Genomic DNA, 57,671 nt, shown 5'->3' with positions numbered 1-57,671 from the left:
TGATTGGCAAAGTCGAAATAGAGGATTTCAACTTTCACCCCAAACCAGAATTCTTTACAGAATCCGAGGAAATAAAATCATCATCTTATCATTTTTTGATGTTAGGAAAAACCCAAAGAAAAAGTTTAAATGATCTAGTTGGTTAGATCCAAAACCTTGATGCTCGTGGGGAAGACGAGTATGCCGTTTTTGTGATATGAAATGCCCATGAGTAAATGCTTCTCACACAGGGGAATGATTATCCGGGGCATTCCATCTGGCCATTAAAAATCAAATTATAAACAGATGAAATTTTGGGTTTGAGATTGAAACGATGGATTGAGAACTTTTCCAAAGTTTGAAACTTTGGAAAAGTTGTAGCACAGAAAATCGCCAATTTTAATCAAAACACCCTATTTCAGCGCGAAGCGTCTTATTTCTATAGTATTTCCATCGTATTTCCACAGTTTTCAAGATAATTTCCATTCATCAATTCAAAAACCATTTTTTTTAGCAACTCCGCATCAAATCCCTTACTTTCATACAAATTTTCTAACAAATGCTTGATTCCAAAGTAGCGGTGATCAAAATCGGGTCCAATGTCCTGACGCAATCCAACGGTCTTCCTGACTTGGACCGGATGGCACATTTGGTGTCTCAAATCCAAGAATTGATTTCCAAGGGAAAAAAGATCGTACTCGTGAGTTCCGGTGCGGTAGCCTTTGGTAGGCAGTCTATCCCTTTACCAGAAAAGTTAAACCCTGTATTCAAAAAACAGATCTGGGCCTCCACCGGGCAGATCAAGCTGATCAATCAGTATCAAGAACTTTTTGGCAAACTGAATCAGCCCATTGCGCAGATTTTGGTGACCAAGGAAGATTTTCGTGACCGCAAGCACTTTCTCAACATGAAGAATTGCGTCGAGGCGCTGCTTCAGCAGGGCATTTTGCCCATCATCAATGAAAACGACACAGTGACCATCACCGAGCTGATGTTTACGGACAACGATGAGCTCGCCAGCCTCACCGCCGCCATGATCAATGCGGACACGATGATTCTGTTGACCAATGTGGACGGGATTTTCACCGGAAATCCTTCCGAACCAAGTTCTCAACTCATCGAAAAAGTGGCTTCCTCCATGCCTGAAGTGAGCAGCTATATTTCTGCGACCAAATCTTCCTTTGGGCGGGGCGGGATGCTGACCAAGTATGCCATGGCAAAAAAATCAGCCGATCTGGGCATACAGGTCATCATCGCCAACGGGAAAAAAGACGGGGTGCTCAGCGCTTTTGCCGATAAGTCTTTGCGGTGCACCTGGTTTGAACCCCAAAAGGTAAAACACGCCACCAAAAAATGGCTGGCACACGGGGCGCAATACTACAAAGCCGAGATCACCATCAATGAAGGAGCAAAAGCCTCCCTGACTTCCTCCGTCATCCGAAGCCTTTTACCAATCGGAATCACAAAAATCGAAGGAGAATTTTCGAAGGGGGACATTCTCCTGATCCGGGATGAAAAAGGAGAAAAAATCGGCTTAGGCCGTGCCGAATACACTTCCAAATTGGCTATCGAACGTCTAGGTCAAAAAAACCAAAAAGCCTTGATCCATTACGACTACCTCTACCTCTTTGACCATGACTGAGTACCAAACTATCTTCGAAGCTGTCCAAAAAAGCAGCCGAAAGCTAATCGGCATCCAAGACCAGCAGGTTCGGCAGGTGCTGGAAGATTTAGCTGATTTGGCGGAGGCGCAGATTCCTTTTTTACTAAAGGAAAATCAAAAGGATCTCGATCGGATGGAAAAAACCAATCCCATGTATGACCGCCTGCTTTTGAGTGATTCCCGAATCAAAGGCATCGCCGGAGAAATCCGACAAGTGGCCCATCTGGAAAGTCCCTTGGGGATTCTGCTTGAACAGCGAATGCTGGAAAACGGGTTGGAGCTTAGCAAAATTTCTGTTCCCCTCGGCGTGATCGGGATCATCTACGAGGCTCGGCCCAATGTGACGTTCGATGTGTTTTCGCTTGCGCTCAAGTCCGGCAATGGGCTGGTGCTAAAAGGCGGCTCAGACGCTGACTTTTCCAATCGGGCCATCATGACCTTAATCCATCAGGTTTTGGAAAAACATGGGGTTCCGAGTGGTGCATTTCAACTTTTACCCCCCGATCGCTCAGCCACTAAGGCCCTCTTGGAAGCGGTAGGCTTCGTGGATGTAATTATCCCAAGAGGGTCTCAGGGCTTGATTGACTTTGTACGGCAAAATGCCAAAGTACCTGTGATCGAAACAGGCGCAGGCATTGTCCATACCTACTTCGATGAGACGGCGGATTTGGAACAAGCCAAAGCCATCCTCCACAATGCCAAGACCCGGCGTCCCAGTGTCTGCAATTCCCTGGATTGCCTGATTATCCATCAGAGTCGATTGATTGATTTGCCAAAACTGATTCAGCCTATGCTGGAAAGCGGAGTAGCGGTCTTTGCGGATGAAAAGGCTTTTATAGCCCTTCCCACTAATCCGCAAATCCATTCTGCTCTACCCGAGCACTTTGGAACCGAATTTCTCAGCCTTAAGCTTTCCATCAAGACGGTCCAAAATCTGGACGAAGCCTTGGATCATATTTCCACCTATTCCTCCAAGCATTCGGAAGCTATTCTTTCCGAAAACCCGGTAACCATCGAGCGATTTCTCAACGAGGTCGATGCCGCGGCTGTCTATGCCAATGCATCCACGGCTTTTACCGATGGAAACCAGTTTGGACTTGGAGCAGAAATCGGAATTTCCACCCAAAAACTTCATGCCCGTGGCCCGATGGCATTGCGGGAACTGACCAGCTACAAGTGGGTGGTAAGGGGTAGCGGACAAGTTCGAGCCTAAACTTTGGCTTTTGTGCCCAAGGTCACCAAAATTCAGAATCCAGATTTTCTAGTTTTGCAGGAAACATTTAGCCCATGAAAACTGCTTCTTTGCTTCTTTTGGCCTTTACACTCTTATTTTCTTCCTGCTCATCTGAAAAATCAACTCAGGATACCTCTGAAGGGAATAAGGTGGCTTTGGTTCAAAATCTTTCTCCTAAAGAATTCCAGGAAAAAAGTCCAAATGGAGTCATTTTGGATGTCAGAACTCCGCAGGAAGTGGCCCAAGGAAAGCTCGCCAATGCTATAGTCCTGGATTATTATCAGGCAAATTTTCTGGATAAAGCCCTCGAAATCCCAAAGGACAAAGAAATCTACATCTACTGTGCAGTCGGTGCCCGAAGTCTCGAAGCCGCGCAGCTTTTGACCCAACAAGGCTACACTAAAGTGTATCATCTCCAGGGCGGAATTCAGGCTTGGTATCAAAATGGACTGCCGATCGAATAGCCTATTCAGTAGGATAGAGCGAGGGATTATTTAAAGCAAAATTTTCCGCTTGCTAAAAAAATCAAAACCTGTCAGAATTTGAATCCTGACAGGTTTTTTGCTTTTAACTTTTTACTCTTATCAATACACCTCCAAAATCGCAAACCGAACACCTCCATAGTTAAAGAACTGTCCAGCCTTTTTGCCTTTCATGACTTGATAAATCGGTGCTTTTTGAGAAATCCCGATGACTGTTCGGCCTTCGATTTCCACCCGCTCTAGGGAAGTAGATATAAAAAAGGTGCGTTGATTGGTCACCACCACAGCCCCAAGATCCACGACATCGAGTGGTTTCTCCGCTTCAATCTGTCTCAAAACCGCCATTTCATAATTCAAAAAACCCAGTTCATGCTCCATTCGAAGCAGGAGCTCACGCCGTTCAGGAGAGGGTCTGTGTTCCTGACTTTCGATTTCTTCCTGGGAATAAAGCTGAGTTTTGAGCTCGGCAATTCCTCTTTCGAAATCTTCGATCGTCCGCTCCTGCTTTTGAATACAGGCTTGGAGAATCTGGGCTTTGGAGAGGCGAAGGGCAATCATGGCTTTCAAGTTTTGAAATCAATAATACGTTGAAAATCAATACTTAACCGTGACAAAAATCAGAATTTGACCCGACATAAATCACGCCGCTTAGCGAAACCTGATAAAAACCCCCTAAATCTCTACCCGGGTTCCGGTTTCGGCAGATTCCAAAATCGCCTGTACGATCCGGATATCCCTAAGCCCTTCTTCTCCCGGAACAGGCATAGGCTTTCCAGCCAAAATCGCCAGGGTATCCTGATCCATCTGATTGGCTTGTTGCCAGGGAACTTCATAGGGAAAATTGATCTCGCCCATGGGACTGCTTCCCTTTATCCCGGCATAGCCCTGAAACGGAGAGATCGACAATTCCCCTTTTTCGCCTTGGACTTTCAGGTAGTTGACATTTTCGGCAAAAGAGGTCTTGATCCAGCCACTCACCCCATTGGGGAACTCCAATTCAGCTTCGACGATTTCTCCTAAACCATCTTTATAAATTTCGGGCCTTTCGGTCCAAACTTTAGCGGATTTCACCGCAACAGGCTCAAGCTGTGTACCCAACCTTGCGCCCTGAATGGAATAAACCCCCATATCATAAATGACACCCCCGCCCATTTCCCGCTTTTGCTTCCAGTGGTCAGTTCGGTTTTCCCGATATCCTGCGGCACAGGAGACCGCATTTATTTTTCCCAGTTTTCCTTCTTTGATCAGTTGGGTGTAGGCAAGAGTATTGGGTTCGTGCTGGCAACGGTACCCGATGGATAGGCTTACCCCATTGGATTTACATGCATCGATCATGGCCTGACATTCCTCCACCGTCACCGCCATGGGCTTTTCACACCAAACGTGCTTTTTTGCCGCAGCAGCCCGCTCCACATACTCCCGGTGCATCGAGGGCGGGAGAACCACATACACCACATCGATGTCAGGATTGTCTTTGATGGAGTCGAAGTTTTCGTAGTTGTAAATATTTTTCTCTGGGATCTTGTATTTAGCCTTCCAAGTTTCAGCTTTGGCCGGAGTTCCAGTCACAATTCCCGCCAAATAGCAATGCTTGGTAATCTGAAGCGCAGGTGCCAAAAGGTCGGTACTGTAATAACCCAGGCCGACCAAAGCCACGCCGAGTTTTTCTTTTTTGACAGATTCGGAACAAGCCAGGAGACTCATCGGAGAAACCAAGCCGAGGCCACTGGCTAGGCCAATTGTTTTGAGGGTATCACGTCTGGAGGTCATAGGATAGAGAGTTAAGTTAAAAGTTTACCCCTTAATTTGGCAAATTCTCAGGTTTTCGCACAGGTTTGCGTTGATTTTGAATTATTTTTATCCCAACCCAACACCAAAACCATGAAAAAGCAACTTCTGATTTTACTCTTTACATTCCTTCCCTTTTGGACATTTTCCCAGACGAAACCCTATTTGTCATTAGCTGATGCCGAACGGATTACCGAAGCGGCTGAAGCAAAAGCCAAGGCCGAAGGCTGGAATGTAGTCATTGCCATTCTCGATGATGGGGGGCATTTGATCTCCCTGAAACGCATGGATGGCGTACAGGTCGGATCCGTCGATGTCGCTCAAGCCAAAGCCAAATCAGCCGTCTTTTTCAAGCGTTCCACCAAGGTCTTTGAAGATGCCATGAAAGGCGAAGGAGGAAGCCGTATCGCCACCTTACCCCATGCAGTGGGAGTGGAAGGAGGCCTGCCGATTTTCAAAGACGGAGTGATTGTGGGATCAATTGGCGTATCAGGAGTGACTTCCGCTCAGGACGGAATCATCGCTCAAGCGGGAATAGACGCCTATTAAGCAGCCTTTGTCTGCGCTCAAGTTAATCCCTGATTTTCTGCGCTTTTCACATTTCCTATTTTCATTTCCAACCATTCATCCGAGCTTAAAGCCATGAAGCTAAGCGGAATTATTTTTCTGTTTTTCTGGACTATCCTGTCCGCCTTTTCTTACCAGGCCCAAGAGCAGATTGCCGTATTCCCATTTCACCTGGATTCCAAACTCTTGGTTTTTGAAGGAAAAATGAATGGTATTCCAACCCAGTTTGCCTTTGATACCGGGGCAGGTATGGGCATGGCCAACTCCTTAAGTATTCCCCAAGGAAGGCTGAAAGTCAAGGGTAAAAAAATCCGTCTTCGGGATTCCAACAATCAAACCCAAAAGGTAAAAACCGGACTGACCGATGTATTGGAAATCGGAGGTTTCCAATTTGAAAAGGTCAGAAGTTTGCTCAATGACATGCAGTTTCTCTACTGCATGGATTACTATCTCCTCGGCCATGATGTAATCCAACAGCTGAATTGGGAAATAGATTTTGAAAGACAGCTTATTCGTGTTTCCAAATCCCCTTTCACCACCCTTCCGGAATGGAAGTCCTTCCCCATTCGGATGAAAGGGAATCGCCCTTTTGTCTCCTTGAGCTTTGAAGGCAAGGAATATCCGGATGCCTTGGTGGATTTTGGGTACGTTTCAGTCATGGATTTTCCCGATCATTTACCGGAGATCCAACCATTCTTAAATCAAAAAGACAGCCTCGGACTAAGCAATCCGAACCTGAGCACCTCCATGGGGGCATTAGGCCAGAACACCTTCCCCTCGAGGACTATTTGGGTTGAAAATTTACGGCTCGACAGTACTGATTTTTCAAGAATCCCGATTGACTTTGAAGTCGGAAACTACCCGAAAATCGGTTTGGGTTTTTTCTCTGCATTGAGCAAAAAAACCATCCTCAATCACACTGAAATGAGGTATTATCTGGAATTGAAGCCTATTCCGGAATTTGAGCAAACCACTCATGTAGGAGTCCTCTATCGAAATGGCAAATTGATCCTGAGCGGAAAACCCAAAGGCTTGACTCCTGCGGATGCTTTGATCGAAATCGGTGAAGAAATCAAAATGGTCAATGGCTTTTCAGCTTCAGATTTTGAGGACGAATGCAGTTTTTTCAGCTGGTCCACTACCCAAAAATCAAAAGAACTGGAAATCGTCAAGTTGGACGGTTCAAGACTCTTTTTTCCAAAACTCCCGATCAACTAACACCAAAATGAAGGCCTTCTACCGAGATCATTACTGCCCACCCGCTCAAATCCAACTCAAAGATATCCCCAAACCCACTCCCAAAGGGGATGAAGTCCTGGTCCGAGTGATGGCCACGACCGTCAACCGCACGGATGTGGGTGTGGCCACCGGAAAACCTTATGCCATCCGGGCATTTGCGGGGCTCAGCCGGCCTAAAATCCCGGTGACGGGAACTGATTTCGCAGGAGTAATCGAAGCGGTAGGGAGCGAAGTTCAAAATTTCAAAATCGGGGATCGGGTTTGGGGATTTGATGACAACGGCGCAGGGACTCACGCCGAATGGGTCGCCTATTCGACCCAAAAAGCCTTGCTCAAAATGCCGGAAAACAGAGATTTCACGTTCATGGTAGCCTGTGCCGAAGCAGCCCATTACGCAGTCAACTTTATCAACAAAGTGCAACTCGAAGCCGGCATGGGAGTTTTGGTCAATGGCGGGACGGGGGCAATCGGCTCAGCTGCGATCCAGATTCTCAAAGCGATGGGCATCGCAGTCACAGCCGTTTGCTTTGAGAAAGATCAAGAATCTGTGAAAAACTTGGGTCCGGATCGGGTCATCGCTTTGGAAAAAACAGATTTCACCAAAGAGGACAAGGTTTATGATTTTGTGTTTGATGCAGTAGGAAAAAGCAGATTTACGCTTTGCATGCGAATACTCAAGCCCCATGGAGTCTACATTTCCTCCGAATTGGGGCCAAATTGGGAGAACATTTGGCTGGCCTTGGCTGGCAAGTTCAGCTCTGGAAAAAAAGTGATTTTCCCCCTTCCCACCGATATCCTGGGCAGTATGCAATACATCCAAAATTTAGTGGAAAAAGGAAAATTCCAACCCTTACTGGATCCCTCGATTTTTTCACCGGAACAAATTTCCGAAGCCTTTTCTTATGTAGCCTCAGGGAAAAAAACCGGAAACCTGATCATCAATTGGGACTAGAACAACCCAAGGTGAATTTTACAAGAAAAATGAACTCAATCACCTGATTTTGTGACTTTTATCACGATTTTTTAGATACTGTTTTTGCAACTTAACCCCTGTAAAAACAACCCATTTTCACACTAAATTTTCAAAAGCCATGAGCGCAATAACCAAAAAGAACAGGGGTTTTTGGCCTCACATGGTCAAAGACTTTTTCGGAACCGAAAACCCATTCAATTGGGATGAAAAATTCTGGTTTCCGGAAAAATCCGTGGAGCTCCCCTCCACCAATGTCATCGAAAATGAAAAAGAATTCAAGCTGGAGCTTTCTGCCCCGGGCTTTGACAAATCCGACTTCAAAATCGATGTGCAAGACGGTGTGCTGAGTATCAGCGCTGAGAAGAAGAATGAAATCGAGGAGGAAAAAGAAAACTACCGCAAGAAGGAATTTTCCTACAGCAGCATCCGAAGGTCTTTTGCTTTGCCCGAAGAAGTCAATGAGGAAGAAATCAACGCCAACTATGACAAAGGAATCCTCAAACTCAGTCTTCCAAAAAAATCAGGTCTCCTTTCAAAACCCAAGATGAAAATCGAGATCAAGTAAACTCTTAGGGATTTTTTGATAGAATTTGGTTTGGACCCGGCCAAGGAGAGTTGGCCGGGTTTTTCGTTGGTCAAAATAGACCTGAAATTCTTCCTTCGGCATCAATATCGACCGATTCTGCCGAAGGAACTTCCGGCAAGCCGGGCATCCGTAGGATTTCTCCTGCAATAGGAATCACAAATCCTGCCCCGGCTGCAATCTCAAACTCCCGAATGGTAATTTTAAAATCCCGGGGTCTTCCGATCAGTTTCTCGTTGTCACTGATGCTTTTCTGGGTTTTGGCGATGCAAATGGGCAGCTGAGAAAGCCCGAGCTTCTCGATCTTCTTGAGTTGGCTTTTAGCGACAGGGGAAAATTCCACTACGGAAGCACCATAGATAGTTTGGGCCACTTTTCGGATCTTTTCCTCCACCGAATCCTCCAATTGATAGGTAGGGGTGAACCGATTCTGATAGCTTTCGGCCGCTTCGACGACCAATTCACCCAAATCTTGGCAACCTTCACCACCCCTAGCCCAACCTTCGCTTAAGGCAACAGGGACTCCCTGTTTTTGGCAATAGTCCAAAATCAGCTTTTTCTCTGCCTCCGAATCCGAACTGAATACATTGACCGCCACGACCACCGGAACTCCAAAGCTTCGCAGGCTGTCCAAATGATGCTGCAAGTTAGGCAGCCCCTTTTCCAATGCCTCCACATCTTCGGAAGTGAGTTCTTTGAGCGGCTTGCCACCATGGTATTTGAGAGCGCGGATGGTAGCCACCAGCACCACCGCTTTAGGAGAAAGTCCGGCTGCTCTTGATTTGATGTTGAAAAATTTCTCTGCACCCAGGTCCGAACCAAAACCAGCCTCCGTCACCACGTAATCACCCAAACTCAAGCCCATTTTGGTCGCCAAAATCGAATTGGTGCCCTGCGCGATATTGGCAAAAGGCCCACCATGGATGATCGCCGGATGATGCCCGAGTGTCTGTACCAGGTTGGGTTTGATCGCTTCTTTCATCAGGGTAGCCATCGCACCTTGCGCATTCAAATCTCTGGCAAAAACGGGCGAACCATCAAATCGGTCTCCGATATAGATCCGTGCAAATCGATCTTTCAAATCTTCCAGATCCTTACTCATACACAGGATCGCCATTACCTCAGAAGCGGCTGTGATATTGAAGCCCGTTTCCCTGGGAATTCCTCCATTTTTTCCGCCCAGACCAATAATTATATTCCTCAGGGAGCGGTCGTTCATATCCATGGCCCGCTTCCAGAGAACCGTCCGGGGATCGATGCCAAGGTTTCGGGTTTTGCTTTGGATCGTATTATCGATCAGGGCAGAAAGAAGATTATTGGCTTTTTCGATCGCATGAAAATCTCCTGTGAAATGAAGATTGATGTCTTCCATGGGAATCACCTGAGACCAGCCACCTCCTGCCGCGCCTCCTTTGATTCCGAAGACAGGCCCGAGACTGGGTTCACGGATGACTGCGATGGAGGATTTTCCGATTCGGTTGAGCCCATCGTTGAGACCAATGGTGACCGTCGTCTTTCCCTCCCCTGCCGGGGTAGGCGTGATCGCAGTGACTAAAATAAGGTTACCCTGCTGCAACTTCTCCTCATCTATCAAATCAAGGGGGAGTTTGGCTTTATATTTTCCATAAAACTCAAGCTCTCCCCGTGAAATATGCAGCTGATCGGCAATATCCTGAATCGGCCAGGGGGCTACTGAATTAGCAATTTGAAGGTCATTCATGGGAGACTGATTTTTTACAAAAGAAGTAGAAAAGGCAGGAGATTGTTCTGACCAATCTTACCAAAAAGACTGATTGAAGTCAGGGATAAAAGGAAAATTCTCAATCGGAAACTTTAACTTTTAAATCAATACTATCCGACTGAAATAGAACAGTCGGACAGTAGTGGTTAAATACAAAAACTGGATTATTTTTTTCACTGATTTCCAGATAGTTATCCTCCCATTATTTCTACTTCACTCCTTGACAACACCAATTCCCCTATTCACATTGAAATGAACTAAACCTAAATTTCATGAAACAAAATTCAAATTATTCTTTAAAACTGCAGCAATTTGCGGAGCATCCTTTCTAGGATTTGCACAATCTGATAGTTCTATTGGTGGTGACGACTCCGAGAGAATTATTTGCAAATTTATTTGGGTCTCAAATTGCAAGGCGTCAGGATCAAGTGGAGTTTGTGCACAAAGTGAAACAGGCGGTAATATCCAATGCAGTAACTATAATTCAAACTGCTAAATGGGATATGGAAAGTTTTAAACCAATATCTCTATTCCCACTCCTTGTCTCACTTTGCCTGATTTTTCAGGTATCTTGGGCTTCGGGCCAAAGTTCTATTGAGGATGGTGAGGCTGGTCAGGTGATTTGTAAATGCACTTGGCTCGAAAAATGCAAATCATCAGGATCGGGTGCCATTTGTGCACAAAGTGCAGAAAATGGAAATATACAATGCAGCAATTATAATGGTAACTGTTAAATTCTAAACCGCCATGTAGCTACTAATGGCAGAATCATATCCATGAAAAATATCAATTTCTTTATTTCACTTTTCCTTCTGGCCTGCTCCTGCAAAAACAAAGTTGACGAAATAAATTCTCAACAGATCTCGATAGCATTTGACTCACTGAAAGTTGAAAAACTTACCTCTATTCACGAAAATTCCTCACAAGAAGGGGATATCTACTTTCAAGACACAAATTTTTTCTTTGTAGACAAACGATTCGGGTATCTATACTTATATGACAAAGAAGGAAATTACTTAAAAACTCTTTTTGGGCAAGGCGAAAGCCCAGAGGAACTAAATACGGCTTACATAGACGGATATGCAATGGATCACAAAGGGAATCACATTTTCCTTGGCTCTTCGTTCGATCTTCACATTCACAGACCAGATCTTACAAGAGAAAAAACAACAATTTTGGATTGGAAAGGAAAGAAGAATGTGAATGAAGTCCGAGAAAATGCTCTCGACAACATCGACCAATTTGCTCTTTACACATTAGACTACCTAAATTTGAATATGATAGCCGATAGCAAGGGAAATCTTTTTATACCGATCTATTCAGAAAACGAGAAATTCAATGCTTTTACTGGAGAAAAATATTATAAGGAAGGGAAGATCCTTGCTAAATACAATTTTAAATCGAATAAAGTCGAGAAACTATTAGGCCAAAGATCTGATGAATATTTAAAATACAATTATATTCCTCACCATGCATGGTTTTCATATGATCTTGACTCGTTTGATCATTTTTTTATAAATCATGAAATTGATCCAAAAATATATTATTACGATAATGATTTTGATTTAATAACAACTTTTGGAACACCCGGAAAATCTATGGATTTGGAATATAAGGAGATAAATCAATTTGATTTAAAGCTCTTTCGAGAATACTATACAAATGATAGACCCAAAAGAGGTTATTATCATTCATTGAAATGCTTGAACGGACTGGTATTTAGAAGTTATACCAAAAACGAAAGCAGTTTAACTCACGGTCTTCAAATTTACAAAGATTTTATCCTCATTGCCGATGTCGAAGTACCCAAAGGTCTTAAGGTGCGTGGTTATATTCCCCCTTACTATTATGGAAGTGTCTATGACGAAGGATCGGACAAGGTTGAAGTATACAGATTCAAATTATGAGACTTATTATTTTTGTTTTTACTATTTCTTTTTTGTCATGCTCAACCCTTGACAACAATATCCATTTCGAGCAAAGTCTAGTGTCATTAAAGGCATAGAAGAAGACTCTACTGGAAAAGAAGCTATTCAGTTTTCTACAAAACTTCTTGAATTGGGCAATATTGACAAGGATACTTTGATAGAAGGCAGGTTTGTTTTAAAGAACTTTGGAAAACAGGATGTTAAAATTAACTATGTAAATCCTGATTGCACATGTACAAATTACGACATTTCAAAAGACTACATACCTGTAAATGATTCTATCATTTTGACCTTAAGATTTGACACTTCCGGATATACAGGGGATCAAAATTTAACGGCAGTGATCAGCACAGATAGTGAAATCAAGTTTTATAAAGTACAAATGAAGTTTACGATCATTAATTAATGTGTACGCATATAATAGCTTGGTTTAAACTGAAAAACCGTGAAGCCCTATAGGCCTAGAATCTCCTCAGCAGCTCTGAAATGCCGAATGGGGCTAGGTGAAATTTGCAATTCAATCCTTATATGCTTAATAAGTTGCAATTGGTTAATTTAATTAGCATTTTTCATCATCAGCAAATTAGAAATTTGTATGTATATAAAGGTATAGATGCAATCTCACCTTTTCCACATCATATTTCCTCTACTCCCGGAGGAGCCGATAGGCATGCAGACTTTTGACCCAAACTTGTCAAATCCCCTCCTGCTCGATCAGGTACACCAATGCGGCCATGGCAGCAGCCCCCAATTCCAATTCCCGCTGATCAACCGCTTCAAAGACATCCGCTTCGGTATGATGGTAATAAAAATACCGCTGCGAATCCGGCAGAAGTCCGATCAAAATCGGTCCCTGATCTCTGAGAGGGCCGATATCTGCCCCTCCTCCCGGCTTTTGCAGATTCCAAAGCTGGTAAGGTCTGAGCAAATCTGCCCAAGAAGCCAATTTGCCACGCTGTGCATCCGTGCCCGTGGATGAAAATCCGATTGGTAAAAATCCTCCCGAATCAGATTCGATAGCGGCAATGTGTTTTTCACCTTTTGCCTTCGCCACACGGGCATATTCCTGACCTCCGCGAAGCCCGTTTTCTTCATTCATCCACATCACCGCACGGAGGGTACGCTTAGGCTTCCAACCCAGTTCTTTGTATAATCTTAACACTTCGATGGCCTGCATACAGCCTGCTCCGTCGTCATGTGCCCCTTCACCCACATCCCAGGAATCCAGGTGTCCACCCACAGCGATGATTTCCTCGGGCTTTTCAGTTCCACGGATTTCCCCGATCACATTATAGGAAAGCTTCTCGGTTTTCATCTCTCCATGAGACTCAAGATAGACTTTCAAGTCTGACTGTTCCGCAAGCAGTTGACTCAACAATTCGGCATCAGCCGTACTGATCGCCAATGCAGGAATTTTGGGAAAATCAGGATTGTAGCGCTGATTTCCGGTGTGGGGAATATCATTGATGGTATTGCTCAACGAGCGAACCAAGGTGCCAATGGCCCCAAGCTTGGAAGCTTCGGCAGCGCCTGAACTCCGCTGTGCATTGGCACCTCCATAGGCCTGAAAGGAATCGATCATCCTGGGATCCATGGGGCCGTTGAAAAAGACAATTTTCCCCTTCACTTTTTCCCCCAAAGCCTGAAGTTCCGGAATGCTTTTAACCTCGATCACTTGCCCAACCAGTCCTTTAGCTCCGGTTCCCTGTGTATTCCCCAAGGCCAATGCATTCAGCTCCACTACGCCATGCTTGACCGAATTGGTAATTTTGACGATATCCTTTCCTCCCCTTTCCCAATGCGGAACCATCACCGGCTGCAAAAAGACGGTATCAAAGTCATAGCTTTCCATCAATTGTTTGGTCCACTCCACGGAAGCCGCAGCACCCGGAGAACCCGCCAATCTATTTCCGACGACTTTGCAGAGGTAGCGGAGATTTTCATAAGTATGCCCGGAGGAAAGCTCTGCATCATAGATCTTCCGGAGATTGGATTCGTGATTTTGAGCAAAAGAAAATGCAGGAACAAAGGCTAAGACTAGGAGAAATTTCTTCATATCTGGAACTACTTTTTTGAAAAAATAGAAAAAGGAAAATTGTCCTGAAAAAGATTTTGACCAATGGTTATTTTTCTTTCAAGCTCCATTCTGGACTTTCTTTCGAAAAAGTGGTTTTACTCCAAATAATCAATCAGTTCCATCGATCGCTCATCCCCAAAATTTACCGAAACAGCAAGAGCGTTTGGTAGTTCGGCATCTTTTGTCCAACATTGAGACAATAGAAAACCTATCCATTGATCCGAAACCTATGCGAAACAATTTACCCTTGAGATCTATTTGGGCCTTGCTGTTGGGATTGGCAGTTTTTGCCTGCAAATCCGACCCTTCAGACGATCCCAACATCAAACCCGAAGACAACCGCTTCACCAAAGTCGTCCTCGCTGAAGGCATGGACGAACCGATGGAAATGACCTTTTTGCCCGGCAATCGCGTGCTTTTTGTAGAACGAAAAGGAGGAGTGAAAATCCTGGATGAAAACACCGGAGAAGTCACTTTGGTCGCTACCATCCCAGTCAACACCAAATACACCAACAAAGCGGGAGTCGTAAGAGAGGCAGAAGAAGGCCTCATGGGAGTAATCGCCCACCCGGACTATGCCAAAAACAACTGGATCTACATGTACTATGCAGATCCGACAGATTCCAAGCACGTCCTTGCCCGATGGGAACTAAAAGGAAACGAACTGGTGGAATCCTCCAAAAAAATCATGCTCGAAGTACCTACTCAGAGGGAAGAATGCTGCCACACCGGTGGTGGGATGGTCTTTGACGCAGAAGGAAACCTGTACTTGACCGTGGGAAACAATACCGTCAACCCGCGTGAAGGCACTTCCAATCTTGACGAAAGACCAGGAATGGAAAACTCCGATGATCAGCGAGCTCCGGGAAATACCAATGACCTGAGAGGAAAAATCCTGAGAATCCATCCGGAGGATGACGGTTCTTATACGATCCCTAAAGGAAATCTTTTCCCTGAGGGAACAGAAAAGACCCGTCCGGAAATCTATACCATGGGCCATCGAAACCCTTGGAGACCAACCCTGGACAGTAAGACAGGCTACCTCTATTGGGGTGAAGTGGGACCGGATGCATCTGTGGATTCCATTTGGGGTCCGAGAGGATACGATGAATTCAACCAAGCCAAAGGCCCAGGATTTTTCGGTTGGCCGTACTTCATCGGGGATAATTTCCCTTACAACCGGCACAACCATGCGGACAGCACCTATGGGGCACCTTATGATGTCAACAATCCGGTCAACGAATCGGTGAACAATACCGGTTTGCGCGAGCTTCCGACTCCGGTTGTACCTGCAATGATTTACTATCCGTACGGTGCTTCTGAGAAATTTCCGGAATTGGGAAGCTCAGGTAGAAGCGCCACGGGAGGACCGGTGTTTAGGAAAGCTGATTTCAAAAAAGACGCGCCTTATGTGTTCCCAGCCTACTACGAAGGCAAATGGCTGATTGTGGACTTTATGCGAGGGTGGATTTTTGCAGTCACCATGGATGAAAACGGGGATTACCAAAGCATGGAGCGATTCCTGCCAGCGGAAACTTTCAGCTCGGCGATTGACATGGACTTCGGACCGGACGGCTCTTTGTACATCCTGGAATATGGTTCAGCTTGGTTCCGGGGCAATGCCAATTCCCGATTGATCAAAATCCAGTACAACCGAGGCAATCGTAAGCCAAATGTCAGTGCAGTGGCAGACAAAACAGCCGGAGCTACGCCTTTGACGGTCAATTTCTCTTCCGAAGGCACAAATGACTTTGACGATTACGATCAAGGCAAGCTGAAATACGAGTGGAAAATAACCAACGGTTCCGGTTTCAATCAAACCTTGACCGAGGCCAATCCAAGCTTCACGTTCGCTGAGGCAGGAACCTACCAAGTCACCCTGACCGTCACCGATACCAAAGGCGAAACTAATTCGGCTTCTCTGGAAGTAACCTCAGGCAATGAGCCTCCGGTGGTCAGCATCGACTTCGGAGGACTCAACCGCAGCTTCTGGTTTGGAGACAAGGAACTGGCCTACAGCATCTCAGTAAGTGATCAAGAAGACGGTGGTTCCGCTGATGGCAAAATCAAGCCGGAAGAAGTGGCGGTCACCTTTGACTATGTGCCTGCAGGTTTTGATCCGATCGAGGTCGCTTCCAAGCAGAGTGGGGTGGAAAGTGCTGCTATTTTGAATCTAGGCAAAAATCTGATCGAACAGAGCGACTGTAAATCCTGCCACCAATACACCGAAAAATCCATCGGCCCTAGCTATCAGGCAGTAGCCGAAAAGTATCCTAACTCTGAGGAAAATTCCAAATACCTCGTGGGCAAAATTATCAAAGGAGGAGCTGGAGTTTGGGGTGACCATGCGATGAGTGCGCACCCTTCTCTCAGCGAAGCAGACGCCAAGAGAATGGTGGATTACATCCTGGCCATGGACGATGTGCAGGCCAATATTGCTTCGCTTCCATTGCGCGGAAAATTGGATGCGGTGATTCCTGAAGGAGAAAATGGGCAGGGCAGTTTCTTGCTGAGAGCCTCCTATTCTGACAAAGGCGGAAACTCCATCGGTTCATTGAATGGAGTGGATTTCGTGGCATTGAGAAGTCCGTTTGTCGATCCTCAGACATCGGTAGATCGAAAAGGCGTTCAGCTGCTGACCACTCCCAGGGTGAGCTTCATGATGGCCGGTGACAATTCACAGTTTGCACTGAAAGGCATCGACCTTACAGGAATTCAGCAGATTGATGTGTTGGCAGCGATCAATCAACGAAATGGAGCTCTTGGAGGAATTGTTGAAATTCGTTTGGGTTCTCCGACTGGAGAAATTCTCGGAACCTCTGAAAAGATTGGCAGAAAAGAAGGCGGAGGATTCAGACCACCTCAGGGAGTGAGTATGCAGGATTGGATGCGAATGAACTCCAATCGAGCCCAGGTTAAAATTAAACCTACTTCGGGCGTTCAGGATCTCTATTTTATCTTCAAAAATCCAGAGGCAAAACCTGAGCAGGTATTGATGGGCATCAACGAGATCGAGTTTAAGAATAAAGCTGAAGAGTAAACGTTTTTAATCACCTTAGAAAGCCCCGAATCGCAAGTTCGGGGCTTTTATTTTGCAATCAATTCATCACGACCAAAGCTTGACACAAGACCCGGAAGGGATTTTGAAGATCAAAAACATTTTCAAAAGCTGCATAATCCACCCAAACAAAGCCCTGATCTCCCCAGCCTTCTCCCCAAGAGTTCACTAGTTTGAAAGCTTTAAATTGATCCGAATAGCCAACTACCAGCATCGCATGAGACCCATATATCTGGTCCTTTTTGACCTGATGTGGACGATAAGCACTCAGTCCCAAGGCATCCTTTTTCCCAAACTCCGGATCCAAGCCCATCGCCACCACAATCGGTTTTCCTTGTGTCAAAAGGGTCTTAACCTCAGCGACCATATTTTCTCCTGACAAAATCAAATAATCCTTCATTTTGAAATTGCTGGCATTTTCACGCTGTGCAGCTGTTGGTTGCAGATTGCATCCTGTGGATTGGTACGGAAAAACCTCCCACTCGCTGGCTCCTTGATCCACCAAAAGCTGAAGCGATCGGATAATCGAAGTCCCTTTGCATTGGCCTTTTGTGATCTGATTATAAATGAAGGATGGGCTCAAAGTGACTCCCTGAGAACGGGAGGAATTTTGCCCGATATTATGGAGCAGACTTCTGCCATAGTAGGTCGTAGCCCAAGCGGTACAAGACCCCAATCTTCCTTGATTGCCTACTTCCGGTAGAAAATTGGAAAGATCAAACGAGGCCGGAAGGTCATTGGGAATGGTAAGGTTTTGGAGCGTTTTCAGGCTTTCCGGAACCCCACCGGAAAACCCGTAACAATACGAATTCTCGCAGCCCATCCAATATTCTTCCCCATCTTCAGCGATAAAAACTTCTCCGTTTTGGGTAAGGGGATCGGTTCCAAGGAGGGAGGTGTATTCATTTTTTTCAAGGCATCCAGTAATCAGAAAAAGAACAACGGGAAAAATCAAAAACTTGCGCATAGGATATCTATTTAGTTATTGGCAAGACGAAAAGTCATTTATTTTCGCTACTCGACTTCCAAACAAAAAATTGACAATCAGTTTTTTCACCAAGTAAAGGACTGTTTTTAGATTCGAAAGCCTTATATTTTTCGAGCTTAACCTCATTCCATGATTTCTTCTTTGCTCCATGACCAAGTCACTTTATTCCCATTTCATCCAGTCCTCGGAATGGGGTTTTCACTTCTGGAAAGTGGCTTTTGGCTGAGCCAGCTTTTCGGCAGACTTCATCCGATGCTCGTTCACTTTCCGATTGCCTTGCTTTTGGTGGCTGCCGTGATGGAGCTTTTTACTTTGAGAAATTTTCGGCATTCCTTTCGGTCGGGCATCCGGTTTTTGGTCGTTTTGGGAGCCATCTCCGCAGTTTTTTCAGCCGGAATGGGTTGGTTGTTAGCCGAAAATGAGGGAATCACGGGAAGCACTTTAGATCTTCATCGAATCCTAGGCCTGGCCAGTGCAGGACTAAGCGTTTTCCTGTTGGTCTTGCTTCGCAAAAGCGAACTCAACCCCTCCACTTCTTCGATTAAAACCTATCGATTGATCCTGTTTCTCACCAGCATTGGAATCGGTGTGGCCGGGCACTTCGGAGCTTCACTGACGCATGGAGAAGATTACTTAACAGAGGTTTTACCCCAAAATTCAGATCAAGAAGCGCCACCATCTCTGACCGTGGACTTAGCTTCCTTTGCCTCCGAGCTTTCTCCCGAAAAAGAAATCCAACTCGTGACCAATGTGCGCTCAGTCCTCGCCCACAACTGCTACAAGTGCCACTCAGGGGCCAAAATCGAGGGCGAGCTGCGATTGGATGAAAAGGAATTTGTCTTTGCCGGAGGGGAAAACGGACCCATCATCGTACCGGGAAACCCCGGTCAAAGCGAATTAATCCGCCGCATTTCCCTTTCCAAAAACCACAAAGACGTGATGCCCGAAAAGGGCAAACTCCTCAGCAAAGAGGAAATTCAACTGCTTACCCTTTGGATCGAAAAAGGGGCTCCTTGGCCCGATGGAGTCGCTCAGCAGTCCGTGTATCGCGTAGCGGCTTTGGCACCCCGGAAACCAGATCTACCTCCAGCCGACCCGGGTTTAGAAAATCCAATTGATCGATGGGTGGATCAGTATTTCCAACAACATCAACTCAAATGGAGCAAACCAGTCGATGACCGAACGTTTCTTCGCAGGGTATACCTCGATATTATCGGACTTTTGCCGTCTCCAGAGGAATTGGCAGCTTTTCAGGAAGACACCAATCCCCAAAAGAGGGAAATCTGGATTCAAAAACTGCTTGACCGCAAAGATGATTTTGCCCAGCATTGGCTGACGTTCTGGAATGATGCGCTGCGAAATGACTATACCGGAACGGGCTATATTACTCGGGGTCGATTTGCCATCACAGATTGGTTATACACTTCGATTCGGGACAATAAGCCCTATGATCAATTCGCCAAAGAACTGCTCAACCCCAATGAAAAATCCAAAGGCTTCATCGAAGGCATCCGCTGGAGAGGGACCGTCAATGCTTCCCAGCGCACCGAGATGCAAGCGGCTCAAAATGTCGGGCAAGTTCTCCTTGGATTAAATCTGAAATGTGCCTCCTGCCACGACAGCTTTATCAGTGACTGGAAACTGGAGCAAGCCTATGCCTTTGCCAATATTTTTGCCGACTCCACCTTGGAAGTAAGCCGCTGCGAGCAACCCACCGGCAAACTAGCCCAAACCAAAATCCTCTGGGAGGAACTCGGCGCGATTGACTCGCTGGCCACCAAAGCCGAGAAGCTCCGCCAACTCGCAGACCAACTCGTCCAACCTGCCAACGGAAGGATGTACCGTACGGTAGTCAACCGCATCTGGAAACAGCTCATGGGACGAGGCATGGTAGAACCCGTGGATGAAATGGACAATGCGCCTTGGAGTCAGGATTTGCTGGATTGGTTGGCTGTGGATTTCGTGGAAAATGGCTATGACCTCAAGCGTCTGATCTATCAGATTACTACTTCAAAAATCTACCAAAGTCCGTCCGTGACAGTCCCTTCCGCCGAAAAACTCCTGGCTGAGGATTTCAAATTCCAAGGAGTCATCCGTCGGCGCATCACGGCAGAGCAATTTGCAGATGCGGTGGCGGAAATTTCAGCACCGCTCTTTGACTCGGTTGAAGTCAAATTCCGCCCCTATCAGCTGATCCCCGAAGCGAAGACCAATCTGAGTTTTGCCAGAGCTTCTTTAGTGGCCAACAATGAATTTCTAAAAGCACTCGGTCGTCCCAACCGGGAAATTGTTTCCACCAGCCGGGATTCTCAGGCGAGTTTATTGCAAGCCCTGGAACTCAGCAATGGAGAGAAACTCAACAAGGCTTTGGTTAAAGGAGGAGAAAAATGGGCCTCTACATTTTCAGATCCCATGGTCTTAACTGAGAACCTGTACGCCAAAGCCCTGCTCCGAAAACCCAGTCCCAAGGAACTGGAAGTGGCTAAAAAAGCACTTGGCCCCAAGCCTAATCCGGCAGCCGTCCAAGATTTACTTTGGGCAGTCTTCCTCTTACCCGAATTCCAATTGATCTATTGAAAAAAGACGCCCCGGTGTGTGTCCCCACACACCGGAACCATAAACATTAGCCATGAAATACCTACAAACCCGACGCGACTTTCTCAAGAAAACCAGTGCTGCAGCCATTGCCACTATGGGTATGGGCGCGCCATTGGCAGGATTGCTTTCCTCCTGCGAAAGTAAAATCCCGACTACCGCCGACTCGGTGATTTTACTTTTCATGGCTGGTGGCATGGCCCATACCGAGACCTTTGACCCCAAAAAATACACTCCCTTCCGTAAAGGAATGGAAGCAAAGGAAGTGTTGAGTACCTTCCCATCTATTCCCACCAAATTGGATGGAATTTTCTTTTCCGAGGGACTGGAAAACATCGCCTCGGTGATGGACAAAGGCACCTTGATCCGATCCTATCAAGCGGCTGACTTGGGACACATTCTGCATACCCGCCACCAATACCATTTTCACACCTGCTACGAACCGCCACAATCCGTGGTCGTTCCGCATTTGGGAAGCTGGATAGCCAAGGAAAAAGGACCACTCAATCCGGTCATCCCTCCCTTTATCAATATCGGACAGCGCTTTACAGTCGGTGAAGGGGAAGAACTAAAAGCCTTCCATTCTGCCGGATTTTTAGGATCGGAGTTTGGACCTTTTCTGATTCCCGACCCTTCTGCCGGATTGGAAGCGGTGAGACCTCCTGTGGGAATGGATTACAATCGATTCGAGGGTAGAAATCAACTTTACAATGACCTGATTTCGGCAAGTCCCATGGGAGAATTCGGCTCGGATTACCAAAAGGAATCACTGAAGCGATCCATGGAACAGGCCTACATGCTGCTCAATTCCCCCGAGGCCAAAGCCTTTGACCTCAGTCAGGAACCGAAAGAAAGCTATGACAAGTACAACACCGGACGTTTTGGTCTGGGCTGTCTCTTGGCAAAAAGGCTGGTCGACCAAGGTGCACGGTACATCACGGTGACCACCGAATACGAACCTTTTTTCGGTTGGGATACCCATGACAATGGACATACCCGACTCAAGGATATGAAGAAAATGATCGATGCTCCCATCGCCCAGCTCATCAAAGACTTGGACCAAAGTGGAAAGCTAGACCGGACGATGGTCATCGTCGCGAGTGAATTCAGTCGGGATATGCTGACCGAAGGACGTCCCGACCTCAAAGTCTTAGACCAGGTGGAAGTACCGGATATCATCGAAGACATGAAAAACTACGGCATGCACAGGCATTTCACGGATGGTTGTTCGGTCCTGATGTTTGGAGGGGGAATCAAGCGTGGCCACATCTTTGGTAAAACTGCCGACGAACGCCCCTGTAAAACCATCGAAAATCCAATTAAAATCGACAGCATCCACCAGACCATTTATCATGCCTTGGGTATACCTTCGGATAAAAACTACGAGATCGAAAAGCGGCCTTTCTACACCACTCCCGATGGACATGGGAAGGTAGAATTTGGGCTTTTGGCTAAATCCTGATTTTCCAACCAAAAAACCTCAATTTTTACCATTGGTAAGATTCAGCGAACCTAGGATTGGAGGAACGTTAAACAATTTGAAAGAAGGATAGTCTAATAGCTTGTATTTCTTCGAACCGTTTTAAACAACCAAAATCCGCTCAACATGAAATTGATTACCACGCTTATCCTCAGTCTTGCAGCTGTTTTTTCGCTGACCGAAAACCCTGCTCCTGCCACCGTCAACAAAGCTGAAAGCCAAATTCGCTGGGAAGCTTCCAAAGTCACTGGCACCCATTGGGGCTATGTACCCATCAAAAACGCGAATCTCGATGTAGCAGGAGGTAAAATCACCGGTGGTTCCTTCGACATGGACATGGTCAACCTGACCGTGGAAGACCTGAAGGAAGAGCCTTCCAAAGGCAATCTGACCAAGCACTTGAAGTCTGATGACTTCTTCTCCGTGGAAAAATTCAACACCTCCACCTTCAAAATCACCGAAGCAAAGTCCAGCAACGGAACTGACTACACCATTTCGGGAACGTTGACCATCAAAGGAATCAGCCAACCGATTTCTTTTCCTGCGAAAGTGACCATGGCAGGTGGAAAAATGACCGCAACCGGGCAAATCACGTTTGACCGCACCAAGTATGACATCAAATTCCGCTCAGGCAACTTCTTCGAAAACCTAGGCGATCGAATGATCTATGACGAGGTGAAACTTGACGTGAAATTGGTCGCATCTGTTTGATCGGATTGAAAAATTGGAATAGTTAAAAAATTAGGCCTGGACGCAAATCCAGGCCTTTTTTAGTTTTCTACCAAACTCGCTAAAAACACCGCAAAGGGACGAATATTCTGATCTGCACTGGCGGACTCCAAGGCACTCATGTATTCTTCCCTGCGCGTCACCGGCACAATCGTCCAGGGATAGCCTCCCGACGCCATCAGCAGATTCATCAAGAATCGGGCAATCCGACCATTTCCATCCACATAGGGATGAATATATACAAAGGCAAAATGACCCAATACGGCTCTGACTCCCGCGCTTTTTTCGGATGAAAGTAAGTCAAAATACGCTGGCATCAGGTCCCTCACCTGCTCCTGAGAAGGGGGCACATGCTTGGATCGGCGGATAAATACCGACTGATTTCGATAGCCCGCAAGGTCAGAAGCTCGGATAATCCCTGCCTCCACACTCGGCGCAAACAGCTCCCGATACCAAGTTCGATGGGCCTTTTCGGCTACCTGACCCGATTCTGCTCCGGAGAGCACCTCTTCCAAGGCCTTTTTGACCGACTGAAATGCCTGCCAATAGCCTCTTGCTGCCATCGAATCCCGATGCTGTCGGTCTGCCTCGTGCAGCTCCGGCTGCCAACTCCCTGCTTTAATACGCTCAATCAAATCCGCAGAAACACGATAGCCCTCGATCGACAGGGAATTGTATGCATCATTGACGAAGAGCTCACTGACCCGCTGCAGATAGGCCGATGAATCCCGGGGAAGACCCGGTTCGGATGGAAAAACCTCCAAAACCGTCTCCCGCATGCTCATCCACATCAGCTGAAGTCGATTGACATGGGGCAAAACTTGTCTCGAAGGAATCAGTAGCGTACTCGGACTGGCAAATGGATCCTGCTCACTGACCGCATAACCCACACTTCGCATCCCTGCCAAAATATCATCCGCAATCGCATCCCGCCCGATATTCCGAAAAGCTCCCGCCAAGCGGCCCGCCACCACGCTATGTCCCCCATCCAGCAGCCTTCGGAGCAAATCCGTGCCATCCCGAAAAGTACCCAAGACGGCTCTGGCATCCACCGGGTTATTTCGGAAAAAAGGCTCTGGGCAGTAAATCAGCGCAGATTCCAAGGTAAACAAGCGAAGACCATGAGGATCAATCACCAGCTCTTCCTTCTCCGCAATTCGCGCTCGCGTCTCAAAGATGGAGGTATCATGAGGCAGCTGAGTGGTCTGATTACGGGCTAAGGGCGATCGCACCAGCAGCTGCCGAGGCACAGTCAAATTACCTGCATGAAGGATGACCGACTGCTCAGGCGACAAACTCCATTCTTCCCCAAAGCGCTCATTCAGATAAGCTGCGCAGAAATACCAAAAGGAGGTGTACCAAGACGTGCTTTCCCCGGCCGGTTCCTCCGGTCGCGTAGGGATATACCATCCCCGCATCACCTCTTTCAAAAAACCCGACCTGACCAAGCGCTCCCGATGGGTACGGCTGAGATCGGATGATTTGACGGCGATCTTATCCACTTCCTGAAGATCCTTGAGAATCGTCAGGGAGCTAGCAAGTCTTTCGGAGATCGTAGCCATTACCTTTTTAATTTATTCAAAGGTAATTTAGCTTTTACGGTTTTACAACTTTTAGCTTATAATGTTTTATCATTTTTAGCTTTTAATGCATTTTTATATTTAGCTTTTATTGTTGTATGAAGAAGACTTGGGAAAATTAATCTTAAAATTTATCCTTCAGCTAAGAAAGAGAACCTCCTTGAACCACCAGCAAATCCGAAAAAACGATTCTTCGAAAGTCTACGACTTTTTCATCTTGGGTCTCTGGTTCTCCAGCTTAATCACAAATCATACTTCACTGTCAGCAAGCCATACCTTGGCTGCACCAGATAGGAAAAAGTGCTGATCAGGTTTTCGCTGAAACTATCCCGACGGATGGCTTGCGTATCAAACAAGTTCCATACAGATGCTTTAAATTCCCAAGGGCTGGATTTTTTTCGATACATCAAAAAGGCATTGAGGAAGTCAAAGTCACTGCGCGTGGAAGCCGCCTGATTGAGGTAGGTATTGTAGGTGTAATCAGCCTTGAGTTTTAAGCCTTTGACGATATCCAAGTCGATTTCGAGTCGTGGACTGTGGGTGACAAAAGTATTTTGAAGTTGTCCTGAGGTATAATCATTCGCAGTAAATGAATATCCTGCCTTGATTTCCAAGATCTTGAAAAAAGTAGTCGTAAGCTTGGTATCATAGGTCTGGGAGAATTGCTGATTCTGCGTGGGTCGATCATCCAAGATCAAATTGGTGGAAAAGGCATTCCACCTCCCGCCGATTTCGAATTTCATCCGATTCAAGGCTTTATCCAGACGGACATCCCCATTGAGCGTCTCATTCACCGGTTGGATATTGATCAGGGAAAGCAGCCGGTTGATCCCAGCAAAATCAGTCGTAGTCGTGATTTCATTTCGCTTTCGCTGGTAATTGAGATTGCCAAACAATGTCAATCCCGAAAACATATCGAAATGGGTATAACTCATCGTATGATTATCAAAAAGTCCATTATCCAACGCTCGATTTCCCTGAAAAACCGCATTGTAATCCTGCAAAACAAGTCCCTGAGCGAGTTTTTGAATGTCCATAAAATTAGCTTCTGTCTGGAAACGGTAGGTCAGGGACCGGTTGGATTTGATCGTCCATTTCGCATACATTCCCGGTAGGGCCAGGACCTTGCTGAAATCGAGCTCATTTGCCACTTGCTGATCTCTCCATGCATATCGATGCAAAAACACCGAGGGACTGAGTACCCATTTTTTCCATTTGGTCTTCCAGGTCGTACCGAGATAGACATCCTGAAAACCAAATTCATTGTCATTATCAAAGTCCTCATATCCTTGATCTGAACCTTCCTGACGAAGGGATCCGATCAAACTTTGGGAAAGCCGCTGATATCCCAAGGACCAGTTGAGGTGATTGGTAGGATTAAGGATATAGTAGTAGTTGAAAGCTCCTTCGACTGTATTTGTCCTTAGCTCTTGTGACTGAAATAAGCGATAGGTTTCGGCATTGGGGATGGGATACAAACCCAAAAGTGGTTTGAGATTCGTCTGCAAGTCAAAGAGCGGATCCGTGAATTTACTTTCCCAATTGAGTTCTGTGGAAAAGACATGGCGAACACTTGGCGCGTGATACCACTCGAGTTTTTGCTGGAAAGAATAGGGTCTTCGGGTGTTTAGAGAAGTGATGTTTTGCAGATTTTGTCCAAAATCCGACACCAGGACATTGCTGTTTTCAATTTCCGAAAGCTTCCCAAAAAGACTGTATTTAAGATAAGTTTCTTCTTTAGGCGTATACGTAAGGGCATATTTCCCCAAGGCAGATTTGTTGGCTACCTGGCTTACCGAATTTAGCTTTTCCTGCACATTGTCACCGGCATTGAGGTAGGTTCGGAGGGAATTGCTGCCCAGACGATTGTCCGAAGCAGATGCAATGAGAAATCCGGTATGCCTCCACCGTTTACTTGGGGTATAATTCAAATTCAGTGCGCCCAGATGAGTTTGCAACTCAGCCGCATTGGTCCGATTGGCCATGGGAATCCCCAAATCATCACTATTCATCTGCACTCGTGAGCCCGTCCGACCACCCAATCCGGCCATCCCTCCACTGAAGCGGAAATAATCCTGAAGCGTAAAAGTCTGTTCGCCCACATTGTTGCTTCCACCGATCAGATTAAGGTTGAGTTTGGGAGCATAGTAGAAAGCATTCGCATGCCCAAGGTATCGCTTTTCCGGCCCCACTCCCCCTTCCAGATCTCCAAATACCATGTTCTTTTTGCCGTCTTTCAGCTGAATGTTTAAGGCCAGGGTCTCATCATTGTCCAATCCTCGAATCGGTGATATCTCATTGAAATTTTTCAACACCTGAACCCGGTCTACTGCATTGGCAGGAAGGTTTTTGGTGGCCAACTTGGTATCTCCATCAAAAAACGTCTTCCCATCCACGAGCACCTTATCCACTTTTTTACCCTGAACTTTCACCTCTCCGTTTTCATCCACTTGGAATCCGGGAAGCTTCTCCAGCACATCGCTGAGCTTTCGTTCCGTACCGGTGGTAAATGCATCCGTTTTATAAGTTAGCGTGTCACCTTTCATGGTCACGGGCATTTCCGATACCACTTCCACCAATCCCAACTCGGTATCACTCTGCTGCAACCGAACCAAAATGGGAGTTTCAGCATCCCAATCCTTAATCTGCAATTCAAATTGCCGGTAGCCGACAAAGGAAACCCGCAGCAAATATTCCGCACCTGTAGCAAGAGTCACTTTGAATCGCCCCTCATCATTGGAAATCCCAAAGCCCCCGATTTTCTGAGTGCTTTGGTTGATCGCGACCACATTGGCATAGGGAATCGGTCGATTGAGGGAGTCCAAGACCTGCCCGATTAAGGGTTTGCTTTGCCCAAAAGATGAGAAAGCAAAGCCAATGAAAAAGGCAAGAAGGAGCAGTCTTTTAGAAAAAAGCATAGTTGGTTAAGTATGAAATAGGAAGTGAGAAAGCTGAAATGGGCTTGGACTAAAACCTATCCGAGATCGCCCAAAGTCTCACATCTTAGGTCTAATGTCTAGCGTCTTGTGTCTTGTATCTTGTATCTTGTATCTCGCTTCTAAAATCAATTTCCAATCCGTATCGTAAACTGATTCCCCTCTCCTGGCTTGCCCTGGTAGCGATTCATCATCTGCTTCATGCTTTCCTCCTGCATGGCGCGGAATTCCTCGCGACTGATTTCTTTACCTCGTTTAGGCCGCTCGATTTTGACTGGATTGGCGCTGGGATTCAGTTCGATTTTTTCACAGATCAGCGTTCTTCCGGAGTTTTGGATTTCGAGAATCAGCCCCGGAAGACCAAAGAAATTTTCTGGTCCATGCGGTACTGGAATCTCCGGCGTAAACCATGCCGTCACTTGGATCGTGTCTTTGACATTTTCCATCTCGGTCATGCCGGTAGAAAAGCGCTGAGAATCTACAATTCGGGAATAGGTGGCTTTTTGAGCAGTATAGTTTCCGATTTTCTTGGTCTCACCGGTCAGTTCCCATTCTGCGGGTTCAAGAGAATCCTTGATCAGAAATTCCTTTCCCATCACATCCTGTTCTTGTTCATAGGTCTGCTCAGCAATGTTTTTGTACAGCACTCGGTCTTGGCTTCCGGTATTGATCACCATGGTCATGCCCCCTGAGGAAGCAGTAGCCGGACCGCCACCGAGACTTTCTACCTGCTTCCAATTGGATTCGGTCGGGGTAAACGAGAGCACATAATCCCGCTCCATCTGCTTTTTGAGCTGAGCTTGGATTTCGGCCATTTGGTCTGGATTCATTCGGGAAGAATCCATTTGCAATCTAATCTGGGAAGAGGACTTATAGTAGGCACGGCCGGTAAGTCCCTGGGCGATCACTTGGACAAAAGCAAAGAGCATCAGTCCTGTGAGAAAAAGAATTCGTGTGTTCATAGTATGTTGGTTTTCGGATACAAAGAAGAAGATATGTTGAAATCTGAAGAGTTAAGCACTGTTAACGTCTGTTAATCCCAAGTCTCGATTTTGCGAAACTTTGGCTTTTTTCAATGGGCTGCTTGACAAAATAAACTAGGCTCTGGGTATTTCTGTCCGTTCACTACCCACCGATCCGGATTTTTGAACCTTCGCCTTGTTTGCCTTGGTAGCGATTGTTCATTTGTTTGATGCTTTCCTCTTGCATGGCCTCAAACGCCTTCCGAGTGACTATTTTTCCTCTTTTGGGAGTTTGTATGACTATTTGATCAGAATCGGGGTTTAATTCTATCTTTTGAAAATAATTTGACTTCCCTCCATTGTGTATTTCCAGGATCAAACCCGGCAATCCATAATAATTCTCCGGACCATGGGAAACCGGTATGTCGGGAGTAAACCATGCTTCAATCTGAAGGGTGTCCTGACCACTTTCCATCTCAACCATTTCGGAGGAAAACCGATGAACTTCCACAAGCCGGTTGAAAATTGCTTTTTGGGCCATATAATCTCCGATACGTTTGGTTTCATTCATCAATTGCCAATTGATGGGTTCCAAGTCATCCTGAATCAAAAACTCTTTGCCCATAAACTCCTGTTCCTGCACGTACCTGGTGTTTGCCAGATTTTTATACAGGATTTCATTTCCATTTCCTGACAGGCTTATGGTCAATCCCTGATCAGCCGAAGGACTTGAAGCCCCATCCAATGTTTCGATCTGTCTCCAATTGGATTCTGTTTTGGAAAAAGTCAGGATAAAGTCCCGTTGCCAAGGTTTCTGCATGATTTCATGAGCTTCGGCAATTTCATCAGGACTCATATCGGTACTATCTATCCGGATCATGATTTGATTGGAAGCCCGATATATGACCCGGCCGGAAAGTTGTTGGGAAAAGACTGCTTGAAAGCAGAAAATCAGAAAACAAAGCGGAAATAAAATTTTGGCAATCATGATGGCTTTTGGATTAATTGAGGAGCACAAACCAACCCAAAGTGAAAAGGTAAAAGAGTTAAGCACTGTTAACGTGTGTTAAGCCCCATTTTTTGGGCTTTTTTATCATTCTAATTTAGAGGCATGAAAAAGCTGGAGTTCAAGCGGATAGGAATTTTGATCGGATTTACCCTGCTGGTCAGTATCGGAGTACAGGCTTGGCGCTTGTATTCCCAAATTCATATCCTCAAAAACCAGCTGCTCGCCGACATCCAGCAAAGTCTGGACAATGCGGTAGAAAGCTATTTCGCCGAACGGGCAAAGACAGATGTGATCACGCTGACCGACGGTCTAATTCCGGGAAGTCCATTTAGGGAAGTCGACAGTAACACCTCCATCTCGGGAAATATGACCCGAATCCATGTCCAAAGGTCTGCGTCTTCAGATTTGAAGAGGCCAGATAGCCCGCCCATCCAAACTTCCCAAGACTCTGCATTTTTCCCCCAAGAATTTATAGATCGGGTAGGGAAAAATAACCTGGTCTTCCGGTCACTTTCCCAAGCCCAGGCAGAAAATCTAAAATTAGATTCCATTTTCTGGCAAAACGTATCCGAAGACTCTGTTCATACCATTGTTCGGATGGATTCTTTGCGTAAGATGGCCAGAGACCATCCGAACAATTTGAACATATTTTTAGGCCGCTCCTCAGCCGACAGCTTAGAGCAGATGAAATTTTTGACCAACAAAATCATTATTTCCATTACTCGGGATTCTTTGGATCTCGACCAAATCGACAGTTTGCTTCAGGGAGAGCTGAGACGAAAAGGAATCACCATCAATTACAAACTTCTTCAAGTCAACAGGAGGTTGCCCCGCTTAAATGAAGCTCCCCAAGCTCCCGAAAAGCCCATGTCCGAAAAGCCGGACATGCAATTCACCGTGTCTCGATCCACATTTTTGCCACCTGGACTGAGTTTGGAATTATTTTTTGAAAACACCACCATGACTCTTCTCAGACGTGGCCTCATCGAGATTGGCATGTCCTTGGCCTTTTTGGCCATCATCGCCTACGCCTTTTACTACCTCTACCAGACGATCAAAAACCAAAAGGAAATCGCAGAGATCAAACAAGACCTGATTGCCAATATCACCCACGAATTCAAAACTCCCATCGCCACCACGCTGTCTGCGATCGAAGGAATCCAAAAATTCAACCCTGAAAACGACTTTCAGAAAACAGACCGCTACCTGGGCATCTCCAAAACCCAATTACTCAAGCTGAATCAGATGGTGGAAAAACTACTCGAAACGGCCACGCTTGACTCAGATCAGTTGGTGATGAAAAAGGAGCAAATCGAGCCCGAACCGCTGTTGAGACAGCTGGTGCAAAAGTTCCAGACTTTAGCCCCTGAAAAGCAAATCTATCTGACACTTCCGGCACATAGTAAACCCATTTTTGCCGATCCGTTTCACTTCGAAAATGTACTTTCCAATCTGCTGGACAATGCCCTCAAATACGGAGGAGATCAAATCCGAATTTGCCTGGATCAAAACGGTTTGCACAAAATCCGAATTCATGACAACGGGGGGAACATTGCCGTTGAACAAAAAGAGCGGGTGTTTGAGCAGTTTTATCGCATCCCCAAAGGGGATATTCATGATGTGAAAGGTTTTGGAATCGGATTGTACTACGTGAAAAAAATCATGGAAAAGCACGAGGGAAAAATCGAACTTGAACTTGGTAAAAACTCCACCACTTTTATCACCTACTGGCCATGAGCAAAATCAACGTACTGCTTGCCGAAGACGAACTGGCTCTCGGAATGATCATTCAGGAAAGTCTGGAGAGCCGGGATTTCAAGGTAAGGCTCTGTGGTGACGGACAAAAAGCATGGGAATCCTATCAGGAGCAAAAACCCGATATCCTTGTTTTGGACGTGATGATGCCCAAAAAAGACGGTTTTTCGCTCGCTGCCGAAATCCGAAAAATCGATCCCCATACTCCGATTATTTTCCTGACTTCTAAAAGTCAGACTGAGGATGTGGTGAAGGGTTTTGGCTTGGGTGCCAATGATTACGTTCGCAAACCGTTCAGTATGGAAGAACTTATCGTGCGGATCAAGGCGCATCTGGATCGGCTCCGTATAAGGCAAAACCAAAGCGACTGGATCGTATTGGGCAAGTATGAATTTCACCCTACCCGACAATTGCTCAAACTGGGAGAAGCCGAGCAACCCCTTACCTCAAGAGAATCCCAACTGCTTCAGATTTTACTCCAAAACGCCAACGACATCACCGATCGCACGCTGATTCTGAATCAGATCTGGGGCTCGGACGACTTTTTCAACGCCCGAAGCATGGATGTCTTTATCACCAAGCTCCGCAAAAAACTACAAGACGATCCTGCAATCCAGATATTGAATGTGCGAGGATATGGGTTTAAGTTGGTGTGTTGAAAACCGTCATTGCGAGGGATCCTCCTGATTTTTCAATAATCCACGAGTCTCAAAATCCCGAAGCAATCTTAAGAACTAGTCAAGAAACTAAAATCGAACCGAGGATAGTTAACTTTTCAAAAGTTCTGAACCTTGGAAAAATAATCCCTTCCGGATCTCCCTTTGAGTTGTTGATTAATTGTATCCTTTATCATTGTACTTTTTATTCCGATAATTCCCTCCTCTGATTCCCATCCCCCCTTATACCTCCCATAAAATCAATTCATTAAAAAAATCGTCCGGGGCGCAACTCGTCCCCGTACTTAGGATTGTATTCTTTATACAGTTTGGTTTATTCAGTTTAGTCCCCAAGTCAGAGGAAATCGGGAGGGAAATCCAAGCTCCTCCCGAGCCTCTGCACCATTTTTAAAAAGGTCAAAAAACTTTTCCAAAGTTTCGAACTTTGTGAAAGTTGGACTCAATACTTCAAGCTCTTCAAATAGGCAATACTTTTTGGCAAAGCCTCCAACTCGTGATCGCCTTCATCCTCGATAAACATGTGCTTGATGCCAATCTTATTGGCTTCACGAAGGATGGCGGGAAAGTCCAGTTCACCCTCACCAAGCGGCACGTCATTTTCAGGTCCGGTCAGGCCAGTCATATCTTTGGGAGCGCCTTTTCTGAAGTCCTTTAAGTGAAGCGAAACCCAACGATTGCCATATTTTTTCAATAATGCCGCCGGATCTCCACCCCCAAAATGTGTCCACATTACATCCATTTGCAGGGAGACGTATTTCGGATCGGTATTTTCCACCAAGTAATCAAACAACGTTCCTTTGCCATAAGGCTGAAACTCATAGCCATGCACATGGTACTTGAAGGTGATTCCGTTTTCCTTTAGGACTTTTCCACCTTCGTTAAATGCTTTGATCGCGCGGTCAGCATCTTCTTTGGAAAATTGCCCCCGCTTATGCGGAATCCAGGCACACATCACATACTTGGCCCCCAAAGCTTTGGCACGGTCTGCTACTGCCTGAGGGTCTGATTCGAGTTGCTCGAAACCGGTACCGGTAGAAGGCAATGAAATCCCCCGATCCGCCAGCATTTTTTTGAAGTCCTCGATACTTACGCCTTGAGGCGCTCCACCTTCAAACTCTGTAAAACCCATTTGTTGGATGATATCGAGTGCTTCAGGAACGCCGTTTTTCCATTGATTTCGGAAGGTGTAAGAGGCAAAGCCAAGGGGCACCTGAAGCATCGGGTCACCTTTTTTCTGAGCTTGAGATTCAGAAGGGGTGATGATCCAAGCAAATGCAAGGACAACTAGTAGAATTGTCTTCTTCATAGGTTTTTTGGGTTATGAGTTCCCGCTGATAAACGCAGAAAAAGTCGCCGACCCACGGTGATGCATCTGCGTGAATCTGCGGAAATAATCTGCTCAGATCTGCGGGAAATCTATTTTACAAATTCAATTTATTCAATTCCTCCACTGCATAGTTAGCAGCTCGAGCGGTGAGGGTCATAAAGGTGAGCGTAGGATTCTGGGTGCTGCCACTGGTCATGCAGGCTCCGTCGGTGACGAATACATTCTTACAAGCATGAAGTTGATTGTATTTATTCAACAATGACGTTTTGGGATCATTGCCCATGCGTACGCCACCCATCTCGTGGATATCCGAACCCGGAGGCGAACCCCGATCGACCACATTGATATTTTTGAAACCCATGCGCTCGTACATCTCGGTCTGCTGCTCCACAAAGTCCCGGGTCATCTTGTCGTCATTCTCTTTCCACTCCACGGACATGATGATTTTGGGAATGCCGTATTTGTCTTTTTCCTCGGTAGAAAGTCGCATATGATTGGACTCTTCGGGCACCATTTCTCCCTGCATCCAGGCAGACATGCCCCAAAGCCCATACTTCGGATTGAGAAGACTGTCTCGCAGGGCATCACCGATCAGTTCCCCATTTCCATCCAACTGACGGCTGGCGGACATCCCGATGGCATAGCCCCGGAGGAAATCCGTCTCCTGTCGATAGACGTTACGGAATCGAGGCACATAGGCGTGGCCGGGATTACGACCATCATTGAACTTATCCAGAAAGCCTTCAAAGGTCGCGTAGCCACTTCCACGATAATTATGACAGGTGATGAATTTTCCCATGAGGCCATTGTCATTTCCAAGTCCGTCAGGAAATCTGGAAGATTTAGAATTAAGCAGAATCGCATTGGAATTGATCGTGGAAGCATTGAGGAAGATGATTTTGGCATAAAACTCAATCGCCTCGCCCGTCAGTCGGTCAATCACTCGGACTCCAGTGGCCTTTCCCTTTTGCTCGTCGTATAGGATGGATTCCACCACCGAGTCAGGGCGAATGGTCAGATTTCCGGTCTTTTCAGCCCAAGGCAAGGTAGACGCATTCGCCGAAAAGTAGCCCCCATAGACACAGCCCCGGTTGCACATGTTTTGGTTCATGCACTTGTTGCGTCCCTGATCTTTGTGAATCTGCTGCGGATCGGTCAGGTGCGCACATCGGCCTTGGACCAGGTGGCGCTCCGAACCATAAATCTCTTTTAACTTTTCCTTGTAATACTGCTCAACACAACTCAGCTCAAAACCCGGCTGCACCACCTGATCGGGAAGTACATCCAAACCATCCCGGCTGCCAGCAAACCCCACAAAAGTTTCCACATAGGTGTACCAAGGCTCCATGTCTTTGTACCGAATCGGCCAATCCACCGCATATCCATCTCTAGCCGGCCCTTCAAAATCAAAATCCGACCAGCGCTGTGTACCCCTAGCCCACAGGAGGGATTTGCCTCCGACATGATAGCCGCGAAACCATCGGAAGGGCTTTTCTTCGATGTAGGGCTGTTCGTCTTGTGCCAAAGCCCAATGCATGGTCTCTTCCCTACCCCAATTGGCAGCACCGATTCCTGATCGTTTTTCGATGGGCACCACGCCACGGAATTCGAATTCCCAAGGTGCTTTGGAGGCAGTAGGATAATCCTCGATATGGCGCACCATCCGGCCACGCTCCAAAACGAGGGTTTTGAGTCCTTTTTCGGTCAGTTCTTTGGCAGCCCAGCCACCGGATGCCCCCGAACCGATGACGATGGCATCGTAGGTGGTGTTTTGCTTGTCTTTGAGGTTGAGGTTTGACATGGTATTTCGGGTTTTCTTTTTATGGTTAGGAAATAAACAACTGACCATAAAATCAAATTGCTTTTCACCTATCGATCATATTTTCAATACTTTAAATCAGAACTTTGCTATTAAAAAATCAATTTTTCTGATTGCTTTAAAAATTCAGATGGACTTAAAATCTGAGTCTCTTGAAATGGGTTAAGTTTCAAGAGGTCAAGGTCTCCGGTAATGAGATAATCCGCTCTCCCATCAAAAATCAATTGAAGAAACTTGTCGTCTTTTGGATCTCGACATACCTCAAAAGAACTTTGGATCTGAATGGAGATTCCTAATTTGGAAAAAAGGGAGAGTGCTTCTACCCTGATTTCTTTGGTCAGATACCTATCAAACTTGGGGCGTTGGATTACAAATTCGAATTCCTTGATTGTTTCCTCTGAATAAAGGACCGAACAATTTCTAAACGCCAGGTCAAGAGCTTTTTTGGATAGTGAATTCTCCAATAAATGTGCGCTGATGAGCACATTGGTATCCAAGACCACTCTTTTAATCCTCAAGTTTCAAAAGTCGGTCTAATTCTTCCTCAGTAATTCCCTTCCGCCCAGCTTCTTTAGCCATCTCATTTCTAAGTCTTTCATATCGATCTATTTCCGAACGATTGAAGATTGCCAAGAGCTGAAGAACACTTTCTTCAAATCGCTCCTTCTCTTTAGAATCTAGACTTTGATAGAGATCCAAAGCTTCTTTATTTACTTGAATTTCAATTTTTTTCATACCCTAATCTACGATTTAAAAGACATTGGGATCTAAAGAAGATTTTATGAAACAGGCACATCCACACATCCTTTGTAATAACCCGGTGCTACTTGATACTTCCTATAGTCCACCATCACTTCTTTTACGGTCGTGAAGCCCATGACGGTATTGGATCGCATCAGCTGGTAGAATTTCTTCTCCTCCTCCACCTCGGAATCTTTCAAAGCAAGGAGGGTTTTCTCCTTGTCCCCCTGAGAAAGGTCCATAAATCCTGCTTTCCCCAAGACCTTCAACTGGGCTTTGATCAGATCTTGATCTTCTTTTTCGTAGCATTTTTCGAAGAGCTTGATCAAAAACTGATCGGTACCCGTACTCAACGCGCCGATGGGCTTGGCATCTGCTGATGGCAAAATCGGCGGTAAACCATCCGGGATAAATGTCTCCGCAATGGCAGAAATCAACTGCTCCTCTTCAAAGGAAAAGAAACCCGCGTGAGTCAGTCGATCCACAATTTGCCATTTCCAGTCGGCAAAAACCAACCCTGCTATTCCGGCAACAGATCCGCCGATGATTTTGAGTGATTTACGTCTATCCATGATAAGTTTGAGTGAGGAGTAAGACTTTCACAAGTTAGATTTTTTTGAAAAAGACCAAACGAAAAAAGGCTGGAATTCCACCAACGGAACTCCAGCCTTCTGAGGAATCGATTTTTACCAAATTTTATTTTCGGTAATCTAAAGGTGCTTTCCTGTTACCTACCAGAGCCTCATAGGTAAATCCTTCTCCTCTTCTTTTATTCAATTCTTCCAACGCTCTTCCTGTCACCGACGGATCTTTGAAAATATCCATCGCAGTCAGGGTCATCGTTTTGGCGGCGTTGATCATCCCTTTCTGTCCGATGCTCATCCCACCTGCAGCAACTGCCTGCCAGGTATGGGCAGAAGTACCGGGGACCCAAGTAGCCGTACCAAGGCCGACCGTAGGCACCAGCCAGCTGATGTCTCCTACGTCGGTAGAGCCTCCACCGCCTTCTTCACTTACTACAAATGGGGCAATCTTAGTCGCATCATCTGGGGAGGCTTTGACGCCCGCTGGATACGTTTTGATGATATCCTCGGCAAACTTTCGTTCTTCCGGAGTATAGGTTACCCCACCGATTTTCTCCAAATTTTTGTGCATGATCCGGGCTAATGTCTCATTGGGCAAGAGATTGTACACTCCGTTGATCACTTCGTATTCCATGCGGGTTTGAGTTCCCAAGGCGGCCCCTTCGGCTGCTTTGACCATTCGATCAAAGATCTGCTTCACCACCATGGCGTCAGGATGTCTCACATAATGATAGGATTCTGCAAAAGCCGGCACCACGTTGGGAGCTTCACCACCCTTGGTGATCACATAGTGCATTCTGGTCTCCTGAGGCACATGTTCACGCATCAGATTGACCATGAAATTCATCGCCTCCACAGCATCCAAAGATGATTTACCTCGCTCTGGTGCAGCTGCAGCGTGCGAAGCTTCTCCGTAAAAGCGGAATTTGGTGGAAATATTTGCCAGTGAGGAGGTAGCTCCAGCGGCATTTTGACTGCTTGGGTGCCAATGGATCATCACATCCACATCTTTGATCAGACCTGCCCTGGCAATATAAACTTTCCCTCCTCCCCCTTCTTCGGCTGGCGTGCCATAGACACGGATGGTTCCCTGGATTTTGTTCTCTTTCATCCATTCCATGATGGTAATCCCCGAGGCCACCGAAGCCGCGCCAAACAAATGGTGACCACAGGCATGCCCCGCACCACCCTCGACTACTGGTTTACGGAAAGGAACCGCTTCCTGAGAAACACCGGGCAGCGCGTCAAACTCAGCCATTATACCGATGACCGGTTTCCCGGAGCCATATTCCGCAACAAAAGCAGTAGGAATCTCAGCAACACCCGCGGTCACTTTGAAACCTGCATCGGAAAGGGTTTTTTGAAGAAGTGCGGAACTGTTGGTTTCAAGGTAGCCGAGCTCCGGATTTGCCCAAATCTTTCTGGCGATATCTCCATAAAAGTCAGCTTTGGCATCCAGTTTATTCAATACCTCTTGCTCCTGAGCTAATGCAGAAAAAAGGGGCAAAAGGAAGATGAGTAGAAATATCTTCTTCATAGAGGGTTGGTTGATTGTGATCCATGAAATTAAAAAGAGTTTCGACTCTTAATAAAGAATTTTCTCTGGAAGGAGTATTTGGGAGGAAAAGATTCTAATCGACCATTCAATATTTCATCCCTGAAAAGCTCGCATCAAATAAATTAAATACGACATATTGAATCAAAAACACATTTCATTATCAAAAAAATGTTTTTTATATTCCTGTCCCAACAAAAAGCACTATGAAAAAAATCTTAAAAGTATTCGCCTACCTTCTAGGTGCGGTGATTCTATTATTGGTCTGTGCACTGGCCTTTTTACAGCTGGGTTTTCCCAGAGTAGATTCCCCACAAGAACTTACCATTGAATATACGCCGGAACGAATTGAGCGGGGTGCATACCTTGCCAATCATGTGGCCGTATGTATGGATTGCCATTCCAAGCGGGATTTTTCCGAATTTTCTGGCCCACCGGCTCCGGGAACTTTAGGTGCTGGTGGAGATCGATTTGATCATGGAATGGGCCTCCCCGGCGTATTTTATGCAAAAAACATCACTCCATTTGGGATTTCCGATTATACCGACGGGGAATTGTATCGCCTGATCACCACCGGAGTCACTAATGACGGAAGGCCCATGTTTCCGCTGATGCCTTATGCCTATTATGGAAAGATGGATCCAGAAGACATTTACGACATCATTGCCTACGTCAGGAGTCTTCCTACCATCGAAAATGAAGTCCCCGACTCAAAAGCAGATTTCCCTGTGAGCTTGATATTACGAACCATCCCTACCAACTCTCAACCGGAAAAAAAACCTGATCCAAGTGACCAAATTGCCTATGGTGCCTACCTTGTCAATGCCTCCGGATGTATCGAATGCCATACTCAGGTGACACCTCAAGGAGTGATTATTCCGGAAAAAGCTTACTCAGGAGGACGGTCATTCCCATTTCCTGACGGTTCCTTGGTTACATCCTCCAATATTACACCTTGCCCAGACACAGGAATCGGCAATTGGTCTGAAGAAATGTTTCTTGCCCGATTTAAACAATATCAGGATTCAGGATATGTCAATCCCAAAGTGGCACCGGGGGAATTTAATTCCATCATGCCCTGGACCATGTATGCGGGTATGAAAGAAGAAGATCTTCGGGCAATTTATGCATACTTGAAGACGCTTCCTGCTACCAAAAATGAAGTGATCAAGTTTACTGCAGCGAAGTAAGTCTTCCCAATTTTGGATTTACTCCCAAAAAGGATCTCAGAATTTGGGATCCTTTTTGTGGTTTTGTGACTCCTGTCACCAATTTGACATTATACAGCTTCTTATTTTTGAGAAGATTGGAAAAAATTTTCCCTTTTTAATCCCGAACAAAATAGCCTACCCATGAAGTCCTCGAGAAGAAAATTCATTGCTCAACTCGGAGCCCTGGGAGCAAGTACAGGATTGGCATCTTTTGCTGAAGCCTCCTCAATCACACGAAAAAACCCTAAAGAGAATCCCACTTCTTTCACCCTCAACATCCTTCAGACCACCGATGTGCATTGCCAGATCCACGCACACGATGAGCTATTTTGGGAAAATGGGAAATCAGTATTCCGAAAAACCGGCGGATATGCTCACTTGAAAACTTTTCTGGATCAGCATCGCGAAAAAATGAACCACAGCTTCTTGATCGATACGGGAGATATGTTTCAGGGCTCAGAGCTCTCGGTAAAAACCACCGGTGAAGCCATGGTGCCAATATTGAATGCACTGGATTACGACCTCTATCTTCCTGGGAATTGGGAGGTGATCTATTATAAAAAGTCCATGCAACATCTCATGGGCTCATTGACTGCGCCCAAGGTTTGTGCGAATATGTATCATGATTTGGGTGAAGGTAAAAGAGGCGAATTGATTTTCCCTCCTTACCATATCTGGACGGTAAATGGGGTGAAAATCGGTTTTTTGGGCTATACCGATCACTTGGTGCCCATCCGTCAGTCTCCAAACTACAGCAAAGGAATCATTTACACCAAGCCTGAAGACAACCTCGCTCACTATGTCGATGTGCTTAGAAATCAGGAAAAATGTGCCTTCGTAGCCATTGTAGCGCACTTGGGACTTTCCCAGCAGATTCATTTGGCCAATCTGCCCGCCTGCGAGGGAGTGGATTACATTTTGGGTGGGGATACGCACGAGCGGGTCAGAAAACCGATACAGGCTAAGTACGCCAAAGTAGTGGAGCCCGGTGCTTTCGGATCTTTTGTCGGCAACCTTGAGCTCAAAATCGAAAACGGAAAAGTGGTCAGCGACCGCTATGAGCTCTTGGAGGTGGATTCCAAAAAATACCCCGAATCCAAAGTGATGAAGGAGGTCATAGCCAAGTATGAAGGCCCCTATTTGGAGGACATCCAGAAAGTGGTTGGCTACAGTACTATTCCGCTTTATCGCTACTTCGTAATCGAAAATACGATAGATACCATGATTTTGAACGCTATTAATTGGCAAGTTCCGGATGTGGACATCGTGCTTTCCAACGGGTTCAGATTCTGTCCGCCTCGGTCCACTCCGGACCAAACCGGAAATATTCCGATCACCAACGGGTTCATTTTCGACATGCTTCCTGTGGACAGTACCATCCGAACAGGCAAAGTCACCGGAAAGCAGATCAAAGAATGGCTCGAAAGGGAGCTTAACAACGTGTTTGCAGCCGATGCTTCCAAACGATTCGGAGGCTGGGTGATCAAATTCAAAGGCATGGAAGTAAAATTCAACGCGTTTGGAGAAGAAGGTCAGCGGGTCCAATCAGCACTGGTTCATGGCAAAAACCTCGACATGGAGAAAGTATATAAAATCTGTGCCTGCGAACGCGATGGAGATCCGGATGACATGCTGTGCAGATTCCGTGGGGTAAAAGAAACCGAAAATACTCCTTTCACCCTGCATCAAGCGATGAAAAGCTATTTGGCCAAAAACTCCCCTGTTACCCCAACACCTCCCAATTCTGCCGTGGCACTTGATGCCCCGGCCACCTTGCTGACCCAGGTAAGTGGAGTGGATTATGAATTCAGATAAATAGATTCTGACTCTCTCTGAACGAATAGAGAAAAGTGTTTAATCCCCCTCAATTGTCTGCCAATTAGTCGGCTTTTTTGTTATTCTTGAGTTTCTATTTCCGCCCGATATTCATGAAGCTCAGAATCCTTCCTTTCCTATTCCTATTTGCTTCCTTCCTCAGTTGTCAGCGCGTACTCAAACCTTCCGATTGGGATACTACCCAGGTAGAAATCGCCCGTGACGAGTTTGGAGTACCGCATATTTTTGGAAAAACCGATGCCGATGTAGCCTATGGACTGGCTTGGGCTCATTCGGAAGATGATTTTGAGACAATCCAAAAGACGGTTTTGGCGGGAAAAGCCTTGGCTGGAAGAGTTTTTGGAGAGCAGGGTGCGGGAATTGACTTTTTTGTTCACCTCCTCGAAACCCGAGAAATCGCGCGAGAAAAATACGACTCCAGCTTTTCTCCAGATTTCAAAAAAGTCTTGGAAGGCTACGCTGCCGGACTCAATGATTACGCCTATCATCACCCCGAGGAAGTGCTCTACGGCCCGGCTTTCCCGATCAATCCCAAGGAAATCATCTCCGCCTATATTCTTTCCCTAGCCCAAATGTCCGGAGCAGACCGAGCGGTTCAGGCGATTGTAGGCGGAAATGTGGATCTCATTCCCGAGGACACTTTGCCAAAAGGATCCAATGCCATCGCCATCCATCCTACCCGGACAGATTCCGGAGAAGCCTTTCTAGCTATCAATTCCCATCAGCCACTCGAAGGGCCGGTGGCTTGGTACGAGGCACATCTCCATTCCGTAGAGGGCTGGAATATCCTGGGAGGATTGTTTCCGGGAGGAGCGATGATTTTCCACGGAGCAAACGAACACTTGGGCTGGGCGCATACGGTGAATTCTCCTGACTTTCTGGATCTATACCAGTTGGAAATCAATTCGGAAGATGGGAACGAATATCGCGTGGACGGAGAATGGCTGGAATTGGAATCCCACATCGTCTGGCTGAAAGTCCGGCTGTGGGACTGGATTACCTTGCCTGTGCCGAAAAAGGTTTGGAAGTCCATCTATGGCCCAACTTTAGTCACCGAGCAAGGCGCATTTGCGATTCGGTTTGGAGCTTTGGACCGAGTCGGAGCACCCGAGCAATGGTGGAGAATGAACAAGGCGAAGAATTTCTCCGAGTGGAAAGCCGCCATGTCATCCATGCAGCTCACCAATTTCAATACCGTCTATGCCGACAAATACGACACGATCTTTTATGTCAGCAATGGACTTTTGCCTAAGCGAACTCCTGGTTTTGATTACAGCGGAACAGTCCCGGGCAATACTAAAAAGACCCTTTGGACAGCGTATCATGCCTTTTCGGAACTTCCCCAGCAAGTCAACCCGCCCTCCGGCTACCTCTACAACACCAACCATTCTCCCTTCAAGGCGAGTGCATTTGAGGACAATCTTTTCCCGGAAAATTACCCCATCGAAATGGGCTTTGACCTCCTGGACAATAACCGTTCCCTGAGATTTCGGGAACTAATGTCCGACACAGGTAGAATTTCCTGGGAGCAGTTTGAGCGAATCAAGTTTGACCAGACTCTACCCCAAAACTTGGCTTTCCGCACGGATCTGAGTTCGCTTTTTGGGCTGGATTCGGCGGACTATCCAGAAATAGAAAAGCAGATTAAGGCCCTGAAAAACTGGAACAAAGAAGCTTCCGCCGACAGTGAAGGGGCTGCCCTTTTTGCCTTTGTGTATTACTATTGGTGGGATGAGTTTGCCAAATCTGGAAGAAGTTTTGAAACCGTGCTGACCAAAGAAGAAGCCGTGCAGGGATTGAGAGCGGCGAAAAAGCATTTTGAAACCCATTTTGGAAAAGAATTGGTGGCACTCGGAGACTATCAGCGGCTCATCAGGGGAAAAAAATCCCTTCCGCTTTGGGGCTTGGATGATGTCTTGGCGGCAATCCGCTCTACCCCTTGGGAAAAAGGCCGCAGAAAAGCAGTGCAAGGCGAATCCTATATTCTCATGGCAAGATTCGGGGAAGGGCTTCCCATCCTTGAGTCCATCAATGTCTATGGTGCGAGCAACCGACCCGAATCGCCCCACTATGCCGATCAGATGGAGCGATTTGTCAAACGAGACTTGAAGCCAATGACCTTGGACAAGGATCAAGTCCTGAAAAGTGCAGTCCGGGTTTACCACCCCGGAAAGAGATAATTCCTATCAGGTCCATATCTGATCCGATTATCCAAGGTAGGTTTGTATCTGATCTTCCTTTTTGTATCTTGAAATCCTCACTCCTTAACCCAAAAACCTATGAATCAACTGAATCGACGAGATTTCATCAAAGGCTCCAGCGCCATGATGACTTTGGCCAGTTTTGGCCTGTTTGGCATGGACTTCAAAGACGCAGAAGGCCCGCTCAAAGTCGCCCTGATCGGTACCGGTTGGTATGGCAAATCCGACCTTTTACGACTGATCCAAGTAGCCGATGTGGAAGTAGTCGCGCTCTGCGATGTCGATAAAAATCTGCTCAAAGCCGCAGGAGACCTCGTCGCCCAGCGCCAGAAATCAAAGAAAGTTCCTGAGCTGTTTGGAGACTATCGCGAACTCCTCAAGAAACACAAATGCGACCTCGTGCTGATCGGTTCGCCGGATCACTGGCATGCGCTACAGGCTATCGAAGCTTTGAAATCCGGTGCTCATGTCTATTTGCAAAAGCCGATTTCTGTCGATGTGATCGAAGGAGAAGCGATATTGGCTGCAGCCCGAAAGTACAATCGCAAATGCCAAATCGGCACGCAGCGCAAAAGCACGCCTCACCTGATCGAAGCCAAAAAACAGATCATTGATACCGGAAAGTTGGGCAAAATCAGTCATGCCGAAGTTTGCTGCTACTTCCACATGCGAGCCAATGGAAATCCTGCCGTGGAGCCAGTCCCTGACTTTTTCGATTACGAAATGTGGACTGGACCTGCGCCGATGCGTCCCTACGATGGACTGCCGCATATTCGCTGGTGGAGAACCTTTATGGAATACGGCAACGGCATCACCGGTGACATGTGTGTGCACATGTTGGACACCGTTCGCTGGATGCTGAAACTCGGTTGGCCAACTCAGATCACGTCGACTGGGGGTATTTACGTCCAAAAGGAAGGTAAATCCAACATCGCCGATACACAGACTGCCATTTTTGAATTTCCTGAGCTACAAGTGGTGTGGCAGCATCGTACTTGGGGCAATGCACCTGACCCGGAATATCCATGGTCCTTCAAGATCTATGGGGAAAACGGAATGCTCGCAGGCAGCACCATGCAGGCAGACTATTTCCCCTACGATGCCAAGGAAGAAAAAATCCACTTCGATTGCGTATTTGAGCGAGAGCAATATCCGGAAGACCTGACCGAAGACCGCATCGAGCTCAATGCTGCTCCGGCCACCCGTCTTCACATGAAAAACTGGCTGGAAGCTATCGACAAGGACACTCTGCCCGTGGCTGATGTCGAAGAAGGGCATATCTCCACAGCGTCTTGTATCCTAGCCAATATCTCCATGGAACTCGGAGGCCGACCTCTCCGATACGACCCCAAAACCATGACGGTACTCAACGATCCCGAAGCAACTGCCAAACTCCGAAGACCCTATCGAGGACCTTGGCTGCATCCGGAGCCGAATAAGGTTTAAGATATGAGAGAATAAGAGATTAAGAGAATGAGTCCCGGACATGAAAATGTTCGGGATTTTTTTGCGGGTAGTCCAGACCTTCCAGGTTTTGAAAACCTGGAAGGTTTTTTTGTTGATTTTCAACCATTTACAAAAAAAACATCCCTACAAATCTAAATTTGAATTTTAGATTTGCAGGGATGGAGAAAGGAGATATCCTTAGAATGAATCCTGACAATTTCTTTACAAAATGATTTTACTGATTGATTTTCAATTATTTGAAACTAAATCATCCCCGATATTTTAAAAATTATTTTTAAAATATCGGGGATGACAAAAAGAAAATCGAAGGAACTGGCAAAAAAATGTCCGTGTGATTGGACTAAAAGGCTTTTTGGAAATACTCGATCAGTCTCGATGACTTTTCCAGCAACCCCAAAAGATACAATGCACGTAAAAAGGGAAAACTCCGCATATGAAAAGTATTTTTCTTACCCTTATCTTTTTCTCAGTGGGATGGGCAGCCCAAGCTCAGTTTTTCATCGCAGGAGGCCATTTCAATGGAGGGATAGCCAATGGACGTCTTAATCATGAAACCGGAGGCCTATTCTTTCCCACCTTATCGGGAATTATTCTCCATGAAGAACGAACCGCCCCAATCCAACTCGGAATCGAGCTTGGCTATGGGATCTATGGAAGTAAACTGGAACGAAGAACGGACCTCTATGAGGGATTTTCTGATGAGCTAAGGCTTCGAAGGAATAACAATATCGCAACAGGAATGTTGGTTATGCGATATATACTCAGACCACAGGGAAAAGTGATGCCCTTTGTCGAAGCAAAATTTGGAGCCAATTACCTTTACACCCGGTACAAAATCCGTGAAAGTATCCTTTCCGAAGAAACCCTTGAGGCAGGAAAAGATCGAGAGGATTGGTCTGTCTCCTATAGCTTTGGGACTGGAGTTCAGATCCCCATCCCATCCAGCCCTGGCTTAGTGTTTGAGTTTAAAGCCAATTACCAAACGGGCCCATCAGCAGAATTCCTCACCAAAGGAGATGCAACCTTTAATCCTTTGCCAAATGGAGGCGGGACTTTTGACTACCAGGTGCGAAGATCACCTCTTGAAATGGTGACTTTGTCTGTTGGATTTTTAGTATATGATGTGTTTCGGTAGGATTAGTTTTTAAAAAAGATTTTATATCTGTAAAACACATTGTAATCCTTTTCGACTTCGCTATCGGGCTTGATATAAATCACATCCTCTTGATCGATATAATGAATATCGCCTTCGATCGGCAATTTGGTGATTGGAGATTGATTTCCTTTTTCATCAATCAATAGATATCTGGATTTCCGATAATTTTTCAAAAGCGCTGCAAATTCTGGATTTCGGCTAGTATTTACTTTCCCGTTTTTCATGGCCAAATATGGCTCCCGAGGAACCTCCGTATAAAAATGTGCTAAGAAAATCGTCCCACCAGCCTTCAAATCGAAAAACCCTGGATATAGGAGTGGTTCATCCTCTACATTAAACTCCAAATTTCGTTTTCGGTCAGGATGATTGATCAGGACTTCCTGGTACGGAATCAGTTCATTACCACGCAACTTGAATAAAAACAATTGATCTCCAATCCGAGGAAGAACTGCAACGAGCTGGCTTTTCGTAGTACCAGTAAAAAACGGAGTGGCCATGCCTACCCATCGCCCTTCTTTTCTGGGCAGCCAAGAATCCGGATACAGGTTGATTTTTTGACTAACTCCTGTCTGGGAATCTATGATAAATCCGGACTCAGCAAGGGAGTAGAAATTCGAATTCTGGAAATCTTTCCCCATCAGTTTGGGAGTTACCGCATTAGCATCTGCTCCAATGAGCAGGGTTTTCCCGTCAATTTCAACTGCTTTAAATTGATTTCTCAGCGGGGCCACTTCCAGCATATTAATTCCTTCAGCTAAGGGTTCGGACCTGCGGATTTTTTCCATGGAGGAATTAAAAAAATGCACTCGCATCTCCTGTGAGATTTCCTTGATTGCTATTCCATTTCCCCAAAATGCCAATTCCCAAGGTTGGGCCACTTGACTGGGTCCCTCACCTTTTAAATTGGGTTTGAGTAGCACCTTACCCTTCGAGTCAGTCAACAGAATCTCCTTGAGCTGTTTCTCTTTGAATAAAAGTTCGCCGGTTTCAGCTTTCCGGTCTACCAAATACAATTCCGAGAGTGACTCGACTAGAATGGAGTCCAGCAGTTGAAATTGAACTTCTTTGGTCTGGGAAGTAATCAAGTCAGAGGATGAATTGCAGCTATATAGGAGGAATGAAAAAGCAAGCGCAAAAATTAATTTTACCATAATCTCATTTTATAAGATTAATCGGCTGAAAGTTTCATTTATATGACAAAACGAAAAAATAAAATCCCTAGCACCTAAATCTGCGCCTTCAACAACTCCAAAAACTTCCGATCGAGCTTTTCTCCATACCAATCTTCGTAAACCACGTCTTTTCTGCCGGAATTGAGCACCCCAAAAGCCCCGGAAAACTCCCAAATTCCAAAGCCTACTTCCATTTCTTTCAACACCTGCAGGACATCTCCAAACCACGCCAAAAACACCTCGTGGGGCGTCTGATTGTAGCAGCCGCATTCCCCACAGTGGACTCCAACTCCCTGGTCAATCAAGGCTTTCCACGGGGCATAGTATTTTCGGATGTTCTCTATATCAAGTGAATTCTCCCCTTGTTGCAAAGGCCAATCCACCGGCGGAACAGACTCCGGATCTTTGTAAACCCAGCTGGCTTTGTAGTGAGAAATCGGAAAAGGATGATACCCCCGGCAGCTCTGCGACAAGTCCAAATCTGCCAATTCCGGCACGGCTATTCCTCCACCCCCATTGCCATCCGCAATGACTAACCGGGATTTTTTGACTGATTTAATGGTTTCCAAAGCAGCTTTGGCCACCCGATGATAGTCCACCACATCTACCGGGCCACCGGGACTGTGCTGATCGTTGGGATTTTCCCGCTGAAACGGTTCATTCACCAGATCAAAGCTGAGTTTCTTGGAGGAAATTCCCCGATAGCGCTTGGCCCACATTTCCCAATGCGCACAAAAGGCTTCCATAGCCTCCTGATCTTTCCAGAGGTTATACGGCTCCTCAAATCCCGCATTGATGCAGAATCCCGGAGCGCGATGTAGGTTTAAACTCACATGCAGACCATGCTTGATGGCCCGCTCCACCAGTGCATCTACTTTTTCCAACCGGCTTTCATCAAAATTCAATACCTCATCCGGCCGAATCGGTCTGCTGCGATCGATGTTCAAATAGGAGGGATATGAAATCGGAACCCGGACAAAATCAAAGCCCCAATCGGCGATCCACTGGATGTAGGCAGGTTTTGTTGGCCTTCCCTGATCTGGGTTATGGGAGAAAAAGTCCAGCAAATTGAAGCCTTTCCAGGCGGGAAGCTTGTTTTTCCTTTTGACTTCCGAAAAAGAAGAATACGGCAACAAACTGGCTCCTGCGGTAGCCAAAGCCGCTTTCTTCATAAAATCCCGGCGAGAATCAGAGAGGTTCATGGACGAAATAGGTTGAGTTTGAAAAAGGAAAATACCTTTTTATGGGGAAAAACCGATCCTGTTTTAATCTGAAATTCTTTATTCTACAGATCGTGCTCTCAGCACTCTGGAAAATAAAAATCACATTTCAGCCCAGAATTGAATTCTAGGCTTTTACAGGTTGTGCCGTTGGCACTTTTTCTAATCATCGCTCAGATAAAGCACCAAAGGTGCGCACGATAAAAGCCTCAAATTCAATTTGGGGCAAAGAATGAAAAATCACCAAAACATCTTATTAAAGGTCAAAAAATTCAAACCTCCCTCCACATCATCACCGGCAAAATCCAAAACACTCCCACCATACTGAACACCAATCCTCCTATCGTCCCTACTGCAAGTGAAAACCAAAACACCTCATTCTGACCATCCATAATGAACGGCACCAAGCCAAAACAGGTAGACAGCACAGTCAGCAAAATCGGTATCGCCTTCCCCGCCACTGATTTAAGAATATTCCGGTTAAATGTCCCCTTGGGGCGATTGTTGAAATCATTGAGAATAAAGATCCCAGCATTCACCGCCAAGCCTCCTAGCATCACAAATGCGGCAAATCCTCCCCGGTCAAAGTTGAATCCTCCCATAGAGAAGATCAAAAACAGCCCGATAAAACTGATCGGAATCAAAAACATGATGAAAAAGGGCTGACGGAAATTCTCAAACAAAATGGTGCAGATAAAGAAAATTGCCACGATCAGAAGTCCCAACAATCCATACTGCCTTTTGGCTTGTTCAAAATTCCAACCCCACTCCTGCTTTTTGGCTTCGTAGCCGATGGGCATTTGGGCTTTCATCTCTTCCAAAACCTGCTCCAGGTACTCATTGCCAAACTTGGCCGAACCCATGTATTCAAAGGACACCACCCGGATGTACTGCCGGTCTTCCTTGTGCAGGGCATTGGTGGTGTTTTCCAGGTTAAGGGTACCAAAATCAGCCACTTTCAGAATCTTATCCTCTCCACTGATCAGCCCTCTTTTCTCCAGATCAAACTTGCTGAAGTTACCCGAAGTCCGCTCCCTCAGGATCAAGCCATAGTTTTTGTCTGCCATGGTCAGGTAGCCACTCGGTCCCTGAGGCTTGGACAAGTCCTGAAGGGTATTCAGGATTTCGTATTGGCTCGTACCGCCCAAGGCAATCTGATTTTGGTCCAATCGCAGCACATATTCCTGGGTTTTCTGCTCGTTATAGCTCAGCCGCTCATTGGTATTGACTGTCTGAATCCGTTTGTGCTGCAGGAGTTTTTCGGCCAAAATATCCGACTGACGCTCCAGTTCATCAAAATTGTACCCTTTCATCTGCACCCGAAACGAAGGGATCCCCTCGCCTCCCCCTCCGGTATAAAAGCCCTGTCCCACTCCGTAGATATTCCACTGCGCCCCACTCCAGTCGGTAGATTTGACGGACAGTTTCCCTTTGAGCTGATAGGGCAAAGCTCCTTTTTCGTAGGCTTCTTTGAAGGTGATAATGATCTGCGCACTTTGCCCGGAGCGCACATACGTGACAAACTGATCGATTCCCTCCACGCCTTTGAGGTATTCCTCAAACTCCCGCATGATAAAATCCATCTGCTCCAGGGTATTTCCAAAAGGAAGTCGGGCAGAGACGAACAGCCGGGTTTTTTCGGGTTCCCGGTACACACTTTTTTCATACACTCCTCTCACAAACATCCGGAGGGTGCCACCCAAGGCCTTGTCTACCCAAGGGCGGATTTCCTCCTGATAAAAAGTATTCCCGATAGTCTTATTATACCATTCCCGTTCGCCCCACTTGGCAGGCAAAAAGAAAATCGGCGTTCCAAAAAGTAACAGAACCAGCAACAAAAAAGTCTTGCGATACCGGGCTGTCCAGGCAATGCCTGTTTCGTAGCGCTGAAGCCAGCGAACCCGCTTTTTCAGCTGAGGAAGCATAAGTTTCCTCCCCTGATGCACAGACTCCTTGAAAAGCAATCCATAAAACGCAGGGGTGAAAAACAGGGCCACCAACAAACTCACTCCTAGCATGACCGCTACCACAATGGAAAACTCCGTCAGGGTCTTTCGGTCCTCCTCTGGCAGCAAAAGCACCAAAAGCAAGGCCGCCACCGTGGTCATCGAAGCTGCCAAGAGGGCTAAGAACACCCGACGATTGCGGTATTTGTGCAGGTGGTCCACCATCACGATGGCATTGTCCACCACGAGTCCAAAACTGATGGTCAATCCCGCTATGGTGTACAAATGAATATCCACTTGAAGAAAATAGAGGATCATCGCCGTCAGGCTCACATTGATCACGATTCCCAAAAAGAGGATACTCAGATATTTCCAGTTTCGGTTGATCAGAAAAATAAAGGCGATCAGGATCAAAATAGACAGTCCCGAACGCTTATAGATCTTGTTGAGCTCTTTTTCAAGAAACTCCGTATCATCGTTTTCCAGTCTGATTTCAAAGCCCGGAGGCAGGTTGATTTTGGCGGCTTCGATGGAGTTTTTGAGGTTTTTGGCCAGCAGTACCTTGTTGACCCCATCCCGATTGTACACCGATAGGGTCACGGAATTGTTCCCATTTATCCGGTAAAAACTCATTGGCTCGCCCTCCTCCAAGGTGACCGTGGCCACATCCTTGAGTCGGACTTCCATGCCCCCCATGGAGCGGATAATCAGGTTTTCAAGTTGATCGATCTGATTGAGTTTGCGGTCTACCGTCACAAAGAGCGTCTCCCCTTTGTTGTTGTACACGGTGCCGGGATACAGCTGCCCAAATGCCCGATTAATCTCTTGATTAAGCAGGGATCTACTGATTCCGAAGGACTGTATCTTTTGTACATCAAAAGTGACGAAGAGCTGTAGCTCATTAGCTCCTCGAATCTGCACTTCCTCCACTTCTGCGAATCGGGTGAGGGCAGGTTTGATCACATCCTCGGTGATTTTGCGGATCTCGAAGGAAGCAAAAGGCCCATTCACACTGTAGGTCAAAATCGGCGTCTTGAAATCGCTGCGATACTCCGCGCTTTGTGTCACATTGGGGTAGGAAAGCCGCTCGTCCAGTTTGGGATACACCTGACGAATCAGGGCCAACACCTCAAACTTTTTGAGCTCCATATCCGCCTTTTTATCAAATCGGAGGGTAATATTTCCCTGATCGTAGTTAGAAACCGACGTGATTTTCTTGATTTCGGTGAGTTGGGAAAAAGCACCTTCCAGCGGAGAAGTAGCCAATTTTTCGATCAGCTCGGGTGAAGAGCGGGGAATCCCATAGCTGACCGTGAGTACAGGTTCACGCTCCCGGGGATTGAGATCTACCGAAAGCAAGGGAACTGTAGCAAAGCCCAAAATCCCCAGCACCACAAAGGCGATCAGTACCCGAAAATTCGTCATCGCAAGCCGGTTTTATGGGTCAACGAATCAAAAAACCAATACATCAAAGGGACGAAATACAAGGCAGTGCCTGTTCCAATCGTCAAACCCCCGATCACCGAATAGACCAAAGGCCTTTGCAAATCCGCCCCCAATCCCGAACTGAAAACAATCGGAATCAAGGCCAAAATCGTGGTCATTGAAGTCATCAATATCGGCTTCAATCGAATTTTTCCAGCCTGATGCAGCGCCATCTCGAGAATTTCAGATCGGGTTAAATTGGGGTTATTTCCCATTTCCTGTTTCAGTCGATTGATCGTATCGATTTTTAGAATGGCGTCATTCACCATGATTCCCAGCATCACGACCAAACCGATTGCAGACATCACATTGAGTGAAGAGCCTGTGAGCAGCAAAATCAAAAACGCACCCCCAATACCCAAAGGCAAAGTCAGCACCACAATCATCGGCTGAATAAAGCTCTCAAACTGTGCCGAAAGAATAAAATACAGCAGCAACACCGAAATGATCAGAATCCCGATCAGCTGACGAAGGGTCTCCTGATCTCTGAAAAATTGCCCTTTCAGCTCCACCGCCAGGTTTTTGGCCACTCCCCAAGAAATGAATTGGTCCGTTTTGGCGTTGGGGTTTTCTTCTTCCACCTGTACACTCTGATAGATTCCTCCCCGGTCAGCCGTCACGTATTTGTACTGATCAGCGTAGCGGTAATCCACAAACTCACTCAACAGATAGGAAGTACTGTCTGAAGCATAGATTCGGGTAGTACGAAGCAGGTCCTCAAAGCGATCCTGACTTTCCTTGAGGCGGATGGGCGTCACCTCTCCAAATCTTCGGATATCCGTAATGGTAAACACCCCAAACAACCGGGACAGCTGCTCCTGCACCCCTTCCACCGGGATTTGGTACAAGGCTAACTTATCTGCTAACAGGGAAAACACCACCGAACTTTCCTCCTGCAATCCCGGACCGGGAGCCCACTGTTCCGAAGGAAATGATTCCAGCCAAGGCTTCATCTTTTCAGCAGCAATCGGTTTCTTGGAATTCAGATCTTTCCATCTCACCTCATAGTAAGGCTGATTGGAACTGAACAGCTGATCAAACGCATTGGGGGCGTCACCGAGCACATAGCTTGCCATCGGATAGTCCTTTTCCAGTCGCTCACGGAGTCGGGCGATTTGCTCTTCTTTTTTGTCTTGAGAGGGGAAAAGCAGGTAAAGCAGGGATTTCTGAATGGAATTATCTCCGTCAAAAAGCAAAAACTGACGGACTCCAATCTCGGCTTCCGCTTGGGTGTAGCCCTCGATATCACGGATCAGCGTGAGCAATCGGTCCCGATTTTGACCGGCTGAAATGGGCTCATTCCAGTCGATTTCCAAGGTCGCATCCGGCTTTTCGATGGGCGGAAGACCTTCATTTTTCAGCAGCAAACTCAAGCCCAAGCCCAAAGGAATCAGCAACAAAAAGAAAAAAAGGGCGATTTTTTTCCTTGAAAAAATCCAGTCAAAACCTCGCTCATATCCCCTCAAAACCCAGAGAAAAGCGGCAGGTTCTCCTTTGAGCTCCTGCCTCTTTCCTACCCGATAAATCATCCAGTACAGCAAGGGCAAGAGGATAAACGCCACCATCAGCGAAACGGACAGAATCGCTGCCACTGCCACCGCTTGATCATAGAATAAAGCTCCGGCTATTCCGCTGAGAAACACCAGCGGAACAAAAACCGCCAAAGTCGTCAGCACCGAGCTGATCAAAGCCCCCATCACCTCATTGGCCCCTTGCACACAGGCCTCCAATAAGGGCAATCCGGATTCTCGCTTGCGGGTGATATTGTCCAGCACGATGATCGCATTGTCGATCAGCATCCCGATCCCCAAGGCCAAGCCGGAGAGGGAAATGATATTGATCGAAATGTTGAAAAAGTAAAAAACCAGAAAACTGATCAGCAGGGAAGTCGGCAAACTGATCCCCATGATCAGCGGAATGCGAAAGTCTTTGATAAACAGAAACAAAATCCCAAAGGCAAACAGTCCACCGAAAAGCAAGCTGGTTTGGAGGTTGGAAATCGCCGCATTGAGCAGGTTGCTTTGGTCTTGGGTGAGTTCGAAGTCCACCTGAGGATAGTCGGTGCGGAAGAGCTCCAAGGATTTCCGCAACTCCGGAATCAGCTCGTTCATCTTGGCAGCTGCCTGCTTGTGCACTGTGATGACCAGCCCTTCGCTCATTCCAAAGAGGTGGTAACCCAGCATTTCTTGGGTTTCGTATTGGGCTTTGGCGACTCGACCAAGGGGAACAATCACGCCTTTTTTGGAGCGTACAGGCAGGGATTCGATGTCTTTGGGCGTGTCCACCCGGGTAGCCAGGCGGAGAAAATAGCGAAACTGCCCATCCTTGACACTGATCCCGGGGAGCTCGGCATTGCCCGCCTTGACGGCGTCAATCAACTCCTGCTGCGTCATGCCCAAAGCAGCCAAGGCTTGCTCATCGGGCTGTACGGAAATAATTCGCTCCCGCTTACCATTGATATCCACAAGCGACACACCGGGAAGCTGCTCGATCCGTTTTTTCAGGACATTTTCTGCCAGTAAGCTCACCTCCACGGGGTCAGTGCCCTCTTTGGGCACCACCTGCACCCGAGCCACGGGAATGTCTGAAGTATTGATCCGAATCACTTCAGGGCGGGGAAGATCCTTGGGAAGGGCATTGGTCAGTCGGTCGATTTTTTCATTGACATCGATGTAGGCCAGCTCCATCTTGACCCCATAGTCAAAGGTCAGCCGCACCGTGCCGATCTCCGAACCCGCCTTGCTTTCCATTTCTTCGAGTCCGTTGAGCGTGATGAGACCTTCTCGGATTTGACGGAGAACATTTTGCTCGATGGATTCGGGTGAGGCATTGGGGTAGGTGACCTTGACCACGATCTGTGGCACGTCGATGGGCGGAAGGAGCGAAATCGGCAACAAGCGAAAGGCGATCGCTGCAAAGACCATCAAGGCCAAAAATGACATGGTGACGGCAATGGGCCGGTTCAGCAAAAATCTCACCATGTCCTATGGATTTACGATTTTGACGGGAGCCTGATGGGCAAGCTGCAGGTTGTTGCTGGTGATGACCGTGCTGTTTTCCGGGATACCGTCGAGCACTTCGATCTCCCGACCGTTGTCCTTTCCTACTTCCACATAGTTCCATTTGGATTCCTTGCCATTTTCGATGGTAAAGACCACCGCCCGACCTGAGCGGAAAACCACCGCATCTTTGGGCACCACGAGACTGTTGCTTTGGGGGGCACGGATGATCGCACGGGCATTCATACCGGGGAGAAGGTTTTTGGAAGAGGTCAGCGTGAGTGATACTTGTACGAGGCCGTTTTCATCCACCTTGGGATTGATGGCGGTGACGCGTCCTTCGAGGGCATTTTGGGGATCAGAGATGGGGTAGACTTCGGCTTTTTGACTGGATGAAATCAGCGGAATATCCGACTCGAGCACCTTAACCCGGAGCAACAGCTGATCGGTGGAAAGGATCTCGGCAAACTCGGCATTTTTTGTAACCAGGCTTCCCTCCTTGAATTTGATATTGGCGATGCGGCCGGAGACCGGTGCGCGCACCTCACAGCGGGCAAGGTTGAGTTCAACTTCCTTCAGCTCCACTTCGGCGAGGGAAAGCCCCGAATTCACGCGAATACGATCTTGAACGGTTTGGGCCACTTTGGGATCTTTGGACTCCAAGGCGAGCTGAAATTGAGCCTTGAGTACTTCCAACTCCGATTGGGCTTTGATCAGATTGATGCGGGCTTTCTCCAAGGCGAATTCCGCCTCCCGACGATCCAAGATGGCGATGACTTGCCCTTTCTGGACAAACTGCCCCTCCAGAATCTGAACCTTCTCGAGGTAGCCTTCCCGTTCTACGAGTGCCTTGACTTCAGAAAGTGCCTCCAGCTTGCCGGTGGCATTGATCAGATAGTCAAAGCTTTTCCGCTCGGCGGTAGCAACCCGGACTTCGGTGGCAGTGACCTCATTCCGGAAGGATTCGGAGGGAATTTCCTGAGAATCTTGTTTGCCTTCGGAACAGGCGAACATCGCCCCTGAAATCAGCAAAACAATCGGATTAAAAATACGCATGGAATACGAGTTAAGAGTAATCGAACTAAGATATAAAAATAAATTTTATGATAAACCAAGAAGCACCCAATATTTCACCAAATCATGATTTAAGAATACTATATAGACCATAGGGATTCCTATTTACACAGTTAATAAAAAAAATCATACCTATCTGAAAAAACAATCTAGATAAAAACTAAACTAAAATCCGAAGAAAAAATAAAGAATAATAACTGTAAACCAAACGACATTAAAGATCGCAATTACTAATTAAGTAATCTTCAAGGCTTTTTAAAGCTCCCTGATTCTCAGGACTTATTTCATCCACTTTTCCAGTAGAATAAACTATAAAAGGATAAAATCCAGAAACACCATATTGATCAAAAATTTCTCCATTTTCCAATGTAATATTTAAATAGTCCAATATATCATATCCCAATTTTATTTTTAGTTGCTTCTCAGATAACACATTTACTAAAATAAACGAAACACACTTTGACCCTTTGTTTCTCAATAAAAATTCTTCCGCAAAACTTATACAACCAGGACAACCGGCATTTGGAATATAAACTAATGGTGTTTTTTTCGAAAAATCCTCGATTTCTTTAGAATTTGAATTACTACAACCCATAAAGATCAAAAACATCGAATACAAGTAGATCCTCATCATAATTTTGAATTTTTTCTAAGTAAAGCTTTCCATCAATAAAGAAAAGAGAAGTTAAGAAATATTGATTATTCGGCAAATCAATACTATCAAATATCTTGAAATCTTTATCCAAAAACACTAAAGAATATTCTCCAAAAACTGAATTTAATCCTGAAAAAGAATCGATAAAATCATTATTAAACTTTTTATTCAAAACCCTAACATAAATGTTATTGGTCGGATCAAATTTAATGAAAGAATAATAATCCTGTCTCATTTGATGCTTTACTTCATCAATTATATCTGGAGCGATTTTTCCAGTTTTATAGGACAAAGGTTCAACATTTATTTTTCTTCCAACCTCCGTCGATACCCTTCTTATTTGGTTATTTCTTAAATCATAGATAGTTAAATCATTATCAATAGGAAAACTTAATACCAATAAATCATCTATTGCATTAAATTCATGGTAAAATTGAAAAAATTGAACACCCCAAATGGCTCCTTTGTATACGTCAGGGTAGGATATCCTATACTGCTTTTCTTCGTTTTTCAGATCAAAAAACATAAATGCATTTTCATCAAAACTTGAATTATTATAATACTCTTTCTCTGAACCCCAACAATTAAACCCGATTTTGCTTCCAAACCGAAATAGGGGCCTAGAACTATCTATTTCGGGTCTTACAGCATTTTTGCCATTATCAATAAAATAACCCTTTTTAACAAACCCCTCAGAATCAACAATTGAAAACTTCGCACTGCCATAGGAATAAAGGAATATTGAATCCTTGTTAAGCCAATAATAATTTGACAATTTACCAATCGCATCTTTTCCATTAACCTCAAAAGCAATCTTCATTTTTAAGTTAGAGGAAGATAAATTATAAAAATATATTGAATTATTTTTTTTATTTAAAAAAGAAAAATGATCACTATCCTCAAACTTAATAATTTGAGAAGAAGAATTCCTTGAAGTTGAAAGACTATCAAGTTCAAAAAAAATTGAATCGCTTTTAACTAGAGAAATTTTATTTCCTTTAAAGTAGCTGGATTCTACTTTTTCGCTCTTACATGACACTAACAATCCGAAAGCTAAAATAAATAAATAAAATGATTTCATTTTTTCAATAATAAATAAGGTGGGGGGGGGGGGGGGGGGGGGGGGGAAAAAACCCCCAAAAAAAAAAAAAAAAAAAATATTAACCCATACAAGGGGGATTTTTTTAAAAAAAAAAAAAA

General features: G+C 46.0%; 42 protein-coding genes. 20 read left to right on the top strand and 22 right to left on the bottom strand.

Annotated features, from left to right (window positions below):
- Nucleotides 1–538: 538 nt before the first annotated feature.
- The 3 genes from proB to CLV31_RS10530 all read left to right on the top strand — a co-directional run bounded on the left by proB (nucleotide 539) and on the right by CLV31_RS10530 (nucleotide 3,340).
- Nucleotides 539–1,621 (top strand): glutamate 5-kinase, encoded by a 1,083-nt coding sequence (gene proB / locus CLV31_RS10540; protein ID WP_111392847.1) that lies wholly within the window; start codon nucleotides 539–541, stop codon nucleotides 1,619–1,621.
- Nucleotides 1,614–2,855, top strand: a complete 1,242-nt coding sequence (locus CLV31_RS10535; RefSeq protein ID WP_111392846.1) for a glutamate-5-semialdehyde dehydrogenase — start codon at nucleotides 1,614–1,616, stop codon at nucleotides 2,853–2,855. The genes proB and CLV31_RS10535 overlap by 8 nt, the downstream gene beginning before the upstream one ends.
- 74 nt (nucleotides 2,856–2,929) lie before the next feature.
- Nucleotides 2,930–3,340, top strand: coding sequence for a rhodanese-like domain-containing protein (locus CLV31_RS10530; protein WP_111392845.1), 411 nt, complete (start codon nucleotides 2,930–2,932; stop codon nucleotides 3,338–3,340).
- A gap of 120 nt (nucleotides 3,341–3,460) precedes the next feature.
- Here the strand turns inward: CLV31_RS10530 and CLV31_RS10525 are convergent, their stop codons facing one another.
- Entirely contained in the window at nucleotides 3,461–3,916 is a 456-nt protein-coding gene (locus CLV31_RS10525; protein WP_111392844.1) for a hypothetical protein, read from the bottom strand.
- Between the two features lie 114 nt (nucleotides 3,917–4,030).
- A complete protein-coding gene (locus CLV31_RS10520; RefSeq protein WP_111392843.1) occupies nucleotides 4,031–5,128 on the bottom strand; it encodes a Gfo/Idh/MocA family protein in 1,098 nt (365 codons plus the stop codon).
- A gap of 111 nt (nucleotides 5,129–5,239) precedes the next feature.
- Here CLV31_RS10520 and CLV31_RS10515 point away from each other — a divergent pair, with 111 nt between their 5' ends.
- The 4 genes from CLV31_RS10515 (at nucleotide 5,240) to CLV31_RS10500 (ending at nucleotide 8,490) form a co-directional block, all read left to right on the top strand.
- Nucleotides 5,240–5,695: a GlcG/HbpS family heme-binding protein gene (locus CLV31_RS10515; RefSeq protein WP_111392842.1), complete on the top strand. Its 456-nt coding sequence runs from the start codon at nucleotides 5,240–5,242 to the stop codon at nucleotides 5,693–5,695.
- Between the two features lie 93 nt (nucleotides 5,696–5,788).
- Entirely contained in the window at nucleotides 5,789–6,931 is a 1,143-nt protein-coding gene (locus CLV31_RS10510; protein ID WP_111392841.1) for a retropepsin-like aspartic protease, read from the top strand.
- A 7-nt stretch (nucleotides 6,932–6,938) separates the two neighbouring features.
- Entirely contained in the window at nucleotides 6,939–7,904 is a 966-nt protein-coding gene (locus CLV31_RS10505) for an NAD(P)-dependent alcohol dehydrogenase (protein ID WP_111392840.1), read from the top strand.
- Between the two features lie 139 nt (nucleotides 7,905–8,043).
- The gene (locus CLV31_RS10500) at nucleotides 8,044–8,490 is read left to right on the top strand and encodes an Hsp20/alpha crystallin family protein (protein WP_181452607.1); all 447 of its coding nucleotides are present in this window, start codon (nucleotides 8,044–8,046) and stop codon (nucleotides 8,488–8,490) included.
- A gap of 70 nt (nucleotides 8,491–8,560) precedes the next feature.
- On the opposite strand, the gene CLV31_RS10495 is transcribed toward CLV31_RS10500, so the two are convergent.
- Complete coding sequence (locus CLV31_RS10495; protein WP_111392839.1) at nucleotides 8,561–10,228, bottom strand: formate--tetrahydrofolate ligase; 1,668 nt, start codon at nucleotides 10,226–10,228, stop codon at nucleotides 8,561–8,563.
- A gap of 797 nt (nucleotides 10,229–11,025) precedes the next feature.
- Between CLV31_RS10495 and CLV31_RS10485 the strand changes: the two genes are divergently transcribed.
- Both CLV31_RS10485 and CLV31_RS22255 read left to right on the top strand, forming a co-directional pair.
- A complete protein-coding gene (locus tag CLV31_RS10485; RefSeq protein ID WP_111392837.1) occupies nucleotides 11,026–12,156 on the top strand; it encodes an NHL repeat-containing protein in 1,131 nt (376 codons plus the stop codon).
- An 85-nt stretch (nucleotides 12,157–12,241) separates the two neighbouring features.
- Nucleotides 12,242–12,583: a DUF1573 domain-containing protein gene (locus CLV31_RS22255; protein ID WP_111392836.1), complete on the top strand. Its 342-nt coding sequence runs from the start codon at nucleotides 12,242–12,244 to the stop codon at nucleotides 12,581–12,583.
- Between the two features lie 288 nt (nucleotides 12,584–12,871).
- Here CLV31_RS22255 and CLV31_RS10475 read toward each other — a convergent pair whose 3' ends face one another.
- Entirely contained in the window at nucleotides 12,872–14,233 is a 1,362-nt protein-coding gene (locus CLV31_RS10475; RefSeq protein WP_111392835.1) for a M28 family peptidase, read from the bottom strand.
- Between the two features lie 250 nt (nucleotides 14,234–14,483).
- On the opposite strand from CLV31_RS10475, the gene CLV31_RS10470 reads away from it, so the two are divergent.
- Nucleotides 14,484–17,294 carry a PQQ-dependent sugar dehydrogenase gene (locus CLV31_RS10470; protein ID WP_111392834.1) on the top strand — a complete coding sequence of 937 codons (2,811 nt, stop codon included), beginning with the start codon at nucleotides 14,484–14,486 and terminating at the stop codon, nucleotides 17,292–17,294.
- A gap of 58 nt (nucleotides 17,295–17,352) precedes the next feature.
- Here the strand turns inward: CLV31_RS10470 and CLV31_RS10465 are convergent, their stop codons facing one another.
- Nucleotides 17,353–18,279, bottom strand: coding sequence for a C1 family peptidase (locus CLV31_RS10465; protein ID WP_111392833.1), 927 nt, complete (start codon nucleotides 18,277–18,279; stop codon nucleotides 17,353–17,355).
- Nucleotides 18,280–18,489: 210 nt separating this feature from the next.
- Here CLV31_RS10465 and CLV31_RS10460 point away from each other — a divergent pair, with 210 nt between their 5' ends.
- The 3 genes from CLV31_RS10460 to CLV31_RS10450 all read left to right on the top strand — a co-directional run bounded on the left by CLV31_RS10460 (nucleotide 18,490) and on the right by CLV31_RS10450 (nucleotide 23,086).
- Nucleotides 18,490–20,877, top strand: a complete 2,388-nt coding sequence (locus CLV31_RS10460; RefSeq protein ID WP_111392865.1) for a DUF1549 domain-containing protein — start codon at nucleotides 18,490–18,492, stop codon at nucleotides 20,875–20,877.
- A 52-nt stretch (nucleotides 20,878–20,929) separates the two neighbouring features.
- Nucleotides 20,930–22,357 carry a DUF1501 domain-containing protein gene (locus tag CLV31_RS10455; RefSeq protein WP_111392832.1) on the top strand — a complete coding sequence of 476 codons (1,428 nt, stop codon included), beginning with the start codon at nucleotides 20,930–20,932 and terminating at the stop codon, nucleotides 22,355–22,357.
- A 144-nt stretch (nucleotides 22,358–22,501) separates the two neighbouring features.
- Complete coding sequence (locus CLV31_RS10450; protein WP_111392831.1) at nucleotides 22,502–23,086, top strand: YceI family protein; 585 nt, start codon at nucleotides 22,502–22,504, stop codon at nucleotides 23,084–23,086.
- A 59-nt stretch (nucleotides 23,087–23,145) separates the two neighbouring features.
- On the opposite strand, the gene CLV31_RS10445 is transcribed toward CLV31_RS10450, so the two are convergent.
- From CLV31_RS10445 to CLV31_RS10430, 4 genes are all read right to left on the bottom strand, one after another.
- The gene (locus CLV31_RS10445) at nucleotides 23,146–24,666 is read right to left on the bottom strand and encodes a Fic family protein (protein ID WP_111392830.1); all 1,521 of its coding nucleotides are present in this window, start codon (nucleotides 24,664–24,666) and stop codon (nucleotides 23,146–23,148) included.
- Between the two features lie 260 nt (nucleotides 24,667–24,926).
- On the bottom strand, nucleotides 24,927–27,602 hold the full coding sequence (locus tag CLV31_RS10440) for a carboxypeptidase-like regulatory domain-containing protein (RefSeq protein ID WP_111392829.1): 2,676 nt from the start codon (nucleotides 27,600–27,602) through the stop codon (nucleotides 24,927–24,929).
- Nucleotides 27,603–27,748: 146 nt separating this feature from the next.
- Nucleotides 27,749–28,582, bottom strand: a complete 834-nt coding sequence (locus CLV31_RS10435; RefSeq protein ID WP_111392828.1) for a GLPGLI family protein — start codon at nucleotides 28,580–28,582, stop codon at nucleotides 27,749–27,751.
- Between the two features lie 163 nt (nucleotides 28,583–28,745).
- Nucleotides 28,746–29,570 carry a GLPGLI family protein gene (locus CLV31_RS10430; RefSeq protein WP_111392827.1) on the bottom strand — a complete coding sequence of 275 codons (825 nt, stop codon included), beginning with the start codon at nucleotides 29,568–29,570 and terminating at the stop codon, nucleotides 28,746–28,748.
- A 123-nt stretch (nucleotides 29,571–29,693) separates the two neighbouring features.
- Here CLV31_RS10430 and CLV31_RS10425 point away from each other — a divergent pair, with 123 nt between their 5' ends.
- Both CLV31_RS10425 and CLV31_RS10420 read left to right on the top strand, forming a co-directional pair.
- Nucleotides 29,694–31,328 (top strand): sensor histidine kinase, encoded by a 1,635-nt coding sequence (locus CLV31_RS10425; protein ID WP_111392826.1) that lies wholly within the window; start codon nucleotides 29,694–29,696, stop codon nucleotides 31,326–31,328.
- Nucleotides 31,325–32,005 (top strand): response regulator transcription factor, encoded by a 681-nt coding sequence (locus CLV31_RS10420; protein WP_111392825.1) that lies wholly within the window; start codon nucleotides 31,325–31,327, stop codon nucleotides 32,003–32,005. The genes CLV31_RS10425 and CLV31_RS10420 overlap by 4 nt, the downstream gene beginning before the upstream one ends.
- A 457-nt stretch (nucleotides 32,006–32,462) precedes the next feature.
- Here the strand turns inward: CLV31_RS10420 and CLV31_RS10415 are convergent, their stop codons facing one another.
- The 6 genes from CLV31_RS10415 to CLV31_RS10390 form a co-directional block, all read right to left on the bottom strand.
- Nucleotides 32,463–33,329, bottom strand: coding sequence for a sugar phosphate isomerase/epimerase family protein (locus tag CLV31_RS10415; protein ID WP_111392824.1), 867 nt, complete (start codon nucleotides 33,327–33,329; stop codon nucleotides 32,463–32,465).
- Nucleotides 33,330–33,444: 115 nt separating this feature from the next.
- Nucleotides 33,445–35,151, bottom strand: coding sequence for a GMC oxidoreductase (locus CLV31_RS10410; protein ID WP_111392823.1), 1,707 nt, complete (start codon nucleotides 35,149–35,151; stop codon nucleotides 33,445–33,447).
- Between the two features lie 110 nt (nucleotides 35,152–35,261).
- On the bottom strand, nucleotides 35,262–35,687 hold the full coding sequence (locus CLV31_RS10405) for a putative toxin-antitoxin system toxin component, PIN family (protein WP_111392822.1): 426 nt from the start codon (nucleotides 35,685–35,687) through the stop codon (nucleotides 35,262–35,264).
- Complete coding sequence (locus CLV31_RS10400) at nucleotides 35,677–35,904, bottom strand: hypothetical protein (RefSeq protein WP_111392821.1); 228 nt, start codon at nucleotides 35,902–35,904, stop codon at nucleotides 35,677–35,679. The genes CLV31_RS10405 and CLV31_RS10400 overlap by 11 nt, the downstream gene beginning before the upstream one ends.
- A 44-nt stretch (nucleotides 35,905–35,948) precedes the next feature.
- Nucleotides 35,949–36,482: a gluconate 2-dehydrogenase subunit 3 family protein gene (locus tag CLV31_RS10395; protein WP_111392820.1), complete on the bottom strand. Its 534-nt coding sequence runs from the start codon at nucleotides 36,480–36,482 to the stop codon at nucleotides 35,949–35,951.
- Nucleotides 36,483–36,606: 124 nt separating this feature from the next.
- Nucleotides 36,607–38,031: an amidohydrolase gene (locus tag CLV31_RS10390; RefSeq protein ID WP_111392819.1), complete on the bottom strand. Its 1,425-nt coding sequence runs from the start codon at nucleotides 38,029–38,031 to the stop codon at nucleotides 36,607–36,609.
- A gap of 224 nt (nucleotides 38,032–38,255) precedes the next feature.
- On the opposite strand from CLV31_RS10390, the gene CLV31_RS10385 reads away from it, so the two are divergent.
- From CLV31_RS10385 to CLV31_RS10365, 5 genes are all read left to right on the top strand, one after another.
- Entirely contained in the window at nucleotides 38,256–39,239 is a 984-nt protein-coding gene (locus CLV31_RS10385) for a c-type cytochrome (protein WP_111392818.1), read from the top strand.
- Between the two features lie 162 nt (nucleotides 39,240–39,401).
- Nucleotides 39,402–41,075 carry a bifunctional metallophosphatase/5'-nucleotidase gene (locus tag CLV31_RS10380; protein ID WP_111392817.1) on the top strand — a complete coding sequence of 558 codons (1,674 nt, stop codon included), beginning with the start codon at nucleotides 39,402–39,404 and terminating at the stop codon, nucleotides 41,073–41,075.
- A gap of 113 nt (nucleotides 41,076–41,188) precedes the next feature.
- Nucleotides 41,189–43,276 carry an acylase gene (locus CLV31_RS10375; protein WP_111392816.1) on the top strand — a complete coding sequence of 696 codons (2,088 nt, stop codon included), beginning with the start codon at nucleotides 41,189–41,191 and terminating at the stop codon, nucleotides 43,274–43,276.
- Between the two features lie 99 nt (nucleotides 43,277–43,375).
- On the top strand, nucleotides 43,376–44,743 hold the full coding sequence (locus CLV31_RS10370) for a Gfo/Idh/MocA family protein (protein ID WP_111392815.1): 1,368 nt from the start codon (nucleotides 43,376–43,378) through the stop codon (nucleotides 44,741–44,743).
- A 454-nt stretch (nucleotides 44,744–45,197) separates the two neighbouring features.
- Nucleotides 45,198–45,899, top strand: coding sequence for a hypothetical protein (locus CLV31_RS10365; RefSeq protein WP_111392814.1), 702 nt, complete (start codon nucleotides 45,198–45,200; stop codon nucleotides 45,897–45,899).
- Nucleotides 45,900–45,901: 2 nt separating this feature from the next.
- On the opposite strand, the gene CLV31_RS10360 is transcribed toward CLV31_RS10365, so the two are convergent.
- From CLV31_RS10360 to CLV31_RS10330, 7 genes are all read right to left on the bottom strand, one after another.
- Nucleotides 45,902–47,071 (bottom strand): hypothetical protein, encoded by a 1,170-nt coding sequence (locus CLV31_RS10360; protein WP_111392813.1) that lies wholly within the window; start codon nucleotides 47,069–47,071, stop codon nucleotides 45,902–45,904.
- Nucleotides 47,072–47,145: 74 nt separating this feature from the next.
- The gene (locus CLV31_RS10355) at nucleotides 47,146–48,294 is read right to left on the bottom strand and encodes a glycoside hydrolase family 5 protein (protein ID WP_111392812.1); all 1,149 of its coding nucleotides are present in this window, start codon (nucleotides 48,292–48,294) and stop codon (nucleotides 47,146–47,148) included.
- Nucleotides 48,295–48,584: 290 nt separating this feature from the next.
- Complete coding sequence (locus CLV31_RS10350) at nucleotides 48,585–51,683, bottom strand: efflux RND transporter permease subunit (RefSeq protein ID WP_111392811.1); 3,099 nt, start codon at nucleotides 51,681–51,683, stop codon at nucleotides 48,585–48,587.
- Nucleotides 51,680–54,724 (bottom strand): efflux RND transporter permease subunit, encoded by a 3,045-nt coding sequence (locus CLV31_RS10345; RefSeq protein WP_111392810.1) that lies wholly within the window; start codon nucleotides 54,722–54,724, stop codon nucleotides 51,680–51,682. The genes CLV31_RS10350 and CLV31_RS10345 overlap by 4 nt, the downstream gene beginning before the upstream one ends.
- A 3-nt stretch (nucleotides 54,725–54,727) precedes the next feature.
- A complete protein-coding gene (locus CLV31_RS10340) occupies nucleotides 54,728–55,798 on the bottom strand; it encodes an efflux RND transporter periplasmic adaptor subunit (protein WP_111392809.1) in 1,071 nt (356 codons plus the stop codon).
- 232 nt (nucleotides 55,799–56,030) lie between these two features.
- Nucleotides 56,031–56,426: a thioredoxin domain-containing protein gene (locus CLV31_RS10335; protein ID WP_146250886.1), complete on the bottom strand. Its 396-nt coding sequence runs from the start codon at nucleotides 56,424–56,426 to the stop codon at nucleotides 56,031–56,033.
- Nucleotides 56,401–57,671, bottom strand: a 1,271-nt coding sequence (locus CLV31_RS10330) for a DUF4221 family protein (protein ID WP_220084333.1), incomplete at its 5' end; no start/stop codon positions are given. The genes CLV31_RS10330 and CLV31_RS10335, both read right to left, overlap by 26 nt.

Origin of the sequence: Algoriphagus aquaeductus (assembly GCF_003253485.1) — a bacterium.
Lineage (GTDB): Bacteria > Bacteroidota > Bacteroidia > Cytophagales > Cyclobacteriaceae > Algoriphagus > Algoriphagus aquaeductus.
Note: the sequence above shows the minus strand (reverse complement) of the source record. Positions and strands in the feature narration are given on the sequence as shown.

Excerpts from the sequence above, each read along its gene's own strand:
- CLV31_RS10350 (WP_111392811.1), bottom strand. The coding sequence starts at position 51,683 with ATGACGAATTTTCGGGTACTGATCGCCTTTGTGGTGCTGGGGATTTTG.
- CLV31_RS10355 (WP_111392812.1), bottom strand. The coding sequence starts at position 48,294 with ATGAACCTCTCTGATTCTCGCCGGGATTTTATGAAGAAAGCGGCTTTG.
- CLV31_RS10520 (WP_111392843.1), bottom strand. The coding sequence starts at position 5,128 with ATGACCTCCAGACGTGATACCCTCAAAACAATTGGCCTAGCCAGTGGC.
- CLV31_RS10370 (WP_111392815.1), top strand. The coding sequence starts at position 43,376 with ATGAATCAACTGAATCGACGAGATTTCATCAAAGGCTCCAGCGCCATG.
- CLV31_RS10395 (WP_111392820.1), bottom strand. The coding sequence starts at position 36,482 with ATGGATAGACGTAAATCACTCAAAATCATCGGCGGATCTGTTGCCGGA.
- CLV31_RS10455 (WP_111392832.1), top strand. The coding sequence starts at position 20,930 with ATGAAATACCTACAAACCCGACGCGACTTTCTCAAGAAAACCAGTGCT.
- CLV31_RS10375 (WP_111392816.1), top strand. The coding sequence starts at position 41,189 with ATGAAGCTCAGAATCCTTCCTTTCCTATTCCTATTTGCTTCCTTCCTC.
- CLV31_RS10380 (WP_111392817.1), top strand. The coding sequence starts at position 39,402 with ATGAAGTCCTCGAGAAGAAAATTCATTGCTCAACTCGGAGCCCTGGGA.
- CLV31_RS10450 (WP_111392831.1), top strand. The coding sequence starts at position 22,502 with ATGAAATTGATTACCACGCTTATCCTCAGTCTTGCAGCTGTTTTTTCG.
- CLV31_RS10530 (WP_111392845.1), top strand. The coding sequence starts at position 2,930 with ATGAAAACTGCTTCTTTGCTTCTTTTGGCCTTTACACTCTTATTTTCT.
- CLV31_RS10440 (WP_111392829.1), bottom strand. The coding sequence starts at position 27,602 with ATGCTTTTTTCTAAAAGACTGCTCCTTCTTGCCTTTTTCATTGGCTTT.
- CLV31_RS10345 (WP_111392810.1), bottom strand. The coding sequence starts at position 54,724 with ATGGTGAGATTTTTGCTGAACCGGCCCATTGCCGTCACCATGTCATTT.
- CLV31_RS10495 (WP_111392839.1), bottom strand. The coding sequence starts at position 10,228 with ATGAATGACCTTCAAATTGCTAATTCAGTAGCCCCCTGGCCGATTCAG.
- CLV31_RS10470 (WP_111392834.1), top strand. The coding sequence starts at position 14,484 with ATGCGAAACAATTTACCCTTGAGATCTATTTGGGCCTTGCTGTTGGGA.
- CLV31_RS10410 (WP_111392823.1), bottom strand. The coding sequence starts at position 35,151 with ATGTCAAACCTCAACCTCAAAGACAAGCAAAACACCACCTACGATGCC.
- CLV31_RS10390 (WP_111392819.1), bottom strand. The coding sequence starts at position 38,031 with ATGAAGAAGATATTTCTACTCATCTTCCTTTTGCCCCTTTTTTCTGCA.
- CLV31_RS10500 (WP_181452607.1), top strand. The coding sequence starts at position 8,044 with ATGAGCGCAATAACCAAAAAGAACAGGGGTTTTTGGCCTCACATGGTC.
- CLV31_RS10340 (WP_111392809.1), bottom strand. The coding sequence starts at position 55,798 with ATGCGTATTTTTAATCCGATTGTTTTGCTGATTTCAGGGGCGATGTTC.
- CLV31_RS10445 (WP_111392830.1), bottom strand. The coding sequence starts at position 24,666 with ATGGCTACGATCTCCGAAAGACTTGCTAGCTCCCTGACGATTCTCAAG.
- proB (WP_111392847.1), top strand. The coding sequence starts at position 539 with ATGCTTGATTCCAAAGTAGCGGTGATCAAAATCGGGTCCAATGTCCTG.
- CLV31_RS10475 (WP_111392835.1), bottom strand. The coding sequence starts at position 14,233 with ATGAAGAAATTTCTCCTAGTCTTAGCCTTTGTTCCTGCATTTTCTTTT.
- CLV31_RS10535 (WP_111392846.1), top strand. The coding sequence starts at position 1,614 with ATGACTGAGTACCAAACTATCTTCGAAGCTGTCCAAAAAAGCAGCCGA.
- CLV31_RS10400 (WP_111392821.1), bottom strand. The coding sequence starts at position 35,904 with ATGAAAAAAATTGAAATTCAAGTAAATAAAGAAGCTTTGGATCTCTAT.
- CLV31_RS10485 (WP_111392837.1), top strand. The coding sequence starts at position 11,026 with ATGAAAAATATCAATTTCTTTATTTCACTTTTCCTTCTGGCCTGCTCC.
- CLV31_RS10420 (WP_111392825.1), top strand. The coding sequence starts at position 31,325 with ATGAGCAAAATCAACGTACTGCTTGCCGAAGACGAACTGGCTCTCGGA.
- CLV31_RS10460 (WP_111392865.1), top strand. The coding sequence starts at position 18,490 with ATGGGGTTTTCACTTCTGGAAAGTGGCTTTTGGCTGAGCCAGCTTTTC.
- CLV31_RS10430 (WP_111392827.1), bottom strand. The coding sequence starts at position 29,570 with ATGATTGCCAAAATTTTATTTCCGCTTTGTTTTCTGATTTTCTGCTTT.
- CLV31_RS10415 (WP_111392824.1), bottom strand. The coding sequence starts at position 33,329 with ATGAAGAAGACAATTCTACTAGTTGTCCTTGCATTTGCTTGGATCATC.
- CLV31_RS10510 (WP_111392841.1), top strand. The coding sequence starts at position 5,789 with ATGAAGCTAAGCGGAATTATTTTTCTGTTTTTCTGGACTATCCTGTCC.
- CLV31_RS10515 (WP_111392842.1), top strand. The coding sequence starts at position 5,240 with ATGAAAAAGCAACTTCTGATTTTACTCTTTACATTCCTTCCCTTTTGG.
- CLV31_RS10505 (WP_111392840.1), top strand. The coding sequence starts at position 6,939 with ATGAAGGCCTTCTACCGAGATCATTACTGCCCACCCGCTCAAATCCAA.
- CLV31_RS10335 (WP_146250886.1), bottom strand. The coding sequence starts at position 56,426 with ATGTTTTTGATCTTTATGGGTTGTAGTAATTCAAATTCTAAAGAAATC.
- CLV31_RS10435 (WP_111392828.1), bottom strand. The coding sequence starts at position 28,582 with ATGAACACACGAATTCTTTTTCTCACAGGACTGATGCTCTTTGCTTTT.
- CLV31_RS10385 (WP_111392818.1), top strand. The coding sequence starts at position 38,256 with ATGAAAAAAATCTTAAAAGTATTCGCCTACCTTCTAGGTGCGGTGATT.
- CLV31_RS10465 (WP_111392833.1), bottom strand. The coding sequence starts at position 18,279 with ATGCGCAAGTTTTTGATTTTTCCCGTTGTTCTTTTTCTGATTACTGGA.
- CLV31_RS10365 (WP_111392814.1), top strand. The coding sequence starts at position 45,198 with ATGAAAAGTATTTTTCTTACCCTTATCTTTTTCTCAGTGGGATGGGCA.
- CLV31_RS10525 (WP_111392844.1), bottom strand. The coding sequence starts at position 3,916 with ATGATTGCCCTTCGCCTCTCCAAAGCCCAGATTCTCCAAGCCTGTATT.
- CLV31_RS10360 (WP_111392813.1), bottom strand. The coding sequence starts at position 47,071 with ATGGTAAAATTAATTTTTGCGCTTGCTTTTTCATTCCTCCTATATAGC.
- CLV31_RS10425 (WP_111392826.1), top strand. The coding sequence starts at position 29,694 with ATGAAAAAGCTGGAGTTCAAGCGGATAGGAATTTTGATCGGATTTACC.